Origin of the sequence: Cognataquiflexum aquatile (assembly GCF_003316845.1) — a bacterium.
Classification (GTDB): Bacteria; Bacteroidota; Bacteroidia; order Cytophagales; family Cyclobacteriaceae; genus Cognataquiflexum; species Cognataquiflexum aquatile.
Map to the genome: position 1 here is coordinate 1 of NZ_QMIK01000005.1, position 57671 is coordinate 57671.

Consider the following 57671-nt stretch of genomic DNA (forward strand, 5'->3'; position numbering starts at 1 on the left):
TACTCCTCAACTTGCCGCCCGACTTGCATGTATTAGGCCTGCCGCTAGCGTTCATCCTGAGCCAGGATCAAACTCTCCATTGTATAGTTTTTTTTTCAGCATCACTGCTGATTCGTTTCCTAGCCCTGTCAATCTTCTGCCTTCAGGGTATCCCCTTCAGGCCTTTTTAATGTCGTTTCTCCAGTATTTCAATGAACTTTTACCGCCTCATCCGGCAGTATCGCAGGACTCTCGACCCATCTCTTTCTCCCGTTCCTTACAAACAGGAGTGCAAAGGTATGAATAAAATTTAAAATCGGTGAAGAAAATAAAATTATTTTTTTGACCTTCTAAATTCAACAATTGTTCCCCCGTTTGGGAGTGCAAAGGTGTAAATCATTTCATTAAACACAAAGTTGTATTTTAAAATAATTGATAAATAGGACAAATGTCACTGATGGTCAGCAACAAAAATTTAAAAAAAATCCTGCCCCGATTTTAACCGAGGCAGGATATGAATCAAAACCTGATATTTCCTTAAAGTGCCTTCAAAGTGATATTTCTCCAATACACTTTGATCCCCCCGCCGTCATGGATCTGCAATAAAATCCCACCTTCACCCTTACCAATTTTCTCGTCTGTATAATCGACCATTTGGACACCATTAACATAAGATGTGACTCTATCACCATTTACAACGATCTTCATCTTGTTCCAATCGCCATATTTCAAGGCTTTGTCTTTTTCAGGGTCCGGCTTGATCAACCAACCTCTGCCATAACTTTCATAAATCCCGCCTGTATCGTTTCCCGGAGGGGCAACTTCTACCTGCCAACCTGATACTTTGGTACCGTCAACCGTAGATCGTATAAAAACCCCGCTGTTGCCATCCGCTTCTTGCTTAAACTCAAGGTTGATTTCAAAGTTTTTGTAATGCTTTTCTGTTCCCAAATAGCCATAACCTTTGTCAGGACCACTCTCAGATACAATCAATCCATTTTCCACATACCATTTTTCGGTACCGTAGACTATCCAACCCGTCAAATCCTTGCCGTTGAACAACTTCTCTTTTTTCTGACCAAATGACACTTGAGCCAACAAAAGGAATGAGCATACAATCAATAACTTCTTCATAGTGTTCTTATTTTAATGTTCTTGAACCAAACCTCGCTCCCGTGGTCCTGAAGGGCAATCAATCCGGATTTTGAAATCGCGTAATCGGGAAAAGCATCCCACTTACCACTGTTCCGCTTTGTTTTCCAATCCTCAGAGTAAGGCACGAATTCCACTGTCTTCCTTCCGTTCAAATAGTATTCCGCCTTTTCATTGGTGAAAATAATTTTCGAAACATTCCATTCGCCGGCAGGCTTAACTACTCCCTCGAAATCAGGGACGTACATCGCATAGTCAGCAGCCAATGATTGCCAATCTTCCAAAGGCTGTGGGAATCCAAGCTGATCTATCACCTGGTATTCAGGTCCTGTGTAATAAGGTGCCGCATATTTTGGATCCTCCACTACATGATAAAAAACACCACTGTTTCCACCCGTTGCTATTTTCCATGTGAATTCCATTTCAAATTGCTCAAATGGCATAGGGGCGAATACAATATCCCCGCCTACATCTCCTCCCTCATGTCCAAGACCTTTGAGCGCACCATCTTCCACAGTCCAATTTGCAGGCAAAGAATCACCATTAAAGGCCCTCCATCCATCGGTATTAACTCCATCAAACAACAACATCCATCCTGCTGATTTTTCATCTTCAGATAGAGAATTGTCAGGAAGGATTACTTCGGCCACTTCCTCTGTTACTTCTTCGGCAGGCTTTGGGCTACAGGCCCAAGCCAGGGAAATCAAAGCTATCCAAGCTATTCTTGTGTATTTCATGATTAAATCAATTTCATATTTACGGGATCCCATTTCATAAACTTATCTTGAAAGTAACTGTCGTTGCAGAGCAAGGCAGGTGCCGCAGCCCTGAATCCAAAAATCGGATCCTCTGCTACTGTGCCGTTTGTTCTTATGGCATTGAACCAATTTCCAAAATGGTCATAGTGTGCGCCTTTCCAGCTTCTTTCTGCAGCGTATACTGTCTCACGGGGAGGAAGGATTTTGGCTCTGCTTTCTTCGGTAGCTCCTCTCAATTTCGCCTGTTCTCTCAAAAACGGATCATCACTTTCAGCATTTTGATTGAGTTTGACGACTACTTCTTCCCACTTCACATCCATGGAACCTTTGGTACCCACTATTCTTAAGTAAGTGGTACCACTTGTTCCATCCACAAAATTACACCTTAAAGAAAGGTTGAATCCCGGATGCTCCGGAGTCTGGGGATAATCAAACATACCCAACAACACATCGGGAACTTCCCTTCCATCTTTCCAATACCTCAAGCCACCCATGGATGATACCTTGGTCGGACCTTTAGAATTGGTAATAAAATGCAAACTTGAAAAGAGGTGGACAAATAAATCGCCTGACATGCCTGTGCCATAATCAAGGTAATTTCTCCATCTGAAGAATCTCAAAGGATCCCAATCTCTAGCTGTGGTATTGGAGATGTATTTTTTCCAATCAACAGTCTGTTCATTTCCATCCTTTGGAACATTGTATTGCCATGCGCCCTCAGGAGAATGTCTCGCCCAAAATCCTTCTGCATAAACAATATCGCCAATGGCCCCGGCGGCAAGAAGTTCTTTGGCCTTTTCATTTCCCAATGAAGAAACCCCTTGGCTGCCCACTACCATGACTTTCCCTGATTTTTTCCACGCATTGACAACGTCCATTCCTTCTTTGACAGAATGGACCATCGGCTTCTCGCAATAGACATGCTTTCCTGCATTCATGGCATCGATACTGATCTGCTTGTGCCAATGGTCAGGAGTCGCAATGATAACTGCATCAATATCTTTTCTTTTGAGGACTTCCTGATAATCTTGGGTAACAAACAGATTGGCTCCCCACTTCTGCTTGGCCGACTCAAGTCTGCCTTTGTACAAATCACAAACAGCCACCAACTTGACATTGGTATGTCTCAGGGCAGAATTGGTATCTTCTGTACCCATGATTCCTGCACCGATCAAAGCCAAATTGATAGGAGTGTCATTGGCAGAACCAAGGGCTATGTCTCTTTCGAGGAAATTTTTATCTGGAATTTCTTCCGAAAATGCCAACGGGCTTATTGCTGCTGCAGCGCCTGTTGCTCCAAGTTTCTTTAAGAAATGTCTTCTGTTTTGCTTCATCGTCTTGGGTTAGTTATTTTTGTAATTACGGATCGAAAAGTTACTTAAATTTTTTATATAAGTATTTTTCAATGCTCTATATTTTTATAAACGGAATCTGTCCAAGATAAGCACACTTTCGCTCAAAGACCTTCAAAATATTTTCCGGCAAAGAGTAATCGGCTTCCATACCAAGAAAACATTTCTCCATCCACCATATTGATTATAGTTTTGGGTAATTTTTCTTGAAAAAATAAAATGTGTTTTTCTTTGAATGGAAACGGTTCTGAACTGAGCAAAAGGAATTCCGGATTCAATTTTACAATTTCTTCCAAATCAACCTCAGGGTACCGAGATTGGTTGATAAGATTTTTGAAACCTGCTTTTTCCAACATGGAATCTATAAAAGTATTTGAACCGACTGCAATCAAAGGGTCTTTCCAAATCAGGTAAACGGCAGAACCTTTGAGTTTGAATTCTTTTTCCAAACCATCTTTGATCTGAGATACGATTTGGACGGCTTGGATTGAAGTATCAGTCAACTCCCCTATGCTCAGAATCATCCTGTAAGCATCTTCCAGTGTGTAAATGTCACTCATCCAAACCGGAAACTTCTCAGCAAGTTTTTCAATCCCTTCCTGATAGTTTTCCTCCTTATTTCCAATAACCAGGTCAGGTTGAAGCGATTCGATTTTATCAAAATGGAAATTTTTTGTTCCCCCAATAACCGTTTTTTCTTTTTTCAATCCTTTGGGATGGACACAAAATTTTGTAACACCTACAATCCTATCCCTCAAACCCAAATCCACCAAAAGCTCAGTCTGCGATGGAACCAAAGAGACAATCCTTTTTGGTGGATTAGGAAGGGAAATGGTGCGATTGAGTTGGTCTAAAAATATCATAGTCAACAGACCACGGACCACAGTCCACGGTGGCTACTACCAACCGTGGACTGTGGTCTATGGACTTATTTAATATACCTAAAATCAAACTCCGGATCTAATTCAGCCAAGAATTGATACATTAAAAGAATGACATTTTCGATATCTTCTTTGCTAGCTGTCTCCACGGTGGTGTGCATGTATTTCAAAGGAAGGGAAATCAAGGCAGAGGGAACGCCTTCATTGGAATAAGCAAAAGCATCTGTATCTGTTCCGGTACTTCTCGAAGCCGCTGCCCGTTGGAACGGAATGCTGTTTTTCTTGGCAGATTCGATGACCAAATCCAATAACTTTTTGTGGACTGCTGCACCATAAGTCAAGACAGGTCCTTTTCCTGCTACCTGCTCGCCACTTGTTATCTTGGAATACATTGGTGCAGTGGTATCGTGGCACACATCGGTGATGATCGCTACATTCGGCTTGATGCGGGCAGCAATCATTTCTGCGCCTCGGAGACCGATTTCTTCCTGCACTGCATTTACTATATATAAGCCGAAAGGAAGCTTGAGACCTGCCTCTTGGATTTTCCTCGCTACCTGCGCGATCATATATCCCCCAATCCTGTTGTCCAAGGCCCTTCCTGAATAGAATTTTCCGTTCAATTCCTGTAGTTCATCTTTGAAAGTAATCACGCAACCGACATGGATGCCCAATGCCTCCACTTCTTCTTTGTTTCTTGCCCCGACATCGATAAAAATATTATCCAAAGTCGGCCCTTCTTCTTTACCTTCTTTCCTGACATGGATCGCCGGCCAACCAAAAACTCCGGGAATAACAGCTTTGTCCGTGTGGATATTTACTCTCATGGATGGAGCAATCATGTGGTCCGAACCGCCGTTTCTACGGACATAGATATAGCCGTCCCCATTGATATAATTGACAAACCAACTGATCTCGTCGGCATGGGCTTCGATGACAACCTTGTATTCCGCTTCGGGATTGATCACCCCGACGACTGTTCCATAGCTGTCAGTAAAGTAGCTGTCCACATAAGGTTTGATATAATCCAACCAAATCTGTTGACCCGAAGCCTCAAATCCCGTGGGAGAGGCGTTGTTGAGGTATTTGTAGAGGAAGTTTTTTTCGTTTTCTAACGGCATTTTTTTTCTTAGGGAGTTATTGGTTGATGGTTATTAGTTATTGGGTTATTGGGTTATTGGGTTATTGGGCTATTTAGGAATCTTGACCTGTTTTTGCTTTTTTCAAGTAGGCGATATAACCATTGATCAATTTAAGACACGAACCATATAAGTGACGGAAATTATTTAAATCTTCATCTGAAATATAGCCTTCATCTAAAGCAATTATCATATGGTCAAGTGTTTCGGTAAGGGAACCCCTGGCCACTCTGCAAAATTGAATATTCTCTTGGAAATGAAATCTTCCAAATCCCTCTGCAATATTATTTGAAATTGATCGTGAAGATCTTTTTGATTGCATAAATAGACCGTATTTCTCTTCCTTGGGAAGTTTTTGAATTATTTTCATTACAAAAATTCTAATTTCCCTAGCCTTTTTCCAGACCTCCAGTTGTTCAAAAGATTCCATTTATTTTTTTGGTTAATGGTATTTGGATTAATAATTCAAAAATTCAAACTAATATAACTAAGTTTTAATTTAAGAAAAAATAACCCAATAACTTATTAACCATTATCTATGGACTAAAGCGGTATATTCCCATGCTTCTTCCTTGGCAATTTATCCACTTTGTTTTCGAGCATTTTGAAACCCCGGATCAGTTTTTCTCTTGTTTCGGAAGGGATGATCACCTCATCGATAAAACCTCTGTGGGCAGCACGGTATGGATTGGCGAATTTGGAAGTATAGTCATCAATTTTTTCCTGCAGTTTGGCAGCCGGATCTTCTGCTTCAGCGATTTCTCTTTTGAAAATAATCTCTGCCGCACCTTTGGGACCCATTACGGCGATCTCAGCAGTAGGCCAGGCAAAATTCAGATCAGCACCGATATGTTTGGAATTCATCACATCGTAGGCTCCTCCATAAGCCTTTCGGGTGATGACAGTAATCCTTGGAACTGTCGCCTCCGAGAACGCATAGAGCAACTTGGCCCCATTGGTAATGATTCCGTTCCATTCCTGATCTGTTCCAGGTAAAAATCCCGGCACATCCACCAAGACCAATAGTGGTACATTGAAAGAGTCACAAGTCCTCACAAATCTTGCTGCCTTCATTGATGCATGGTTATCCAAAACCCCGGCAAGTGATTGCGGCTGATTTCCGACAATCCCGATACTTCTTCCGGCTAGTCTTGCAAATCCCACAACAATATTGTCTGCATAGTTTTTATGGACTTCCAAAAACGAACCTTCATCACAGATCCCATCCACTACATCGCGGATATCATACGGATGGTTAGGATTATCGGGAATGATGGTATCCAAAACTTTCCTGGATTCATCTTCTTTCAGGTCATAGGCATAAACAGGAGCGGTATCCTCGCAGTTTTGAGGCATGTAACTGAGCAATTTTTTGATGTTTTGGATACATTCCAATTCATTGGCACAGGCAAAATGAGTCACCCCACTTTTGGTGGAATGCGTACTTGCCCCGCCCAATTCTTCTGCAGTGACATTTTCGGCAGTTACGGTTTTTACGACATTGGGTCCGGTCACAAACATGTAAGAGGTGTTTTCGACCATCAGGATGAAATCTGTGATTGCAGGAGAATACACCGCCCCACCTGCACAGGGTCCCATGATGGCTGATATCTGAGGCACTACGCCCGAGGCCAAAGTATTTCTGTAAAAAATATCTGCATATCCACCCAAAGAGACAACGCCTTCCTGAATCCTTGCTCCTCCTGAGTCATTCAGCCCGATCACAGGCGCACCGTTTTTCATGGCCATGTCCATGATTTTGCAGATTTTCTCTGCATGTGTTTCCGAAAGAGATCCTCCAAAAATGGTAAAGTCCTGTGAATACACGTAGACCAAACGGCCATTGATTTCTCCATATCCTGTCACCACGCCATCGCCTAGGTAATGCTCTTTGTCAAGACCAAAGTCTTTGGCACGGTGCATCACAAATTTGTCAATTTCCTGAAAAGTACCTTCGTCAAGCAAAAAATGTATCCTTTCCCTTGCCGTAAGTTTGCCTTTCTTGTGTTGGGCAGCAATTCTTGCTTCTCCCCCGCCGAGCAAAGCTTCTTCGTTTTTCTTATTCAGTAGTTCAAATTTGTCTTTATTGGAGGGAAGGGTATAAACGCCTTTGATTTTGCTGTCCATGTTTCTAAAGTTATTTGGTTTGGTCAAATATAATGCGGGACAATCTAGTGAGGAAATTTAAATTAAGGAACATCCCGGAAATTCGATTTCGTGGCAATAGAAAAATTCTTAACAATGGAATTAGAATAAACTTTTTATATTCGCGCATTCAAAAATCAAGGTGGTATGATTCCGACCAAAGCTGCAATCATCGACATGGGTACCAATACGTTTCACCTTCTTTTAGTGGAACTTTATGCAGACAGGTTCGAGACAATTTATAAAGAGAAAATTCCTGTCAAGATCGGACAGGGCGGTATAAGCCGCAACACCATCCATCCTGATGCTGAAAAAAGAGCTTTCCATACTTTGCATCATTTCAGAAACCTGATCGATGGAGAAGGAATCACCAGCATTTTTGCCTTTGCCACCAGCGGGGTAAGGAATGCCGACAATGGGAAAGAATTTGTAGCCAAAATCAAAGAGGAATTCCAGATTGATGTTCTTGTCATCGATGGGGAACAGGAAGCCCAAATGATCTATGAAGGCATCAGATTTAGCGGTTCACTCACGGGTGAAACCTGTCTCATGATGGATATCGGTGGGGGTTCTGTTGAATTTATTATTGGTAATTCGCAAGAGGCATTTTGGAGAAAAAGTTTTGAAATCGGGGGGCAAAGGATGCTTGACCTATTTCATTACCATGACCCGATCTTGCCTGAGGAGGTCGAAAACCTTACTTTTTATCTGGAAGAAAAGCTTGTTGAACTCGTTGATGCGATCAAAAGCTTCAATCCGACTTGTTTGGTTGGTTCATCAGGAACTTTCGATACGCTTACAGATATGTACTTTGCTTCCCTTCATGAAACAAAACTGAAGACACAGCAGGTATTTCAATTGCCAAGAGGGGAATTTGAATTGATTGCCCAAAAGCTTTTGACACTCAATAGAGACCAAAGGCTTTTAATCCCCGGCATGATCGAAATGAGGGTGGATATGATCGTCGTGGCTGCTTGCCTGATCGAATATATCTTGAAGTTTGTCCCTGTTTCTACCTTGATTTGTTCCAATTTTGCACTGAAAGAAGGAGCTATAGCGGAATTAATGGGGAAACATTCCCAAGCCAACACCCTTATCAGCAGGTAATCCAATCCTAAATCCGGATCTCAACCATGATATTTTCATACGCTGACTTATTCGACTTTACCAAATCCATACTTTTAAAAATCGGCTGTCCCGAAAAAGATGCATCTCTTGCTGCTGATGTTTTGTTATCAGCAGACCTAAGAGGCGTAGATTCTCATGGCGTGGCAAGGCTTTCCGGTTATGTGAGACTTTGGGAAAAAGGAAGAATCAACGCAACCCCAAATATCAAAATAGTCCATGAAACTATGAGTACAGCTGTTGTTGATGGCGACGGTGGTTTGGGTTTGGTTGTCGCACCTTTTGCGATGCAAGTAGCGATTGACAAAGCCAAAATCGCAGGTACAGGCTGGGTTTCGGTGAAGCATTCCAACCATTACGGCATTGCGGGTTATCATGCTATGATGGCTCTCGACCATGACATGATCGGGATTTCGCTGACGAATGCCAGTCCTTTGGTAAGCCCGACTTTTTCCAAAGAGAGATTGCTGGGAACCAATCCGATTGCCGTGGCTATCCCGGCTAAAACCCAACCTCCTTTTGTCGCAGATATGGCCACCACAACTGCAGCAAATGGAAAATTGGAAATCCTGCAGAGAAAAGAAATGGATGCACCACTCGGTTGGGTACAGGACATAGACGGCAATCAGACGACTGATTCCAATGGCGTCAAAAAGGGAGGCGCTTTGTTGCCTCTCGGAGGAGACCGAGAACATGGTTCGCACAAAGGATATGCATTGGGGGCGATAGTAGATATATTTTCCGCAGTCCTTTCGGGAGCAAATTATGGGCCATGGGTCCCACCTTTCGTGGCATTCCTTGAGCCGGACCCCAATCCTGTCGGTGAGGGTTTGGGCCATTTTTTTGGTGCGATGCGCGTAGATGCTTTCCGACCTGCGGATGACTTCAAATCCCATATGGACAATTGGATCGGTAGATTCCGCCAGGCAAAACCTACCGAAGGAAATGAAAAAGTATTGATCCCGGGAGATCCTGAACGCGAACTTGAAGCCGAAAGAAGGGTCAGTGGAATCCCTTTGCTTAAGCCTGTGGAAGAGGATCTGAGGAGTTTGGGAGAAAGGTTTGGCGTAAAATTATAAACAGAAGTAGTCCCAAAGCTTACTCCATCTTCAATTATTTTTTTAATAAATTCTCAATCCAAGTTCATTTTGGTAAATTGACCTCCATGGAATTTAAATTAGACAGGACAGCATTCAAATCATCGAAGGCAAATGAACAAGTGAACTACGGTGAGGAATACAAGGATAAAAGTCCTTGGGAATTGCTTGAGATTGCATTTTATCTTAATAGCTTGGCATATGGTTTTTCTCTAGATAATCCACCAAAGATGGATAAGACTGCATTTAGTGTAAGGAAAAGATAATATGGAAAACATATTCCCTTCTGATTTCAAAGACTTTATCCGTTGTTTTAATAATCACCAGGTTGACTATATTTTGGTTGGTGGCTTTTCTGTAATCTTACATGGATATCCTAGAAACACGGGTGATATGGATATTTGGGTAAAAAGAAGTTTAGAAAACTTCAAGAAAATCGAACAAGCATTTTCGGATTTTGGGATGCCATTGTTTGATATGACCTCAGAAAACTTTTTACATAATAAAAATTGGGATGTTTTCACTTTTGGAAGATCTCCTGTGGCAATAGATTTGATGGTAGAGGTGAAAGGTCTCAACTTCGAAAAGGCTTTTGAATCCTCCATTGTTTTTTCTGATAAAGACTTTTATGTGCGAACTATCTCAAAAGAGGACCTTATCAAAGCCAAAAAGTCTGTAATGAGACCAAAAGATATGGACGATTTACAGAATTTGTAAAAGCAATTGAAATGGACTGAATTGTTGACCACCCATCAAATCCCATTTGTTTGGTTTTTACCTTTTTGTAAATTGTATTTCTTTCAAACCTTTTATCCATATCCCAAAAAAACCTATGAACACATCCACCTACAACAGAAGACAATTCCTAAAAACCGGCGGTTTTGCCACCTTGGCATTGGCAAGCATGGGCATGATGGGAATGAACCCCATCCAAAATGAAACTCCTCTAAAAGTGGCTTTGATCGGGTCGGGATGGTATGGAAAAAGTGACCTTTTCAGATTGATCCAAGTTGCCAATGTGGAAGTGGTAGCGCTCTGTGATGTGGACAAAAACATGCTGAAGGAAGCAGGCGATCTGGTATCTAAAAGACAGAAATCGGGGAAAATACCAAAGTTGTATACTGACTATAGGGAACTACTTAAAGAAAATAAACTTGACATCACAGTAATTGGCACGCCTGACCATTGGCATGCATTACAGGCCATTGCAGCCATCAAATCAGGTTCGCATGTTTACCTTCAAAAACCGATCTCAGTAGATGTCATCGAAGGGGAAGCAGTGGTCGCTGCTGCAAGGAAATACAATAAAATGGTGCAGGTCGGCACCCAACGAAGAAGTACTCCACATCTTTGGGATGCCAAGAAACAGGTTTTGGATGGTGGCATGTTGGGTAAAATCTCGCATGTGGAGATCTGCTGCTACTACCACATGAGGGCAAATGGAAACCCTCCTGTAGAGCCGGTACCTGCATTTTTGGATTATGAATTGTGGACAGGACCTGCCCCACTCCGACCTTATGATGGTTTGCCACATACAAGATGGTGGCGGACTTTTATGGAATATGGCAATGGAATCCCGGGTGATATGTGTGTTCACATGTTGGATACAGTGCGTTGGCTTTTGGGTCTTGGCTGGCCAAGTAAAATAACTGCAACAGGCGGAATCTACGTCCAAAAAGAGGGGAAATCGAATATTGCAGATACCCAAACAGCTATCTATGAATTTGATGGACTGAATGTCGTATGGCAGCACCGTACCTGGGGCAATCCTGTGGATCCTGAATATCCTTGGGCTTTCAAGATTTTTGGTGAGAACGGGACTTTGGCCGGAAGTACGATGAAGGCTGAATTTATCCCCTTTGGAAAGGGTGAAAAAATTCTTTTCGATGTCCTCTATGAAAAAGAACAATATCCCGAGGACTTAACTGAAAATAGGATTGAGCTCAATGCCGCCCCGGCAACAAGAAGGCAGATGCAAAATCTTTTAAATTCCATGAAAACCGGAGAACTACCGGTAGCCGATGTTCAGGAAGGACACATCTCCACGGCAAGCTGTATTTTGGCAAATATGTCAATGGAACTCGGTAGACCACTTGTCTATGATCCAAAAAAGAGAATCGTCGTGGATGACCCGGAAGCGACCAAAAAACTCAGGAGACCCTATAGAGGACCTTGGGTGCATCCCGAACCTGACAATGTTTAAACATGATCCCCGGAAATTATTCGGGGATTTTTTTTTGAACCATTGTAGCGTTGGCTGTCCCTAATTCGTATTGACAATATGCAAACTAAACCAACTATGAACACTTCAAGTTTAAAAACCAAAATCTATGGAATGTTGAAATTGTTTTCAATTTTCCTTTTCGCAGCATTTCTGACAACAGGCTGTGTTGATAAACTAGATGATACACCCCAACCGCCAGCTGCTTTTGTTGCTATATATCACGGATCTCCTGACAGTCCGGATTTAGACATCTATGCAGAATCAAACAAAATCAACAACCAGCCTCTGATTTTTGGGCAGACATTTCCCTATTCCGGGTTCTTTGTAGGTGAAAGAAGACTTCGATTCAATCCATTCAATGCACAGAATACCCTTTTGGAAAAAAACATAACCTTGGCGCAAGATAAAATTTACACTGTTTTTCTGGTGAACAAAGCGGCAGATTTGGATGCCATCCAGGTTGAGGATATCTGGGAAGAACCGGACGGGTTAAAGACCCAAGTCAGGCTCGTGCATTTGTCTCCTGATGCCGGTGATCTTGAAGTCAGCATTGCAAGCCAGACTCCTTTTGGCGCAGCTACCTCTTACCTTTCAGTTTCTGATTTTCTTGAATTGGAAAAAGGAAAAGTTAAAGTAGTCGTCAAATCAAAAACCACAGGAGAAGTGCTCGTAACAGTCAATGAAATTGAATTGCTTGGAAACAGGGTGTATTCTTTGTTGATTAGGGGATTTGCCAATCCTGCTAACGGAAACAATCCGATCAGCGTCCAGCTACTGACCAACTACATCAAATTCTAGAAATTTGTTTTTTTGTGGAAAACCCGGGGGCTGTGCTTCCGGGATTTTTTTTATCCAAAAAGATCAGAACTCAAGTACCGATCTCCCCTGTCACAGGTAATACAGACGATGACGCCTGAGTCCAATTCGGTTGAAAGTTGGATCGCAGCGTGCAAAGCTCCTCCACTGCTCATTCCGGCCAAAATCCCCTCTTCTTTTGCCATTCTTCTGGTCATCATGGTTGATGCATCCTGACTGACATCAATTACCCGATCTACACGGCTTGCATCAAAAATCTTTGGCAAAAACTCCGGAGTCCATCTCCTGATTCCGGGAATCTGCGAACCGTCGGTAGGTTGCGTACCTACAATCTGAATCGATGGATTTTTCTCTTTGAGGTATTTCGATACCCCCATGATAGTACCTGTGGTACCCATTGCCGAAACAAAATGGGTGACTTTTCCTTCAGTATCTTTCCATATCTCCGGACCGGTACTATAATAATGCGCCATATAATTGTCCGGATTTGAAAACTGGTCCAACATAAAATAACCTTCCTCCGCTGCCATTTTATCAGCCAATTCCCTCGAGTATTCTATGGTTCTTTCTGCAGGTGTCAAAATCACTTTTGCGCCGTAGGCTTCCATGGACAGGATTCTTTCTCTGGTGGAATTATCCGGCATAATCAAGGTCATTTTAAGGCCGAGAATATTGGCAACCATAGCCAAAGCAATGCCTGTATTGCCTGAAGTGGCTTCCACGAGTCTGTCACCTGGTTTGATATCTCCTCTTTCCAGCGCACATTTGATCATGTTGTAGGCAGCGCGGTCCTTGACGCTTCCTCCGGGGTTTTGCCCCTCCAGTTTACAAAAAATCTTTACCTTAGGATTGGTAGGGATTTTGACAGCCTCTACCAAAGGTGTATTTCCAATCAGGTCAATTAATTTCATCCTTCATTTTTTATGATATAGGTATCAGTCTGGTCCAGGTCAGGATTATACATTTTGGCCTGATAGTAAATCTTACTGTTTTGAGGGACACTTTTGGTAATCCAAACATTTCCCCCAATGGTAGAATTCCTTCCGATAACGGTATTTCCTCCCAAAATAGTCGCTCCTGCATAGATGACCACATCATCTTCGATGGTAGGATGTCTCTTTTTATCCGCGTCTTCTTTATCCACGCTCAAAGCGCCTAAAGTGACTCCCTGATAGATTTTGACACAATCACCGATGACGGTTGTTTCTCCAATTACGATGCCTGTACCATGGTCAATACAAAAGCGTTCACCGATTTTGGCTCCGGGATGGATATCCACTCCTGTTTTGCTATGGGAATATTCTGTAATCATCCTTGGGATCAGCGTCACTCCGTAAGAGTGCAACAGATGGGCAATCCTGTAAGCCGCTACAGCATAGAATCCGGGATAGCACCTGATGATCTCAGTAACAGACTTTGCCGCTGGATCTCCGTCATACAGTGCCTTCACATCCTGTATCAAAAGGTCATATACCCGCTCCAAATTATCAAAGAATCCATTGGCAATCTCTATGCCGTCTCCTTTGTACAAATGCTTGTTTCGTAACAAGACCTGGGAAAGCTTGTGTTTCAGTTCTTCGATTTTTTCAGCAACCTGATCCTCTTCTTTTAAAATTTCAGCTGCAAAATCAGGAAACAACAATCCCAATACACTTTCAAAAAAAGTATGGATCAATTTTGGAGAAGGGCATTGCGGACAATCCCGATGGGATTTACTGAGTTTTTTTATTAAGGAATTCATTTTTGGCTATTTGGTTGATTAAAGAAAAAACCCAACCCTAAGGACGTAAGGCTGGTTATAGGGAGACCTTAATGGGTCATAAAGGAAATTGTAGAGAAATGTGAAATTAGCACCGCCTCTGCCCCCAAAAGGGGTAAAATAACCACCGCCTAGAAAAAACCCGGGAACCCAATCTCTTTCAAACCTATCAAATCTGGGATTATAAAGATCAAGATTCAAACTTTCATATTCTGCATGGATAAAGAAACTCTGGAAAATATTATTTCTTAAAAATACCCGTCCTCCATAAATGGTGTTGTCTCCTTCCGGGAATCTTGAGTCATTGAAATATTGAAAAGTACCTCCAAGTCCTCCCGAAAGGGTATTGGTAAGCATCACTCCAGCCAATGGCGAAACATCTACAAAAGTAATGGTCCCAAAAGACAGGCCTAGGTTACCACCAAAATAAACCCTGTCTTTAAACGGTGCTTTTTCACCTTGCTGAATTTCTCTTTGGGCATGAAGGTTTCCTATTCCAAAGAAGAGAAAAAACAAAAACACAACAAAAATTGGTTTATTCTTCGACCACCACATATAAATCCTCACTTTCCCTTTTCATCAGATATCTTTCTCTGGCAAACTTTTCCAAAAGCTCATAATTGCTCATCAATTCCTCTCTGTCAGCAAGGATTTTTGCTTTCCTATCCTGATAGAATTCCTTTTGCTTTTCCAGCTCCCTGATTTTGGAACCAAGCTTAAACTGGGTGAAGATGTCATTTGAATCAATAAACACCATCCAGACTATAAAAAATAGGGTAAATAAGAAGTAGAAATTTTTGGTGTATTTGAGGTACTTTTTCATCGTATTCTCCTTGATAAAAACAAATATATACATTGGAGGCAAATAATTCCACAATTGCTCATTATTTGAGCGCACCTGTTTTTTCAAATATAGCTTCTTCCGACTATCCAGAAAGCCTACCACTTTATACCTTATTGTATCAAAATAAATTCCCGAATATTTATATTGTTGGACAAACAAAACAATCCTATGAAAAGAAATTTTATAAAGGTCTTTAGCGGGCTTTTGCCTGTTCTATTTGGACTCCATTTTTCAGCTGTTCAGGCACAGGAAGTAAAACCCACCACGGCCAAAGAAATGAAAGAAGCCGTTTCTGTGCATCAGGAAATGCTTTCTAATTCACCTTTTAGAAATTATCCTGCCCGAAATATCGGACCTACCAACATGAGTGGGAGGATTGTGGACATTGAGGTAAGCAATGACTTCAAAACCTATTATGTCGCCGCCGCATCCGGGGGAGTCTGGAAAACTACTGACAATGGCCAATCATTCAAACCTTTGTTTGACCATCAAGGTGCTTTGGGAATCGGGGATATGGACATTTCACCTTCCAACAACAATATCATTTGGGTGGGCACAGGAGAAAACAACTCAAGCAGGTCCACCTATGCAGGCTCGGGTGTTTACAAATCTAAAGATGGCGGGGTGACCTGGGAATTTATGGGATTGCCGCATTCCCAGCATATCGGCCAGATTCAAATCCACCCTACCAACCCTGACATCGTGTGGGTTGCTTCCATGGGGTCCCTGTATTCCAAAAATGAAGAACGGGGAATCTACAAAACCAAAGACGGAGGCAAAACCTGGAAAAAAACGCTTTCCATCAATGACAATACCGGAGTCATCGACTTGAAATTCCATCCTACCAATCCAGATGTCATGTTGGCGGCATCTTGGGAAAGATTCAGACAGGCACATGATTTTATTGGAAACGGTGAAGGTTCAGCCATCTGGCGATCAGAAGATGGAGGAGATTCATGGAAAAAATCTGTGACAGGCTTTCCCCAGGATGAATTTGTCGGGAGAATTGGTTTTGACTTTAGTCTGAGCAATCCTTCTGTAGTCTATGCCCTTCATGATTACCAAAAAATGCAGGAAAAGCCTGCAAGGCCAACACCGGCACAAACTTCGGAGGATTTGAAATTTGAAAATTTCAAGACAATGACCGCTTCTGATGTGGAAAATATTGAGAATGAGAAACTCGAAAAATTCCTAAGAAGCAACCGATTTGCTACCAAATACGATGCAAAGACTGTAAAGAGTTTGGTAAAGACAGGAAAGATTACTCCTCTACAAATCGCCAATTATAATGGTTCAGGACAAGACGCCAATGCTTCCCTTTTCAATTCGGCTGTCATCGGCGCTGAAGTTTACCGTTCGAATGACTCAGGAAAAACATGGAAAAAAGTGAGTGAATCCAATCTTGACAGGTTGTACAACTCATACGGATATTATTTTGGAGAAATCAGGGTAAGTACCAAAGATGAAAATGAAATGTTCATTTTGGGCGTACCGCTTTTGGTTTCAAGAGACGGAGGAAAAAATTTCGCAAGAACAGACACAGTCGGTGATGTCCATTCTGACCATCAGTCCATGTGGATCAATCCAAACGATGCCAAGCATATTCTTTTAGGAACTGACGGGGGCATCTACAGTTCCTTTGGAGGAGGAGAAAGATGGAACCACCTCAATGACCAATTGACGATCAGCCAGTTTTATTCGGTCATGGTCGATGAAAAGACACCTTACAATGTCTATGGCGGCATGCAGGACAATGGCGTTTGGTTCGGTGCCTCCACCAACAAACCCGAAGTGCCTTGGACTTCCCTCATGGGCGGTGACGGAATGGTGGTCGCCGTGGACACCAGATCCAATGATGTGGTCTACACAGGATTTCAGTTCGGAAATTACTTCAGGATCAATACCAAAACCGAAGAAAGAAAATTGGTTACACCGGGACATGACATTGGAAGGGATCCAAACCGATGGAACTGGAGAACGCCTGCGATTCTCAGTAGCCACAATCAGGATATTTTCTATATGGGTTCGCAGTATGTTTACAGAAGCTTGGACAGGGGTGATACATGGGAAACCATCTCTCCGGATTTGACCAAAAACCAGAAAAGCGGAAATGTGCCTTTCGCCACACTTTCGGTAATTGAGGAATCTCCCCTCGAATTCGGAACTCTTTATGCCGGTTCGGATGATGGAAATATATGGGTCACAAAAGACCACGGGGACAGTTGGATAGATATCAGTAAAGGCCTTCCACAAAACAGGTGGGTCAGCAGCATCACCCCTTCACAATTTGCCGAAGGAACGGTTTATGTCACTTTGAATGGCTACCGCTATGATGAATTTTCTGCATTTGTGTACAAAAGCTCGGATTATGGAAAGACATGGATTTCTGTCTCCGCCAATTTGCCGAAGGAAGCTGTCAATGTGATCAAGGAGGATCATACCAATCCAAATATCCTTTATTTGGGAACTGACCACGGATTATATGTATCTCTAAATGGAGGAAAAAACTATGAGCTGTTTCAGGGAAATGTCCCTAATGTGGCCATCTATGACTTGGTAATCCAAAAAAGAGAAAATGACCTGGTCATCGGGTCACATGGCAGAAGTGTATTCATTGTAGATTTGGATCCGCTTCAGAAAGTTGCGCTTAATCCAACAGCTGAGGCCAAATTGCTTCGTGCTTCAGAAATCAGGATCAACCAAAGAAGATCACCTTGGGCTGAGGAACCGACCACCAAACCGAGTCAGTCTATCCTATACTTTGTAAATCAGTCAGGCCAAACTGATTTTGAAGTAAAAAATGAAAAGGGAGAAAGTCTGAAATCCTGGAGTGTAACTTCTTCCAAAGGCGTGAACTCCACAGGTTGGGAATACGGAAATATCGGAAAGGGGAAATACACCATCCTCATCAAGAAAAATTCAGGCACCGATGAGTTGGTTTTTGAAATCAAATAATACCAAAGAGGTCCGGAATTTCGGACCTCTTTTTTTTAGAAGAACCTGAAACCAGCCGATAAAATGATTTGATTTTGGCGTTGATCAGTTTGAAATGCAGTAGAACTTTTTGACATTTTGCTTAGGGAACTTTCGTACTTGAGGTCAAAAATCAAATTGCCCAGATCCAAACCCAAACCAGCCTGATAGCCAAAAGTGGAAGTTTTATAATCCACTTCCACAGGTACATTCAGCGCATCTTCGATTTTATAATCGACCAAAATAGAAGCAATCGGTCCGGCCTGCACCCTTAGGAATTTTAAAAATTTCAATCCAAACATAACGGGAATATCCAGTCTGTTGAAACTGGCATTAAAATCGGTCTGTACGCCGTTATCATCCGTTTTTATTACAGAACCTCCCGTACTTGTAAAAAGAAGCTCCGGTTGCATAAAAATTGAGCTTCCTCCCATTCGGACAAAAAGCCCCAGATGATATCCAAAATCATTGTCTCCGGTTTGAAAATCCTCGCCGTTCACGTGAATGTTTGCAGTAGAAATGCCCGCTTTGGGGCCTATGGAAAAATCCTGTCCCTGAACGCTGAAGCTCAGGATGATGGCGGAAATTAGAAATAGGAAGTGTTTCATTTTCTTTAAGGGTTTAAGTTGTCATTTATTTAACGCGGTAAAAAGAGGATATTGCCAAAAAAATAGAGTTTTTGCTGATTTCTGGACGCAAATATGCCTTTCGGAATTTCAAAATCAAAAAATTGAAGCCTTCAAATTGATCTTTTGAGCCATAAAGCAAATTAAGAAGCCCTGTCCAAGACAAACTGATTTGCAATATTATAGAGCTCGGTGTAATCCATTGGTTTGGGTAATAACCTGTCAAAAGGAATCACCGCAATGCTTCTGAAATAATCAATGTCTCCTGCAGTGAATCCAATAATCGGAATTTGGCCGGTTTTGTCCCTTTGCTTGATTTCTGCAAGGAGTTCAATTCCATCCATCTCAGGCATCATGATATCAGTAATGACGATGTTAATACCCTCATCATTGATGAAGATATCAAGGGCTTCAAGACCATTTACAGCAGTAACCACGACGTTGTTTCTACGTTCGAATAATTTTTGGAGAATCAGCCTGTTTATGGCATCATCATCCACTACCAAGACTTTCATACTAATAATGGGAAGAAAATTGGATCTGTTTGGGGATTTTTAAAATTACATTAATTTTTATTTAAAAAGCAAAAAATATTATTCAAAAAAAAAGGGCCGAACCGGCCCTTTTTAAAATTCCAAGAAAACAACTTTCAATGACCTTTTTGGGCCTCGCCAAATACTCCCAACAAATCAAGCAACACAATCGCAATGACTATTGGGCAAACCCATTTGATAAAAAACATCCAAACTGTCCTAAAACCACCCTTGAAAATTGGTGCCCCTATGCTTATTTCATCAGCAAAAACAGAAAGTTTTTTAGCCCAACCAGTATACAAGCTCAACATCAAACAGATAAAAATTACTGCTACTGTTCCAAAAATAAAATCCATTATATCAAAGAAACCAACCTTGGTGTTTCCCAGAAACGAAAGGGTAATACTGTTGAAGGCATTTCCTTCAATTGAAGAAAGCGCCGAGGGGATAGAAAGTAACATTGCAGCAAGACCAATTATCCATGCAGCTTTTTTTCTGCTCCATTTTCTTTCATCTATCAAGTAGGCAACAGGTACTTCCAACATTGAAATGGTAGAGGTGAGTGCCGCAATCATCAACAAAAAGAAAAACAAACCACCAATAATATTTCCACCGGGCATCGCATCAAACACCATTGGTAATACCTCAAAAACCAAAGCAGGCCCTGACGTGGACGGATCTTTTCCAGGAAGCAAGGCAAACATGGCAGGAAATACCATCAAACCTCCTAATAGGGCAACCGTTGTGTCCATTCCTGCAATCCACCCTGAAGAGGCTATAATATTTCCGTTTTTGGGCAAATAAGAACCGAAGGTAATCATCAAACCCCATCCCACGGACATGGAAAAGAAAGCCTGTCCCAATGCCTGCAGAACTACTTTAGAGTTGATTTTAGAGAAATCAGGATTCAGATAATAATCGATACCTGCACCGGCACCTTCCAAGGTCACGCTTCTTCCGGCAATAAAAATTACTATAATCAATAACAATGGCATTAATATCGTGGATGCTTTCTCAATACCGCCTGATACTCCTCCTAATACAATACCTATTGTCATCAAAATAAAGACAAAAGTCAATGGGATCACATACATGGGAGTCTTTTGAAATTCTTTAAATTCAACAGGAACATTAAATATTTCTGTGAAAATATAACCCAAAGTCCACCCTGCAATCACTGAATAATAACTTAAAACAAAAAAACAAACCATAACGCAAAGCACCCCAGCCAATTGCCAGAATCTATTACCACCTGTTTCCCTGATTGCTCCGATCGGGTTTTTTCTTGAAACCCTTCCCAAGGAAATTTCATTGAATAACAACGGTAGACCGATTAACAGCACACATAAAATATATACAAAGACAAAAGCACCTCCTCCATTTTCGCTGGTCAGGTAGGGAAATCTCCAAATGTTGCCCAATCCTACCGCAGAACCGGCAGCAGCCATTATAAAGCCAAAACTTGAGCCGAATTGACCCCTTGCCGGATCATCTGTTTTAATCGCCATAGTTTATCAATTAATTGTGTTTAGATGAATTTTTTAAGGTTAAGAATCGGCTAATTTAAGTTGTTTTGCCAAAATACCAATTCCAGCCAAAAAAGATTTGGGGGAATACCCAAGTTCCTTCTTTGCCTTGTCAATAATGAATCCTGTCCTAGGTGGGCGCTTGGCAGGCTGTGTAAAAAGTGTCGAATCTGACATCGTAATCAGGTTTTTGTCAAGTCTGAAATATTCTGCAGATTGGATAGCCATGTCATAAGGTGTCAAAAAATCAGCCCCGGAAATATTGAAAATCCCCGTTGCTCCTTTTTTCATGATTAAAATACAACCTTCCGCAAGGTCTTCGGCCAAGGTCGGCGTCCTCCATTGGTCATTGACGACCTTAATGGTTTTGCCTTCTTCCAGGGATTTTTTTACCCAAAGAATGATATTTGACCGGCTCATATCCTGTGCGATACCATATACCAAAACCGTCCTAACGATAGCCCATCGGATCTTAGAAGCAAACAAAAGATTTTCCGCCTCCATTTTGGTCACACCATAATAATTGACCGGGTTTGGTAGGGCTTCTTCGGTATAAGGCCCATCTTCCCCATCAAAAATAAAGTCAGTAGAAAGATGGATCAGGTGGGTATCATATTTCTCACAGGCCTCTATCAGGTACCTGACCGCCTCCACATTCAAAATCCTACATCCTTCCCTGTCTTTTTCACAGTCATCGACCTGAGTCATAGCCGCTGTATGGATCACACTGTCAGGTTTTGTGACTGAAAAAACAGCCATTACCTGATCTCTGTCTGTGATATCAAGCTCCATCCACGAGTAACTTCCTTCCCAGCTTTCCGGCAATCTTGATGCGCCTTTTCCTGTTCCGATAAGCTCCACGTTCTCATCATTTCTCAAAAACCCAATCAGCTTCTGACCAAGCAAGCCATTGGCACCGGTTACCAATACTGTTTTTTTCAATCCTGATTCAATAGACATAGCCGAACTCTTTGGTGATTTTAGATTTTGAAATCAACTCAACTGTGACAATCATAAAAATGGGCTCAAGTGGTTTGCTCCTCTCTCCTGTTGGTACCTTTGCAATTTTCTCCATAACATCAAGTCCCTTGATCACTTCTCCAAAGACGGTGTATTCTCCATCCAAATGGGGTGCACCTCCGATAGTGGTGTAGGTTTGAATCTGTTCAGGCGTCATCGGAATTTCTAAATCCAAATTGTAAAAAGCTTCCAGATTGGCCTTTTCGGAAAGCATCCGTTGGGTCAGACTGTCAAACTGTTGAGATTGATAAAGTCTGGCATACTCTTCTTTCAAAGCGACATTGCTTCCCAATTGGATGTATTTGAAATAGGTCTCTGACAAAAGCTCCATGTCTGTCACCAATTCATCAGGGGCGTAGGTTTTGCCTTGAATAATATAAAACTGCGAACCGCTAGATCTCTTTTCAGGATTGACATTATCCCCCATCCTTGCAGCAGCGATCATTCCTTTCTTATGGATCAATCCGGGTACAATCTCCGCTTCCACGGTTGGCCAAGTATCGGGAGGAAGCTTTTCTTTGGTGAAAACATCCCCACCCTGAATCATAAAATCTTTGATAATTCTGTGGAATTCGGTCGAATCGAATCTTCCTGCTTCCGCCAGGTCAATAAAATTCTGCTTATGTTTTGGGGTTTGATCAAACAAAACCGCATACATATCTCCATGCTTTGTCTGGATTTTGATGACATAATCCTTCTCGACCGAACAGGCGAAAAGCAATGCAGTCAATAGTACAAAAGGGATAAAACTCAGTCTTTTCATTTTTTCAGATCTGATTTGATTTCTTTTAAAATGTCATCGCCCCCGCTTCCCAACACAAGTTTGGCCAATTCTTTTCCCAACTCTTCAGCCTGAGATGCTGGTCCTGATACATGGTGAATAATCCTTTTGGCACCATCCAGGGAAACAATTCCACCCTTGAGAAGGAGTTTGTCAGCCTGATTTTCTGCCAAAGCAAAAACAGGAATACTGCAGCCTCCCTCCAATACCCGGAGATATGCCCTTTCTGCAAGCAACCTATATCCGGTCTCTTCATGGTGACAGGCTTCAACAATTTTGGATTTCAGTGTTGGATCAAGATTCACAGAAGATTCTATAGCAACAGAACCCTGACCGACGGCCGGGGTAAATTCCTCCAATGAAAGTTCGTGGCGGATCATCTCGTCGTATCCCATCCTGTGCGCTCCTGCATAGGCAAGTAATAAAGCATCACACAGTCCGGCTTCCATTTTGGCAATTCTGGTCTGTAGATTTCCCCTGACTTCCACGGTTTTTATATGAGGATAAAAATGCTTCAGCGTAGCTACTCTCCTTGTGGAGGATGTTCCCAAAAGTAGGGGTTTTTCAGGGTTGGAATAGTCAATATCTATCTGATGGCTTAGGATGATGTCATTTTCTTTTTCCCTTTCGGTAAAAGCGATGATTTCAAATCCCTCCGGCAGTTTGGACTGCATGTCTTTGGCACTGTGGACGGCAATATCAATGGCACCGGTGGAAAGTTGCTCTTCCAACTCCTCGGTAAAAACTCCTTTGCTGCCGATTTTGGCAATGGACACATCCAGTATTTTGTCACCTTTGGTATCAATAAGGACGATCTCAGTTTCCAGACCTTTTGCATGGAGAAGGTCAGCGATATGATACGCCTGCCAAAGGGCCAATTTGCTTCCCCTAGTGCCTATCCTGATCGGTTTGCTCATTCTTGCTTTTCTTTTTGTTTATTTTCTTCTCCACTGCTTCTTCTATGAATTTGACAATCTCCCCGGCTATATTCACACCTGTCGCCTCCTCTATTCCTTCCAAACCCGGCGAACTGTTGACTTCCAATATCAGCGGACCTCTGTCAGACTGCAACATATCCACTCCTGCGATATCCAAGCCCAACGCTTTGGCTGCACTCAGTGCAGCAGCTTTCTCTTCTTTGGACAATTTGATCACTGTTGCAATTCCTCCTCTGTGGAGATTGGACCGGAATTCTCCTTCTGCACCCTGTCTCTTCATGGCACCGACGACTTTACCGTTGACGACAAATGCCCGGATATCAGCTCCTTTTGCTTCTTTGATAAATTCCTGCACGATGATCCTGGCTTTCAGTCCATGGAAAGCCTCAATGACAGATTGTCCGGCCTTTTTTGTTTCGGCCAAAACCACACCGAGTCCCTGGGTTCCTTCCAATAGCTTGATGATGAGCGGTGCTCCGCCGACCCTTTCGATCAGGGCTTTTTCACCGCCTTTGGAAAAATTGGTAAAAGCCGTCTTGGGCATCCCCAGACCTGCCTTGGACAGAATCTGAAGGCTTCTGAGCTTGTCCCTGCTCCTTACAATCGCCTGGGAGTCTACCGCAGAAAATACGCCCATCAACTCAAACTGACGGACTACGGCTGTTCCATAAAAGGTAACCGAAGCTCCGATTCTTGGGATAATTGCATCGACACCTTCCAATTTTTCACCTTTATAGATGATGTATGGTCCCTCCTGCTCAATGATCAGATCGCAAAGGGAATGGTCCACGACCAAAGCCTCATGCCCCGCAGCCCGGATGGCTTCTATCAACCTTTTGGTAGAAAAAAGGTGTGGATTTCTGGAAAGTATTGCAATCTTCATTTTTGTGATTTCTTTGACAGGTTTACAGAATCTACGTCCACTAAAAATCTCCCTCTTAACAATTTCCTTCCGATAAGTATCGGAATCTTCATTTTTGACCTGTCTGTGAGGGTAAATTCGGCATCAAATTCCTCCCCAAACATAACGACTTTTGTATTCACTTTGTACCTGACTTCCGCCTGACCAAAGGAATTCTTTACCACCTTTTCGGTAAAATCTTCAGTCCGAATCACTTTGCTTTTATATTTTTTGTGCTTTGGAGAAAGTACTTTAAAATATAGCACCGGCACTGAATTTTCAATTTTCTCTTCGGCAAATTCACAATGGATAGCAGAAGTGTAGGCACCAGTGTCAGTTTTGGCGGTGACATTTTTCAACCCCCATTTTGGCAGGTGAATCTTTTCCCTTCTTCCGATTGTCTTTTTCATGGCTAAGCTGTTTGCATCGGCCTCATGATTCGTGCCAGGCGGAAGGACAGATCGGCAAAAAGTATCCGGATATTGGCATTTCTTTCAATATGGTAATGTGCCTCATTCATCGCCTGATAAATGGCCGTAAGTTTTTCTTCATCTAGGACATGGACGCCGAGATTATGGATAAATTCTCGGTCAGATTCTATGCTACGCATCAATTCTGCCAATTGGGACTTGTCCAGCATCACCTCCCGGATCACATTGATCCCGCTCAAAAGCAGGGATTTTTGTGCTTCTTTATCTTTGGAACTGAATTTTTCTACAAATTCCAACATGTCATTGACATGGACGGAATAACATGCCCGGAACCAGTCCCTGACCAGTCTCGTGAATTCATCCTCTACCTGATTGACCATGTTTTCGGCCTCTCTCATGTTGCCGTCAGCCAATGGGGCTATCTGCATGGCAGTATCCCGGGTTATATGAAACTTCTGAATCAAATGCTGCATCACTTCTTCATCCGAAAATGCCCTGATCATGATCTTTTGGGTTCGGGAAAGAATGGTCGTCAACAATTGTTCAGGATGGGAAGTCACGAGAATAAAAAGTGTTTTGGCTGGCGGTTCCTCCAATATTTTCAAAAGGGAATTTGCAGATTGGGCATTCAGATATTCCGGAGACCAGATCAGCATGATCTTGTATCCGCCTTCAAATGACTTGAGCGAAAGTGTTTTGATGATCTGCTTTGCAGCTGCTTTGGAAATGTTGAGCTGCTTTTTCTCAAAGTTATTCTTGTAAATCCAGTCAGAAACATTCCCAAAAGGAGTCTCTATGGCGAAGTTTCTGAATGAGGATGGGAAGTCGGTCTTTTTTCCTTTATTCTCCTCATCCTCGTCTTCTCTACTTTCCCCCACCAATGGAAACACGAAGTTCATATCCGGATGGACAAGCCTTGACATTTTTTGGCAGGAAGGGCAAGTTCCGCAGGCATCTAACTCCCCCGGTTGCTGGCAATGAAGGTAGGTCGCCAATGCCAATCCCATCTGTAGGTTGGCAGAACCCTCCGGCCCATGAAACAAAAGTGCATGGGCGATGTGGTTGTTTTTGACTGCTTGGATAATCTTATCCTTTACTTCCTCCAATCCGGGAATAGATGAAAACAGCATAATTTATCAGACTTCTTTGTCCCAAATACGGTAATGTCTTGTCAATTCGAAAACCTTTTGGATAATTTCTTTTTCGGTTTGGCTGTATTCCATTCCTCTTCTTTTCATTACCGCGATGGCCGTTTCTTCAAATTTTCTCACCTGAAAAGTGCTGAACCCTGAAGCACCGCCCCAAGAAAAAGAGGGAATAAAATTTCTCGGAAAACCGTCACCAAAAACATTGGCCCCAACGCCGACAACCGTCCCGGTGTTAAACATCGTGTTGATGCCTGCCTTGGCATGGTCTCCCATCATCAGTCCACAAAACTGCAAGCCTGTATTGGTAAATCCGCCTTTGGTATAATCCCAGATTTTGACTTCTGCGTAGTTGTTTTTAAGGTTGGAAGTGTTGGTATCGGCACCGAGGTTACACCATTCGCCGATCACGGCATTGCCGAGAAATCCCTCATGCCCTTTGTTGCTGTAGCCAAAAAGAACCGCATTGGAGATTTCTCCCCCAACTTTTGAAAAAGGCCCCACAGTCGTATCTCCTCGCATTTTGGCTCCCATATTCACTGTGGAGGCTTCGCAAAGCGCAAATGGACCTCTGATCAGTGAACCTTCCTGCACTTCGGCGTTTTTCCCGATGTAGATCGGCCCGCCTTCGGCATTGAGTACAGCGGCTTTGATTTTTGCTCCCGGTTCAATAAAAACCTGTGACGCATTATATACTATGGTATGTGGATCTTCCAAAGGTTCCGACCGTCTGCCGGCAGTGATCAGCTCGTAATCTTTTCTGATCTCAGCAGCATTGACCTGAAAAATATGCCATGATTTTTGGATGGTTGTGACGGATCCTTCATAATGGATTTTGGTCAAAGCCTTAGCCTGATCTGGATGAAAAGAACCCGGATTTTCTGAAAATGCCGCAACCAAAAGGTTATTGGACCAAAGTGACTCGGTGCTTTTCAGTTGGTGGATGGCTGACCAAAGCATCTGATCCGGGCAAACTGCGCCGTTGACCATCAAAGCAGCACCTTCTTTTTTGGGAAACTTTACAGAAAGGTAATCCTGTGTCAAAAACCCAGGTTTGTAGCCTGAGTATTTTTCCCATTTCTCCGAAATCTTCAAAATCCCCACCCGGATATCCCCGATAGGCCTGGTAAAAGTAAATGGCAACAAAGAACCCCGGATGGCAGGGTCATCGAATAGAATCAGATTGTCCATGGTACAAAAATAAAAAAGTCTCCCGGAAAACCGATTCCGGGAGACCTTTACCTGCGAGCAGGCTGGTAAAATTATTTCTTGGCGTATCTCTTGTTGAACTTGTCAACACGACCTGCTGTATCCAACATCATCTTTTTACCTGTGTAAAAAGGGTGTGAGTTAGAGCTTACTTCGACTTTATATACCGGATAAGTGTTACCATCTTCCCAAACGATTGTCTCAGAAGTCTGGATGGTGGATTTGGTGATGAACTTATATTCGCTTGAAGTATCGTAAAATACGACATCTCTGTAATTAGGATGAATGTCTTTTTTCATTGTATTGCTATTTATCTTTTTATCGCTTTTCCGAAATGAGGCACAAAGTTATTTCTTTTTTGAAATGTATCCAAATCTTGTTTGGTAATAATTTGACGGGTGAAGGAATTAAGTATCTCGCAAAGGCGCAAGGGGGCAAAGGGTTTACTATTGGTCGGAGTAAACAAAAATGAATCCGGGTTTAGATAAGTTGGAATATTTTTTCAGAGATTCTGAACGAAAATTTAATGTAAAAAGCAAAGCCAAAAGAAAATTTGAATATTTGGTCTTGATTTCATATCCTTTCCCGAAGTTTAAATTTCATAATTATTGGATATTCTAAATCTGGATTATTAATTAGGATTTTGTAAAGATCAGGATCTAATTTTGTTAAATGATTAAATGTATTCTCATTTTTGATTTGATCAGAAAAAGCAGCTATCGCATCAATATTAGTAGCCACATAATAAAAGCCATTGGAAACATTGTATGAAGGCAAGTTATACGGTCCAGCAAAAAATAAGAGATTAAAAATATCATTTTTGGTTTTTGGCCAATGTTTCATTGATAAATGCCCGAAAGACTGACCCCCTGATAAAATTACACCTAAAGTAAACCCAACGTAGGTACCTTCAAAGAAACTGTAATAAAACATCAATTCCTTACCCTCTCTACCAACTTCAAATTTTGTTAGTATTGCTTCGGGATTTTCCATGTTATTGAATTTGAATCCAGTATGATCAAATCTTAAATCTTCGGACCTCTTATCAAGAAAATTGATTTCATAAGCGGGAAAATCTTCAATTCCATTTTCATCTATTTTGTAAATGATTGATGAAAGAGGGTAGGTGTAATAATTTCCTGAAATAAAACCGCTATAATCCGATGGCACATATCCTTTAACTAAAGGATGTTCCATTTTAAATTTGAGGAATTTTCCGTTATAGTCATGTAATTTAATATTGAATAGGCCTTCATTCTCGTCTAGAAAAGAGTAAAGAGCTAAGTTCTCTGATTCTAATAAACCAATCTGATTATACCATCCATCAATTTTACTTTTTCTAACAAAAGATAAGTCACTTTTAAATTCTAAAATTGAATGACTTCCTCTACAAAAAATTAACACTGATTTTCTTAAAGGATTAACAACAAAGTCTAGAGCTTCCACATATTCTTCTGGCCCTTGTCCTTTATTGCCAACCTGACCAATAAAATTCCCATTTAAGTCATATGCAACAAGGATCTGCTTATTTCGATCAAGAATAAATAACTTTCCGTCCAATTCTTGAATTTTGTGAGCAGCAGTAAGTATAAATGATTCTGACGGTTTCAAAACAATATACTCTACTTCCGTCATCAATTGACGAGGCGAAATAAGAGAATCTAAAAGATTTGGTTTCGTTAAATCAATTAAAACTTGAGCTTGCTTTATTTCTTGGTGCTTTTCTTTTTTGTTACAGCCTAGAAATAGTGAGTTAAAGGCAATCACTATCATAAAAATTAATATCTTTTTCATACTTATTTCAATTTCTCGATAAAAAGTCTGTTTTATTTTAATGAAACAGACTTTACTTTAAAGCTAAAGATACTCTACGGTTATTTAAATTCAAACTATATTTATAGCTATTTTTCAGTAGAATGTATTGGACCGAGAATTACACCACTCCCATTTCAAAAAAAAGTAAAACAAAACATTTGATAAACCGAGAATAATTTTTTTAACTTCTTAAGAAGTTTTCTATCTGAAAAAGAAAGACATCCCAGTCTTTGAAAACCTGATGCTCTCCTTCCATTTTCCACTGTTTTTTTTAGCTTTACACCATTATAGCATCACCCCTATGAAAAAAATATTTCTTTTGACTTTTTGTCTTGCTGCTTTTTTTACCCTTGATGGTTTTGCCCAAGGTGCCTATGTCCCTTTCAACAGGGATTATTACCATATGCTGGAGCGGTACGAAATCCTGGACGGCAAAAACAACCCGAGTTTTCATACAGGCTTCAAACCTTACAGGAGAGACCATGTTGCGGCTTTTCTGGATTCACTTTCTGAGGCTGATATTTCCCGCTCCAAAGCTGACAAGTTCAACTTCAACTACCTGAGCAACGACAATTGGGAATTTATCAGCGGAGAAACTGAAGCCTCCAAAAAACCATTTCTGAAGCACCTTTACACCAAACCTGCCGACTTTTACCATTACCGTGATTCGGTGGTAGACATCCATATCAATCCGGTTTTATACCTTGCTGCGGGATTTGAGCCCGGGATAGATGAGATGCGCTTCCGCAATTCCCGGGGAATCGAAATCAGGGGAAGCATAGACAGAAAGGTCGCTTTCTATACTTTTATGACTTCCACACAGACTATTTTTCCTTCTTGGGTCAAGGACTTTGCCGAACACAGCGGTGCAATACCTGGAGAAGGATTTTGGAAAAGGTACAATGAAACCGGCTATGGCTTCTTTTCGGCACGGGCACATTTGAGTTTCAATGTCACGAGGCACATCGAAGCCCAATTTGGTCAGGACAGGAACTTTGTTGGAGAGGGTTACCGGTCCATGATCCTTTCGGATTTTTCCAATCCCTACCTGTTTTTCAAGCTGAATACCAAAATCTGGCGATTTCAGTTGACCAACCTTTGGGCACAGCAGACTGCTGATATCTTTTTTGACAATCAGGGCCGGCCAACAGACAAAATCCGCTATCCCAAAAAATGGTTTGCCATGCACCGACTTGGGGTCAATCTGGGGAAAAAGCTCAACATCGGCATATTTGAATCCATCATGTCTGACCAATTTGACTGGAACTACCTCAATCCCATTATCTTTTACCGTTGGGTAGAGCATCAGGGCGGTTCACCTGACAAGTTGATGCTTGGTACGGATTTAAAATGGAACATGACCCGGGGTATGCAGCTTTACGGACAGTTTGCCTTGAATGAATTTGTCTTTACCGAATTTTTTGAATTAGAAGGAGAAAATTCCTCCCGCAACAAACACGGGATACAGGTGGGTTATAAATACATCGATGTATTGAAAATACCCAACCTCGACCTGCAACTTGAATACAACCAAGCGCGGCCTTACACCTACCAAGAAAAAAGGCCTTTCCAGTCCTTTTCCAATTACAGGACACCACTCACCCACCCACTTGGGGCGAATTTCAAAGAAGCAATCGGTATCCTCCGGTATCAGCCCGAGTTTCTGCCGCGTCTCTTTGCCACATTTACAGGCATGTACCAATTCTATGGAGATGATCCATCGGAGGAAGTAAACTTTGGCAAAGATGTGCTGAAAAACCGAACAGTAACCAATACAGGAAAAGGCCTCTATGGCCACTATATCGGTCAGGGCGTGGAAAACACGGTAATCATGGGCAACCTGAACCTGAGCTATATGATCAAGCAAAATGTATTTTTGGACCTAAGTCATAGCTACAGAAAGCGAACTGCCGAAGACCTTTCCAGCCCGGAGTCAACCAATTTTACCCAGTTTTCGATCCGGGTGAATATGGTGAGGAATGATTTTAATTTTTAGGATTGGTTATTGGGAAATGGTTATTTGGTTAAAGGTTATTTGGTTAATTGCCCGATTAGCTCGGGATGGTTATCGGTTATTGGGATATTGGGGTGAAAAAGGATTTTCAGGAATTCAACAGAAAACCAAAACCTATTTTTATTCCTTAACTTGCGGCCAAATCTGTAAAAGCATTTCATGAATACTTACCTCCGTATTTTGTCTTATGCCCGGCCTTACCGCAGGTATTTTCCGATATACGTCCTATATACACTCTTGGCGATCATTTTTGGTCTGATGAATTTCACGCTGCTGAAGCCGCTTTTTGATGTGATCTTTGAGCAGGCACCGCAGGCTGACATGAGCAAATACCTCAGCAAGCCTGATTTTGCATTCACCCTTGACTATTTCCTCACTCTATTCAATTACTATTTCCATCAGATCTCAGAGACTTATGGCAAGTTTGGGACTTTGGTCTATGTCTGTATCATCATCGTCATTTCGGTTTTTCTGGCCAACCTTTTTACTTACCTCTCTGGAGTGGTTTTGGCAAAAGTAAGGGCTGAGGTCATCAAAAAAATGAGGATGTCGATTTTTGAGCAGGTGTCAAGGATGCACATCGGGTACTTTTCCAATGAGCGAAAAGGCGACCTGATGTCAAAGATGACCAATGACATCCAAGAAGTGGAGAACAGTGTAGTGCAATCACTGCGCGTCGTCTTTAAAGAACCGGTAACCATTATCCTATATTTTGCCGTGCTGTTTTTTATGTCTTTCAAATTGACACTCTTCACCATCATGGTCATCCCGATATCCGGTGCGATCATCGGCGGGATTACAAGGAGATTGAAAAAGACAGCCATCGAAAGTCAGGAATCCCTCGGCAGAGTCGTGAATATCCTGGATGAGACCATCGGAGGCATGCGGGTAATTAAGGCATTTGGTGCCCAAAAATACGTGAGAAATAAGTTTGACAGCGAGACGGACTTTTACTCCGATGTAAATATCTCGATGGCCAAGAAAAACGAGCTGGCCTCTCCCATCTCACAGTTCATGGGGGTTTCGGTCGTGGCAGGGATTTTGGTATATGGAGGAAGTTTGGTACTGAACAATAATTCTGACCTCAGCGCTTCGGATTTCATTACCTACATCATCATCTTCACCCAAGTACTCAATCCGGCAAAGGAAATCTCCCGTGCTGCAAGCAGCATCCAAAGGGGTTTGGCATCTGCCGACAGGATCTTCAAAGTAGTCGATACACCCAGCGAAATCCAAAACGCTGAAAATCCCGTCACTGTCCATACCTTCACAGATGCCGTACAATTCCACCATGTTTCTTTCAGCTATGAAAAGGAAAAGGTGTTGGACAATATTTCTTTCACCCTCCAAAAAGGGAAAACCATCGCTTTGGTAGGACCTTCCGGTGGAGGAAAATCAACGATTGCAGATTTGGTTCCAAGATTCTATGACCCGACAGAGGGGAAAGTCACTTTGGATGGGGTGGATCTGAAAACCATAGAAATCAATTCCCTCATCAAACAGATGGGAATCGTGACGCAGGAATCGATATTGTTCAACGATTCGGTTTTTAACAATATCGCCTTTGGGCTTGAAGGAATATCCGAGGAGAAAGTCATCGAAGCGGCCAAGATTGCCAATGCCCATGAGTTTATAGTCGATTTGGAAAACGGTTACCAGACTTCTATCGGGGAGCGCGGATCAAAACTCTCAGGCGGTCAGAGGCAGCGACTCAGCATTGCGCGGGCGGTATTGAAAAACCCCCCGATTCTGATATTGGATGAGGCGACTTCGGCTTTGGATTCCCAATCAGAAAAATTAGTTCAGGAAGCCTTAACCAATCTGATGGCCAACCGTACAACATTGGTAATTGCCCACAGACTCAGTACCATTCAGCATGCCGACGAAATCCTTGTGATCAAAAAAGGTCAGATCGTCCAACGTGGAACACACCAACAACTTATGTTGGAAGAAGGATTATACCGGAAACTTTCCACAATGCAGTCGGTTTAGTAAATTAGGAAACAATTAAATTAAAGATTCATATGAAGCAAATAGATAAAATCTCGCACTTAGTGACCGCACTGTTTTTCGGAATCGCCTTGGTCTTTTTCCTATTATTCGATAATGTAAAAGGCATCTTGAAGGTGGATGAACTGACGCCGACGTTGGTGGTCAATTTCCTTTTGATCGGCTTGTTGCTTTTTTTGATTTCTTGGGGTACCAGTACCATGGTCAAGAGCAATTTTGTGGCTGAACTTTCCAAAAAGGAGACTGAAAAAAACGAACTGAAAGCCAAGCTTTACGATTTTGAACAAGGTGTCAAGCTCAAAAATATCGAAAAGAAACTGGAAACAATCGAAGAAGAAAGAGAAGCCTCAGTAATTCGCAAAAGACAAAATTTCAAATAACTAAAGGATATTTGGAGTAAATAACTAATTTAGGAAACCCAAAAGGTTTCCTTTTTTTATTGCCTAAAATCTAAAATATGGTTGCAAAAACTTTCGGCTGTGCTGTATCCGGTGTTGATGCCAAGGTCATCACGATAGAGGTGAATGTGGGTCAGGGTACAAGTTTTTTTATGGTAGGCCTTCCCGACTCCGCTGTCAAAGAAAGTCAGCAAAGAGTAGAGTCTGCGCTCAAATATTTCGGTTACCGGATGCCCCGGCAAAAGGTCGTCGTCAACCTTGCTCCTGCTGATATCCGCAAGGAAGGCTCTTCTTATGACCTTCCCATTGCCCTGGGGATTATGAAAGCTTCCGAACAGGTAGCATTTCCCGAATTGGAAAATTATATCATCATGGGGGAATTGTCTCTTGATGGCAATCTTCGCCCGATCAAAGGCGCTTTGCCAATCGCAATAGAAGCCAGAAAGCAGGGATTTAAGGGATTTATCCTTCCTGTAGAAAATGCCTCCGAAGCCTCCATTGTGAATAAAATCGACATTATCGGAGTGAATACTTTGGAGGAGGCGATCAAATTTTTGGAAGGTGAACTTCAGATCGAACCTTTGGTGACCGATACAAGGGATATCTTTTACCATTCTTTGGAGCAATATGAGTTTGATTTTGCCGATGTGCAGGGTCAGGAAAATATCAAAAGGGCAATGGAAATCGCTGCAGCCGGAGGACACAATGTCATCATGATCGGCCCTCCCGGTGCAGGCAAAACCATGCTAGCCAAAAGACTTCCTTCCATTCTTCCTCCACTTTCTCTTCAGGAAGCTTTAGAAACAACCAAGATTCATTCTGTTGCAGGCAAACTTGGCAAAAACGCAGCGCTGATCGCAAATAGGCCTTTTCGGTCTCCACACCATACCATCAGTGATGTGGCTTTGGTAGGAGGAGGCGGCAATCCCCAACCGGGAGAAATATCCCTTTCGCACAATGGTGTTTTGTTTTTGGACGAATTGCCGGAGTTCAAGCGTACTGTCTTGGAAGTGATGCGGCAGCCATTAGAAGAAAGGAAAGTGACAATCTCACGGGCAAAGGTTTCTGTAGAGTTCCCTGCCAATTTCATGCTGATTGCCAGCATGAACCCCTGCCCTTGCGGCTATTACAACCATCCTGAAAAAGAATGCGTCTGCGGTCCCGGCATCGTACAGCGCTATCTGAATAAAATCAGCGGTCCACTTTTGGATAGGATTGACCTGCATGTGGAAGTGACTCCCGTAAGATTTGAAGAGATGACCTCCACCAGAAAAACCGAAAACAGCAAATCCATCCGGGAACGGGTCATCATCGGAAGGGAAGTGCAAATCGAGCGGTTCAAAAACAATCCCGAAGTCTACTGCAATGCCATGATGCCATCCCATATAGTCAAAGAAGTTTGTCAGATCAATGAGGCGGGCAAAGTTTTACTCAAAACCGCCATGGAAAGACTGGGACTATCGGCAAGGGCGTATGACAGGATCCTGAAAGTATCTCGAACCATCGCTGACCTGAGTCAAAGCGAAACCATCAAAGTAGAGCATCTTGCCGAGGCTATACAATACAGAAGTCTGGACAGAGAAGGTTGGGCAGGTTAATATTTGGAAAAAATTAGTTTCGATAAAATTTCGATTAACAAGAAAATAATCAACCAAAAATTTTACGAATAGAAAAAAAATTATTTTATTTACTAAGCATACGAAATAGTTGTGTTGGTCGCCCTTTTTTAGCTCACCGTTTCAAAAACTAAAGGCTGTTCTAGACAGCCTTTATTTATGTAAGGCCTGACTCAAATCTTCCAATAAATCATCGAGGTGTTCCAAGCCTACAGACATCCTAATCAGGTTTACAGGTGTTTTGCTATCCGGACCTTCTACAGCGGCCCTTCTTTCTACCAAACTTTCCACGCCACCGAGACTTGTGGCATTGGTAAAATATTTCAGTTTTGATATTACCTCATCTGCTTCCGCGGCACCGCCTTTGACCAGGAAGGAAAGCATGCCCCCAAAACCCGACATTTGGGAAGCGGCGACCTGATGGTTTTTGTGGGATTTCAATCCGGGATAGCATACTTCCTCGATTTGAGGATGTTGGAACAGATATTCCGCAATGATACCGGCATGTTCGGCATGGCCTTTCATTCTGTAAGCCAAAGTTTTGATGCTTCGCGTCAAGAGATAGGTATCAAAAGGAGAAGGAACCGCTCCCCCTACATGTTGGATCATTTTGATTCTTTGCCAAAAATCATCTGCTTTTTTGCAAATCAAAGCTCCCCCCAAGATATCACTGTGGCCACCAAGATATTTGGTAGTACTGTGCATGACGATATCTGCCCCGAGTAGGATCGGATTTTGAAAAACAGGAGTTGCAAACGTATTGTCGCAAGCCACTTTCGCTCTGATTTCTTTTCCTATTGCCACAAGAGCACGGATGTCTGTGATTTTGAGCAAAGGATTGGAAGGCGTTTCGATCCAGATAAGTTTGGTGTTGGGTTTGACAGAGGCCCTTACAAGATCCAGGTCAGCCAAGTCCACAAAACTCACTTCCACGATCCCTTTCAAAATCTCCACCAACTGTCTATGGATGCCGTGGTACATGTCGTCCGGAGCGATGATATGGCTTCCGGGTTCCAAAGCCTGAAAGACCGCCAATGCAGCAGCATTTCCCGAAGAAAAAGCAGCCGCACCTTCTCCATGTTCCAGTTTGGCCAATACATTTTCCAAAGCCATCCTATTGGGATTATTGGCCCTCGAGTAGATCAAAGAACCCTCATGGTGCACAAAAGTGGTGGACGTGGTAATGGGTTGCACAGCAGGTTGGTGGGAATCGGTGATGGTGTTTCCTGCGTGTATGGCGAGTGTTTCGAGTCTCATGGCTGTTTTTTTTCAAACTTACTATTTATAAAAACAAAAGCCAGCGAAATCAACCGCCGGCTTTTGTATGATTATGTATATGGTATTTCTACCTGATTCTATCCACTGACCTGACGAGCATTTCGTCCTTTCGGATAAACCTATTTGCAAGCAGGTTACAGATCATCCCGGCAAAGATCGCCCAAAACCCGGTCACAAAAGCCCCGTTGACAGCAGGATTGATCAAGGCATTTGCCGTATGTGTGGTCCAGACTATCAGACCGACGTTGACTACCATCACAAAGGAATTGACCATATTTAAAAACATTTGCTTGGTTCTGTTTTTGTATTGCATCAAGCTGAAAATCGCAATTCCTGCAGCCACAATGGCTAGAATGGCAATGAATATTTTGGAGGAAGTATCGACAGATTCGTTGGAAGCCACGTCAAGAGTAGTCAGGTTCCAGGCAGTGAGGGTCATCAATTGGGTCTGACTTGGGTTGACCTGCTGCCAGATGGGAAAGGAAATCACCAAGATCATGGCCACTGCCACAAGAAACAGAAAAACGGTTTGGATGCGTTGTATCATTTTGCTTTTTAAATTTTGACAAAGAAACAGGGTAATTTTTTGATTCGCAAGGTTTGTATAAAAGGTGGTTTTTATTTGCCTTCGAATAATATCTTTGCACTGTAAAATGGAAATCCAAAGGTATTTTATAGAATTCGCTTACCGCGGGACGCGTTATCATGGCTGGCAATTCCAGAAAAATGCCCATTCTGTGCAGGCAGAGATGGAGAAGGCCCTTTCTGTGATACTGAAGCAACCTTCTTATCTGACAGGTAGCGGAAGAACGGATACAGGCGTTCATGCTACCCAACAGTTTGCTCATTTTGACACCGCTTTAAACCTTGAGGAGGCGGATTTTGTCCAACGGATCAATGGCGTGCTACCAAAGGACATTGCCGTCTATGCATTGCGGAAGGTTAAGAATAATGCCCATGCGAGATTTGACGCAAAATGGAGAAGCTATTTATACAAAATCACGTTACGGAAGGAACCTTTTGAAGAAGAAAGGGCATGGCTATTGTATTACATTCCTTCAGTGGACAAAATGAATGAGGCTTCCAAACTGTTATTGGAACATGAAGATTTTCAATGCTTCTCCAAGGTCCATACTGATGTCAACCACTTCAATTGTAAAATAAAAGAGGCCTATTGGGAACAAAATGGTAATCAATTGCTCTTTCATATAACTGCCAACAGGTTTTTGCGTGGAATGGTAAGGACGATAGTAGGTACTTTGGTCCAAGTGGGTTTGGGAAGACTTGATAGCGATCAGTTTCAGGAAATTTTAGACAGCAAAAACCGCAGTCAGGCAAAAGCTGCTTCCCCGGCCCAAGGCCTTTATCTTTGTAAGGTGGTTTATCCCCAAGAAATATTTATTTAAATACTGAATCATTTTGAGCCTGGAAAAAGAAAATATCAAAAGTGGTGACATCATAGATGCCCAGGTTTTAAAAAAACTGTACCAGTTTGTCAAGCCCTACAAAGCCCGCTTTTACTTTTTGGTATTCCTTACCATTGCGATGGCAGTGTTGGCCCCAACCCGCCCATACTTCATTCAGATTGCTATCGATGACTATGTCGCCGTGGGAGACAGTGATGGTTTGCTGAATATTATCTATTTACTTATTGTATTGCTGTTGCTTCAATCTTTGGTGCAGTTTGCGCATACCTACCTCTCAGGATGGATCGGGCAGGTCATCATCAAGGACATCAGGGTCAAACTCTACCGCCATCTCCTCAAGATGAGGTTGAAGTTTTTTGACAATACTCCCATTGGAAGATTGGTGACAAGAAATGTTTCTGATGTGGAAACGCTCGCCGATGTATTCAGTGAAGGATTGGCGGCCATCGTTGGGGACTTGCTCCAATTAGTAACCATTTTGGGAGTGATGTTTTATGTGGATTGGAAGCTGACTTTGGTCAGTCTGAGTACCCTGCCGCTCCTCATCATCTCCACTTATATATTCAAAGAGAAAATCAAAGTAGCCTTCAATGACGTCCGGAATGCGGTTTCCAACCTCAATTCATTTTTGCAGGAGCATATCACCGGAATGAACATTGTCCAGATTTTTAACCGGGAAAAAAGGGAATACGAAAAATTCAAAGACATCAACCGTGAGCACAGGGTAGCCCATGTCAAGTCAGTATTGTACTATTCGATTTACTATCCGGTGGCAGAAATCATCCAGGCAATCGGTACAGGCGTGGTGGTTTGGTATGGCGCAACAGGTGTTTTTGACATGGAAATCCAGATCGGAATCCTGATTTCCTTCATCATGTACCTTCAGCTTTTCTTCCGGCCCATCCGGATGATTGCAGATAGATTCAATACCCTACAGATGGGCGTAGTCAGTTCTTCGCGGATCCTAAAACTCCTGGAAAATGACGATCAAATTCCAAATGAGGGAAAGCACAAACCCGAAAAAATTGAGGGGAACATCAAACTCGAGAATGTTTGGTTTGCGTATAACGACGAAGAATGGGTTTTGAAAAATATCAATTTCGAAGTCAAACATGGAGAAACTGTCGCCATGGTCGGTGCCACAGGGGCTGGAAAATCCTCTATCATCAACCTGATCAACAGATTCTATGACATCAACAAAGGCCAAATAACCCTTGACGGCACCGACATCAAGGAGTATGAGTTAGGCACTTTGCGCAAACATATAGGCGTGGTATTGCAGGATGTTTTCTTGTTCTCGGACACCATACTGAATAACATTACACTTGGCAATCCCGAGATTACGAGGGAAGAAGTCATGAAAGCGGCGAAATTGGTAGGAGCTAAAAAGTTTATCGAAAGACTTCCCGGAGGTTTGGATTACAACGTCATGGAACGGGGCGCCACACTTTCCGTAGGACAAAGGCAGCTGATATCCTTCGTCAGGGCTATAGTCTACAATCCTGAGATCATCATTTTGGATGAGGCGACCTCTTCTGTCGATACCGAAACTGAGGAGATGATCCAAAAGGCCATTTCTAAAATGATGAAAGGAAGAACTTCCATCGTCATCGCTCACAGGCTTTCTACCATACAAAAAGCCGATAAAATCATGGTTCTCCACCAAGGTGAAATCAAGGAAACAGGAACCCATGAGTCGCTCTTGGAATTGGGAGGCTACTACTCCAAACTGCATCAGATGCAGCTGAAGTCGATGGCGATTGGGTGAGTTTTAGAAGTACGAAGTACGAAATACGGGGCAACGTAGAAGGTAAGAGGTGAAAGGTGAAAGGTGAAAGGTAGGGAAGTCGGAAGTAGGGAAGATTGGAAGTGGGAGGTAAGAAGTGAAAGGTGAGAGGTGGAAGGTGGGGGTGAAAAAAGGTCCGATGACCGATGACAGATGCCTGGGGAAAGAGGTAAGAATTAGTAAGGTCTTGAATCTTGTGTCTTGCGTCTTGTGTCTCAAATCTCACGTCTCACATCTCATATCTAGAAAGAAAAAACTAAACCAAAAATAAAACCACAGTGAAAAAGTTACTTGTTTTGGCTTTGGCCATATTGCCATTATTTGCTTTTGCCCAAGAACCGGGCATTGGATTGAGGTTCGGAGAACCTTTCTCTATAACCTACAAAACGTTTCTTGACGATAAAATATCCCTCGAAGGGATGATAGGAAGAGGCGGACCTAACAGCGGTCAATATTACCAAAGGGATTTTGATAACAACAGACCAAGTCCCAATGCTTTTTATGTCGGACACAGCACCTCCAATTCCTGGTCTTTGAATTTTAGGGGGGCTTACCATGAGGACTTCAGTGAAGATTTCAATATTGGATCGGGTTACTTATTGGGCTACGCCGGTGCCGGGGTTCAGCTTCGTTCTGTATTGGTTGATTATGCCTTTACAGATTCTTCCATTTCGCAGTCGACGCTTAGAGAAACCCGAAGAAACATGGATTTTGGCCCTGAAGCATTTGGTGGCGCAGAATATTACTTTGACGAAGCGCCGATCAGTGTTTTTGGGGAAATAGGCTTTTTCATGGAATTATTGGACCGGTTCGGCCACTTCCGATTGCAGGGAGCTATTGGCGTGAGGTATTTATTTTGACCTGATGCTATGACCGGGAAAAGACTTATTGAAACCGACAACAAACCACAGTCGACGGTCCACACCTGTCTGCCGTGGCGGAGCCAATTCAAAAGACCTTCACTCCAAGTTTCATTTGGTTATTGTCAAGAAATCGTGGATACTCCATCCTTATCATGATAAAAAAGATTGTTCTCGTCTCATTCATTTTATTGGTGGCGACGGGATTATTTGTTTTCAACAGCATGGGGGGCTTCAATGAAGTCCAACTAGAGGTCTTGGACAGGAATGACATCAACTTGTCAGGAAGGTATTTTAGAGGAATCCCACAGGATGAAAAGTTGGGAATTGCATTTTTGGAAATCGAAAAAATCAAAAATGTCCATCCTGAAGCAGCTTTGCATACCATCTATTATACCGAACCCGCAGGAAAATTAGACACTATGGAAGTTTTTGTTGGTTTGGAATCAAAATGGATGGACAAGAATGTTGGATATGATCAGGTGTCTTTTTCAGGGGAAAATGTTATCATTGCTACCATAAAAGCCCATCGATTTGTGATGCCTGGTCCATTAAAAATCAAAAACAAAATCATTAGCTTCGCAAAAGAAAAAAATCTGCCCCAACCAGATATCTTCATTGACCAGATTATAGGACCTGATGAGGTCAAGGTCATTGGCATAAAACTCTCTAAGTAAAACTTGTTTCAGTCCTTATGGTTTCCTATTTACAATTCATTTAAGTCAATTTCCGTCCAAATTTTTAATTCCTAAACAAAACAGAAATCCTATGAGAAAATTACTTTCATTCTTTCTTTTGGCAGCTTTTGTTGTCATATCTGCCTGTGAAGGGCCTATGGGACCTCCGGGATTAACAGGTCCGCAGGGGCCACAAGGTCAAGCCGGCGTCAATATTGTAGCCGAAGCTTTTGAAGTCGATGTCAATTTTACAGCAGCAAATGATTACATGGCAGTATTCGATTTTCAGCCACCAATTTTTGAGGACGATGTAGTCATGATTTATATAAGTTGGGAATTTGCTAACGGTAATACCATATGGAGAGCTTTACCACAAACACTGTTTCTTGAAGAAGGCGTCTTAGTTTACAATTATGATTTTAGTAGGGTTGATTTTAGTGTTTTTCTAGAATCCTCTTTTGATCCAGGTATTCTCCCTCTAGATTTTACTAGAAATCAAGTATTTAGAGTTGTAATTATACCTGCAGATCTAGGCTCAAGAATCGATTACAATGATTATGAAGGAGTTGTCAAAATGCTTGGTCTCAGCGATAAGGATTTTGTGAAACTTGAAGGAAGAAAATAAAATTCAGAAGCCTCCTACACGGAGGCTTTTTTTTTGCCTTTCACAAATCCGGATTTTACTTTAAAACTTAAATCGGAAAAGCCACTATTACTAGATTTCTTGAAAACTCGGACGGATGCTTTCAGAAAAGAGATTCCATTTCTCTTACAAAGTCCACCGGAAGTTTTTAACTCCTTTCCTCCTAATTCAAATTCGGATTCTATATTTGCACCATGCAATTGAAGAATGATTTATTGATACGTGCCGCAAAAGGCGAAAAAGTAGAAAGAACACCTGTGTGGCTGATGCGTCAGGCCGGAAGAATCCTTCCTGAATACCGTGCAGTCCGTGAAAGTGTCAGTGGTTTTATTGAATTGGCCCAAACACCGGAATTGGCAGCTGAGGTGACCATACAGCCTGTGGATATTTTGGATGTCGATGCGGCGATTATTTTTTCAGACATTTTGGTTATCCCTGAAGCGATGGGATTGCCTTATGAAATGCAGGAAAAGCGTGGACCTTGGTTTCCTGAGACTGTAAAGGATGTTTCTGACTTAAAGAAACTGAGAATTGCTGACGGAGTGGATGACCTCAGCTACGTAATCGAAGCGATCAAAATCACCAAAAAAGCGCTGAACGGCAGGGTTCCGTTGATTGGATTTGCCGGTGCGCCATGGACGATTTTCGCTTACATGGTCGAAGGGTCAGGAAGCAAGACTTTTTCCAAATCCAGGGCAATGCTTTATACACAACCGGAGTTTTCCCATAAACTGCTGCAGATGATTACCGACAGCACGATCAACTACCTGAAAGCACAGGTGGCGGCAGGGGCTAACCTGGTCCAGATATTTGACAGTTGGGCAGGTATCTTACCTCCAAACCATTACCTCGAATTCTCCCTTCCTTATATCTCCCAAATCTGCGATGCAATCGAAAATGTACCGACAACGGTTTTTGCGAAAGGTGCTTTTTTTGCGAGAAAAGAAATGGCATTGTTGAATTGCAGTACCATCGGTTTGGATTGGAATATGGGAATAGCCGAGTCAAGGGAATTGATCGGGCCGAATAAAACCTTGCAGGGAAATTTGGATCCCGCTGCTTTATATGGCAGCGCAAAGGAAGTCGAGGCGGCTACGAGAGAGATGATGGACCAATTCAAAGGGACGAGGCACATCGCAAACCTTGGTCATGGCGTCTATCCCGACATCGATCCTGAGATGGTGAAGGTGTTTATTCAGACGGTAAAAAGTTATTCCTAATTCTATTTACCGCAATGGACGCAAAGGTTTCGCAAGGGTCGCAAAGGGAGAAGTTATCGGTCAACATATATCTTATCACCACAGGACACTGGGCACTCAGAGAAAAATCTCTTTGCCGTTGTCAGTGTCCTCACTGACACCTATTATTTGACTTCAATTACTATTTCAAAAAAGGAACCACCTCATCCCCTATTCTAATCCTATTTCCATTAAGCAAAAGCATATTCTGACCGAACATCACTTTGTGGTCGAAAGTCCTGTATGTTGCCAATGTCTTTAATGGTTCTTTGCCTTTTTCGGCAGTAACCTGATTGACGGTGGTCATCACACAGCGGGCACAGGGTTTGGTGATTTTGAATACAGCCCCACCCACTTTCACTTTGTCCCAAGTATCATCTTCATAAGGTATCCCTCCCGCAAAAACTAAATTAGGCCTGAATCTGTCCATGGGAACAGGAACTTCCAGCCTTGTATTGAGCTCATCCAATGAAGCCTGACCGATCAACAAATAGGGCATGGCATCCGCAAAACCAACCGATTCACTGTTGACAGCATACTTTGGGGATAATTTTCTTTCGGTAGATTCCGGCATGATGACTAGGTCACATTCCCTACCTAGCGTTTCTGAAAACCATTTGCTGACCTCCTGATCCACTATCTGCCCAATCACAACATCATCCCAAATGGTAACTGATAAAAAATGATTTGTTTGGGGTTGAAAAGGAATCAGAATCCTATGTCCGAGGTCATTTTTGTGGTAAACCAAGAGACCGGAATCTCCCACCTCCACTTGCAAAAGGGCCATTTCAGGAAAGGTCCTTTGGGTCAGAAACATCCCCTCTTTATCTACCAACATCCACCTCCTGTCAAATTTCAACCCTCTTTCCTCCAAAACGGATTCTTGCAATCTGATACCACCAAGTGATTTGATAGGATAAATATATATGTCCTTTAGATACATTTTGGGCTAAATTTTAAGGATAAATCAGTTTTGGGATAGTACATCTGAGAATGCTATGGAAAGGATTTGAACTCAGAAAAGTGGCATTATCATCTGATTACCATGCTTTGGAATCCCTCAACGCCATTCCTTGAGTCTGTCAGGGATCTGCTGCGGGATAAATTTGGTAACAATATTGCGTATCGGGTTTTCTCCGCCATTACTCCAAGCATAGAACGGGTTGAAAAATTGGTAAGCAATGGTGTTTTTGGAGGATTGTTGGGAATAAAAAAATGCTGTCCCGATACATATCAGGAAGACGAATGCCCATTTTTTGCGCTCTTTGTCTCTTTTTCTTTTGTCAAAAACCTTCATACGGCTAAGATACAGATAAGAATAAAAAAGTTGCATCAATTAAAGAAAAAATAACAATTTCAGAATAAAAATCATAATCAGATATGGACGCCCAAAAAGAATTACCGCTTAGAATGAATAACAATACCTCGAATGTTTCAACTTAATTCAGTAAAATAAAAGATAACAGCGCATGCAGTTATGTCCGAATATCCATTAATTGATTGTATGGTTTGACTTATTTTTTATTTAAAAATCAACCGGTTTTTTATAGGAAAAAAGCCCCGGTTTTTCTTAAAAAATGTGTCTGTTTAGGTGCGATTTTTTAACAAAGCAACTCCATTTTTTTGCTATTTTAAAAACAATGTCCGGGGAAAATATTGGCCTGTATAGACCTGATAACTGATGGATTATCGCAAGTTTATCCAATATGCAAAAATAAGCTTACTACATGGTAATTGGATATGATTTCCGATTAAACCAACCAAACAGTTAATTTTCAAGGTCAATTTTCACATTTTTAATAAAACCGAAAAATTTTAAGTATTCGAAAAATTCAAACGTTTTCGGTTGCTGAATTTGTTGGTAAAAGTTGATTTTGTTAACGATTAACAAAAAATAACATTATTCTGTTAACACCCACTTGACCAAAAGCCCTAGAGGGCAAATGTTAAAAATTGCAAAATATAATTTAAACATTCAATTTAGAATTGAAATCAACTACACAAACAATTTCGTTTTTTTCAAAACAACAAACCCTATGAGAAATTATTTACAAAAACTAAAGGCCTTTGCCCTGATGTCAGTACTGATGGTGATCAGTATTACTTCGGCATTTGCTCAAAGCCGGGAAGTATCAGGAACTGTCCTGGACGCCACCCTTAAAGATCCCCTTCCGGGAGTAACAATCCTAGTCAAAGGAACTACCCGTGGGACCACCACTGACTTGGATGGAAAATTTAAGCTTTCTATTAACCAGGGAGATGAAACTTTGGTCTTCTCCTTCGTAGGTTTCACTGCACAGGAAGTAGCAATTGGAAACCAGAGTGTTTTCAACGTTGAATTGGCTGAGGATATCCAAAGCCTTCAAGAAGCTGTCGTAACAGGTTACGGTACTCAGGACAAGAAGGAAATCACCTCTGCTGTGACCAATGTAGGTTCAGAGCAATTTAACCGTGGTAACTTCCCTAATCCTACCCAATTGCTTCAAGGTAAGGTAGCAGGTCTCTCTGTAACAAGGGCAGGTGGTAACCCAAATAACGCCCCTGTATTGAGATTAAGAGGTATTTCTTCTTTCGGTGCCAACCAATCTCCATTGATCGTATTGGATGGTGTTATTGGTGCAACTCTTGATGCAATAGACCCCAATGATATCGAGTCATTTGATGTACTGAAAGATGCCTCAGCTTCGGCAATATATGGAACTAGAGGTGCAGCCGGTGTAATCTTGATTACAACCAAAAAGGGTTCATCCAAAAAAGGAATTTCTACTGTAACCATCAATACTTTTGGGGCTGTTGAAGTTCCTACAAACCTTATCCCTATTCTTTCTCCGGAAGAATTTGTGGCAAGAGGTGGAACTGATTATGGGTCAAGAACAGACTGGAGAGACGAAATTACCCAAACAGCCTTGAATGGAACCGTAAACGCATCTATCACAGGTGGTTTTGAAAATACCAACTACCTTGCTTCTGTCAATTACCGAAATAACGATGGTGTAGTAAAAGGAACCAACAGGGAAACGTTGAACACACGTTTCAACCTTAACCATGGAGCTTTACAAAATAGGCTCAGAATGAATATGGGATTGGCCTACACCCAAACAACAGCAATAGATGTTAATGCTGAGGCAGTAAGATACGGAACTATTTACAATCCTACGGCTCCAATCTTCGAAAGAGATTACAATCCTGCCGAAGAAACTGCAGCTCAAAGGGAAACAAGATTGGCAACTGCAGAAAGGAATTTTGGAGGTTATTTCCAGAGACCAGTGTTTGATTTTTTCAACCCTGTGGCTCTGATCAACCAACAAGAGTTTACTACTGATGTTAAGAATGCTATTTATTCTTATAGATTAGAATACGATTTGAGCGATAAATTTACGATCTCATCCCAGTTTTCTGAAGATAGGTTAACAGTAAATGGCACTCAATTCTTTTCCTATCAGGATAATCAGGTTGGTTTTGGTACCAGCGGCCAAGCAGGTCAGAATTTTTTCAACAAAACCACCAGTATCATAAACGGTCTTCTCCGATATGAGGACGAGATTTTCGATAAAATGGAATTGACTTTAGTTGGAGGTGTTGAATCACAAATCTTTAACGAAAACGGCTTCAATGCTGCATCTGCCAGATATCTTTTTGATCAAGGTCCTAATAACCTTGGTGCAGGTGGTCTGAGATTTGGTAATGGTACAGGGATGGGTTCTTTTGCCACGAGGGCAGTCTTGAATTCTGTGTTTGGAAGAGCAAACTTTAATTATAACAATACTTACTTCTTCTCTGCCTCTTTAAGATCTGAAACATATTCAGGATTTGGTAAAGATAATCAGACAGGTACTTTCCCTGCTTTTTCTTTGGGTGCTGATTTGACACAAGTATTGGATATGGGGCCATTTAGCCAATTCAAGCCAAGAGCTTCCTTTGGTATTGTAGGTCAATTGCCTCCATCACCTACTTTGGCATTGGGTATTTTCGGAAATGGAAACAGGATTCCTTTGAATCTTGCTGATCCAATCCAATCTGTATTTGTAGGTGTTAACCAACTAACAAATCCCAACCCTCAATTGAAGTGGGAAACCGTTCAAGAATTTAACTTCGGTATAGATTACGGATTGTTGAATGGAAAAATCACGGGTACCATGGATTATTGGCAAAGAAATATCTCTGACCTTTTGTTCAATACCCAAGTTCCTGTAGGAGCTCCTAACGAATTCGATCCAGGGAACTTCTACACTGCTACCTCTATTTGGGCAAATATTGCAGATCTTTCAAGTGCAGGCTTTGAATTCTTGGTTAATGTAAACAATATAAAACTTGGGGCTGTCACTTGGAATCCTTCTGCAAACTTCACAATATACAAAAGAACTACTATAGAAAGGATTGGCGTAGGATCCATCAGCTTACCTGAAATCCGTCAGGCAACACCTGGAGCTCCGGGACAAAACAACAACGAGATCGTATGGAACAGAGTAGGTGATCAAATTGGTAACTTCTATGGACCTAAATTCATTGGCTTGACTGAAAACGGAGAATACATCCTAAGCACAGAAAGACCTGAAGAATTTGAAAACTTAGGAAACGGTCTTCCAACCGGAGATTTCGGTTTTTCAAACTCCTTCTCTTATAAGAACTGGGATTTGAATTTCTTGTTAAGAGGCAGCTGGGGCCACATGATATATAACTCTTTCAGAGGTTTCTATGAAAATGCCGATGCTTCATCCAATACCTGGAACTCAGTCATAACAAAAAATACCCCAACCAACCCACTTGTGATTTCTACACCTACTTTCTCTGACCTTTATTTGGAAAGAGGAGATTTCGTCAGGTTGGACAACTTACAGTTGGGCTATAACCTTCCTGTGAAATCAGCTTCAATCAGTAGTTTCAGATTGTACGGTGGTGTTCAAAACCTTTTCACGATCACACAGTTTTCAGGTGTAGATCCTGAAGTAAGATGGACAGATGGAGGAAATCCGTTGGCACCTGGTATAGAAAGAAGAAATACCTACTTCGTACCTAGAGTTTGGACCGCAGGTTTAACATTTACATTAAAATAACATAAACTCAAAATATAATATGTTACGATCAATTAAATCATTATTAGTTGGAGGTCTTGTGGCAGTAGCCATGGGGTCATGCTGGGAGTTAGAACAAGAAGTTCTGACAGGGGTAACTCAAGAGGATTTGGCAAATAGCAATCGTCCTGAGTTGATTGAAGTACTGAAGCAGTCTGCCTATGCCGCAGTTGTCGGCAACTGGGGAGGTCACGGCGGTATGTGGAGTATCAATGAAGTATCTTCTGACCAAATGGCAATCCCGCACAAAGGGGCTGACTGGGAAGATGGTGGTATCTGGCTTAGGAATCATAGACATACTTGGGCCACGGGTGATGGGGCATACAATGGTGCTTGGCAATATTGCTTTAGGATCGTTGGTGAAACCAACCTATTGCTGCAGCAATACCCGGACGTTGAAGCCTTGGGTGCTGAATTAAGAATCCTAAGAGCCTTGGCTTATCTTTGGTTGATTGACAACTTCGGAAATGTTCCTATCATTATAGAAACAGACAGAGGTGGAAATCCTGCCCAAAATACAAGGGCTGAAGTTTTTGCATTCATCGAAAAGAGTATCAAGGATAATGTAGAATTACTTCCAAAAACCAATGTAAAGACCAACTTGAATTATTGGACTGCACATATGATTTTGGCCAAACTTTATCTGAATGCAGAAGTGTATTTGAGTGCCACTCCAGGTGTATTGGATCCATCCAAAGGAAAATGGGCAGAAGCAGAAGCTGCTTTGAACGTGATCATCAATTCAGGTCAGTACAGTTTGACACCAAACTTCTTCCAAAATTTCTCAGCTACGAATGCTAACTCAACTGAGAACATGTTCACGCTTCCTTATGATGCCAATAATGCCGGTGGCTTCAACATCCACCAATCAAGTCTTCATTATGTCAACCAAGCTACTTTTAACTTACAAGAACAACCTTGGAACGGTTACACTGCATTAGAGGATTTTTACAATAGCTTTGAGCCAGGTGACCTAAGAAAAGGTTCATTAAGAGAAGGAATTCAGAGATCATCTACCGGAGTGGAACTCATAGATGCTTCAGCCGAACCAACTGATCCTGATGGCCCGGTTGTAAACTTCACTCCTAAGATCAACATGTTGGCGCCAAATGCATTTAGGCAAGCTGGAACTAGAACCAATAAATTTGAAATCCCCCTAGGTGCTGCAAACAGCTTGAACAATGATTTCCCAATCTTCAGATATGGAGATGTGATCTTGATGAAAGCCGAATGTGCCTGGAAACTTGGAAGAACTGCTGAGGCACTTGCTCTAGCCAATCAATTAAGAACAAGATCTTCTGCTCCTCCTTTGACGACTATTAATGCTGCTATTTTATTGTCAGAAAGAGGCAAAGAGTTTTACGCCGAAGGTCAAAGAAGGTCAGATTTGATCAGATTTGGGAGATTTAATGATGCGTGGTGGGAAAAGCCAGCTTCTCAGCCTTTCAGAACATTGTTCCCGATTCCTCAAAACCAGCTTCAGGCCAATCCTAACCTGAAACAAAACCCTGGGTATTAATCCCGATATTTTGATATCAGAATGATAAAAGAAGTGCACAGACGTGCACTTCTTTTTGATTTAATGGATACCTTCGAATTTGTAAAAAACCAATATCCCAAATTAATCCTTTCCCAATGTCATTGGTGATTAGCCGATTCTTCATTCTCATTCCCTCCTTCCTATTGTTGTTTTCCTGTTCCAAAAAAGAGGAAGAGACATTGAAGCTATTTGAGCTTATGCCAAAAGAAAAGACAGGAATCGACTTTAATAATAATCTCAACTACAACGAAAAATTCAACCCATATCTTTTTAGAAATTTTTATAACGGAGCCGGGGTAGCCCTTGGCGATATCAACAATGACGGTTTGGTTGATGTTTTTTTGGCCGGCAACCAGCAGGCAAACAAGCTTTACCTCAACAAGGGAAATTTCCAATTCGAAGATATTACCGGAAAAGCAGGATTGGCTGTACCCGGAATCTGGGCTACAGGAGTCAGCATGGCCGACATCAACGGTGACGGTTGGCTGGACATCTATGTCTGTAAATCGGGACCTTTGGGCGGACCTCAGCGATACAATGAACTTTTTATCAACAACGGTGACCTGACTTTCACTGAGAAAGCCAAGGAATACGGAATCGCCGATGAAGGACTTTCCCAACATGCGGTATTTTTTGACTATGACAAAGACGGCGATTTAGACATGTATTTGTTGAATAATTCCGCAAGGTCTATCGGCGTAAATGACCTCCGGATCGGACAAAGAGATACCCGAGATCCTTTTGGTGGAAATAAGCTTTACCGAAATGACAGCGGGAAATATACAGATGTCAGCGAATCGGCGGGAATTTATGGTTCTGCCATCGGCTATGGATTGGGCGTGACAGTAGCTGACCTCAATAAGGATGGTTGGCCGGACTTGTATGTCTCCAATGATTTTTTTGAAAAAGACTACCTCTATATCAATAATGGCGACGGTACCTTTAGCGAATCTCTCGAAGACATGATGACTGAAATCAGCATGGGTTCTATGGGTGCCGACATCGCCGACTTGGACAATGACGGTTGGCAGGATGTCTTTGTCACTGAAATGCTTCCGGCTACCATGGCGAGGGTAAAAACCAAAACACCTTTTGAGGAGTGGGATAAGTACGAAGCCAATGTCTCAGGGGGATATTTCCATCAGTTTACCAGAAACACACTTCAAAGAAACCTGGGTTTCCAACCAAATAGCAATCAGGTTCATTTTTCAGAAATCAGCAGACAATCCGGCGTGCATGCTACAGATTGGAGTTGGGGAGCATTGATTTTTGATACAGACAATGACGGACTCAAAGATATTTTTGTAGCGAATGGCATTGTCAAAGACCTGACAGATTTTGATTATGTCGACTATTATGTCAACAACCAAGACCTGATCGCCCAGTTTAGACGGGACAGTATCCTATTGACCAAGATGATCGATGAGTTTCCTTCCAATCCTCAGATGAATTTTCTTTTTAAGAACCAAGGTAATTTCACTTTCAATAACCAAGCCGCAGAATCAGGAATGGAGCAATTGACATTTTCTACCGGGGCGGCTTATGCGGACCTTGATAATGACGGTGATTTGGACCTTGTGGTGAATAACCTGAACGGCGAAGTGTCGGTATTTAAAAACAACAGCCGTGAGATCAACAAGAACCATTTCCTTCAGTTGGACCTAAAAGGCCAATTTGGAACCCAAGTGACACTTTTTGCCGGAAATGATCTGTTCTTTGCGGAGCACAATCCGGTCAAAGGCTATATGTCTTCCGTAGATCATAAGCTTCATTTTGGTCTTGGACAGGTAGAGAAAATTGATTCCGTGATCGTCCTTTGGCCAAATGGAAAAGCAACAAAGTTAACCGATGTATTACCGGATCAATTGTTGGTATTGGACCCTTCCAAAGCGACTGAAGATTGGAAATCTGTCAAGGCGGCTACGAATCCCCTCCTCCTGCCCTCTTCCATCAAACTCCCATGGAAGCATCGCGAAAGTGATTTTATAGATTTTGACAGGGACAGGCTGCGGTTCCATATGATCTCCAATGAAGGACCAAAAATGGCTGTCGGTGACATCAATGCAGATGGACTCGATGATCTATTTCTTCCCGGTGCCAAGGGTCAGGTATCTTCTGTCTACACCCAAAAGCCTTCGGGAGACTTTCAAATCCACCAAACATTCGACGCTGATTCAATAGCCGAAGATGTAGACGGGTTGTTTTTTGATGCGGATGGAGATAGGGACTTAGACTTATACGCAGTAAGCGGGAGTTTGGAATTCAGTGCTTTCAACATGAATTACCTTGACAGGCTTTACCTCAACAATGGCCAGGGAAATTTCACCAAAACGAAAGAAAGCCTCCCGATGGTTTTTCAGAGTTCCTCTTTTGCCAAAGCATTTGACCATAACGGAGATGGAAAAATGGACCTTTTGATCGGAACGAGAACAGTGCCATTTGCTTACGGAGTTCCGGGTGATGTGACTCTATTGGAAAATCAGGGCAATGCTGTTTTTGTGGATAAAACCATGGAGTTTGCTCCGGAATTGAAGAATATCGGAATGACAAGGGATGCCTGGATCGGGGATTTGGATGGGGATGGGATAGCTGAAATCCTGATAACCGGCGAATGGATGCCCCTCAAGGTCTTTAAAAAAACCAATGGAAAATATAATGACGCCTCTTCTGCATTTGGATTTGAAAATACCGGGGGTCTTTGGAATACCCTCCACGTAGCCGATGTCAATGGAGACGGGCTTCCGGATATTCTGGCAGGAAACTCGGGAACGAATACTCGTCTCCATGCTTCTCCTGAAAAACCATTGCAATTACAAATCAACGACTTCGACCAAAACGGAAGCATAGAGCAAATCCTAACCCAGTATGAAGGCGATAGTACCTATCCTTTCTTATTGAAGCCAACCCTTATCAAGCAATTACCGGTCTTGCGCAAGCAGTTGTTGACTTATGATGCCTATAAAAACAAAAGATTGGAGGATTTATTTCCTCAGGAGATTTTGTCCCGAAACATGGTCCTAAACGTACATACTTTAGAAACGAGTCTGTTTATAAATCAGGGAAATGGTACATTTGCAAAAGCAATTCTTCCCTATCCCATCCAAAGTAGCCCTGTCTATGCTATACATTCCTTCAAAGATGATTTGGGGAAAATCCATTTGTTGTTTGGGGGAAACCAAAGTCGGATCAAGCCTGAGTTGGGAATCAATATGGGCAGCTTTGGCTGGCACCTAACCGGATCAAATGAAAAAGACCTCCACTTGATTCCTGCCAACCAATCGGGATTCTTTGTCCGGGGAGAAATCAGGGACATCAAAAGCATCAAAACGACCAAAGGAATTCGGATTACAGTAAGTAGGAATAATGATGTGCCGGGGGTGTGGGAATTGGTGGGAAGTGGGAAGTAGGAAGTACGATGTACGAAGTACGAAGTACGAGGGTGAGAGGTAAGAGGTGAGAGGTAAGAGGTGAGAGGTGGAAGGTAAGTATTAGGAAGTAGGGAAGTTGGAGGCTAGGAAGTGGGAAGTGGGAGGTAACTTCAAAAGTTATAAAAAACTTCTCCTTGTCATTTCCCTGCTTGCGGCAGGCAGGGACGGGGGAGAAATCTTTACTAATAGTAATTAAGAATAAAAAATACAGAGTTTAAATTATAGAATCGAAATTAAATGATGAGAGTATTGATAGTGTTCTTGGCTTTAGGGTTGGTCATGGCATGTAAAACCAAGTCTGAATATGATTTGGTAAAAGAAAAGGAACTTGCTTCCGGAAAAGTGGTGGAAGATTTATTCCTTGACATCAAGTTTGGAATGGGAAGGGAAGACTTTTTTGCTCTCTGTGGGAAGCACAACCAAAACAAAGTTTTGATTAATGGAGACCACTATCTTCAGGTTCAATACATACCGAGAATGCCGTCAGGAAAAAGTGTGGAAATGAACTTTTTTCCTGATTTTGAGGAAGATAAGCTCTTTTTCATGCCAATCGAGTTTTCTTATAATGATTGGTTTCCAGGTAATGAGGATTTTTCCAATGATATCCTGATGGCGGATGTGGTCGATTTGTTGGAATCTTGGTACGGCGAAGGCTTTTTTGAAGTAGCCAACAAAGACAAATCGATCAGCGCAATGGTCAAAATCGACGGCAACAGACTGATCAGAGTCTTTAAAAAAAATATCAACACAGTCCGGGTTGAAATCCTTGACCTGCGCGTAAAGGACATCACCGAAATGACAAAAAAAGTAGAAGATGCATCTTAATAAATCCCTCTTAATTTCCTTTTTTATTGCCTCGGCCATTGCTTCCTGCAAATCACCCGAAATTGAAAAAAAGGACACCCTGTTTGAAAAAGTAGATTCTTCTGTTTCAGGGGTAACATTCAGAAATGACCTTCCTTTTGATGAGAAGTTCAACATATTCACCTACCGTAACTTCTACAACGGCGGTGGTGTGGCAATGGGTGATGTCAACAATGACGGGCTTATTGACCTTTACCTGACTTCCAATCTGGGAGAAAACAAACTCTACCTGAACGAGGGTGACTTTAAGTTCAAAGATGTGACCGCCACTGCCGGAGTAGCAGGCACGAGGGCTTGGAGCACAGGTGTGGCGATGGCGGATGTCAATGGGGATGGATTTTTGGATATTTATGTCTGCAATTCCGGAGATATCGCCGGTGACAACAAACAGAATGAGCTTTTTATCAACAATGGAGATGGCACTTTCGCCGAAAAAGCTGAGGCATATGGCTTAGCCGATCAGGGATTTTCCACCCATGCGGTGTTTTTTGACTATGACAATGATGGAGACCTCGATGTCTATCTGCTGAACAACAGTTATCAATCTATCGGCAGCTTCAATAAGATGCAAAATGAAAGACCCAAAAGAGATCCTGTGGGGGGTGATAAACTATTCAGAAATGACGGTGAAAAATTCACGGATGTATCTGAACCTGCGGGTATTTATGGGAGTGTGATCGGCTTTGGATTGGGAATCACCATCGGCGACGTCAATCAGGACGGTTGGATGGACATTTTCATTTCCAATGATTTCTTCGAAAGAGACTACCTCTATATCAACAATCAGGACGGTACTTTTACCGAAAGTCTGACCTCCTACATGCGTGCCATCTCTGCAGCCTCCATGGGTGCTGATATCGCAGATATCAACAATGACGGTCACTTGGATATTTTTGTCACCGAGATGCTTCCTGAGAATACTGAAAGACTCAAGCAGATTACGACTTTTGAAAGCTACGATAAGTTCCAGTTCAATGTCCAGCATGATTACCATTATCAATACACGAGAAACATGTTTCACATCAACAATGGGGACGGTACTTTCTCTGATATGGGAAGACTGGCAAATGTAGAAGCAACGGATTGGAGTTGGGCAGCATTGATGTTTGACATGGACAATGACGGCTTTAAGGACATCTTCGTGGCCAATGGTATCTATAAGGACCTGACAGATCTGGATTATCTCAATTTCATCGACAATGATGAGACCAAACAGAAAATTATCAGCAAAACAGGCGTGGACTACAAAGCTCTGGTAGATCCGATGCCGATCAATCCTGTTTCCAATTATGCTTTCAGAAATAAAGGAGACTTGGTTTTTGAGAATGTCATCCATGAGTGGGGAATGGGCGATCCCATCCATTCCAATGGCTCGGCGTATGGAGACCTTGACAATGACGGCGCCATGGATCTTGTCATCAACAATGTGAACAATGAAGTCCTGATTTATAAAAACAGATCCAAGGAACTTGCACCTGAAAATCATTTTCTTAAAATCCAGCTCACCGGAAAAGAGAAAAATACAGCTGCAATCGGTACCCAAGTGAGGTTGGTATCGGGAGACCAGATTTTTTACCAAGAGCAGATGCCCAACAGGGGTTTTCAATCTTCGGTTGACCCAAGGCTGAATTTTGGTTTGGGATCGAAAACAAAACTGGACCAGGTTCAGGTCAGGTGGCCGGATGGCAAAATAACCTTGCTTCGAGATATTGCTGCTGATACGGTATTGGTTTTGAAATGGGAAGAAGCACAAGATGCAGAGGAAGGATTTGCATTTTTTGAAAAGCCTGTAAGTCAGATTTTCTCTAAAGTTGATCCAAATGCCATTTTGGATTATTCCCATCAGGAAAACCTGATGGTTGATTTTGACAGGGACAGATTGACTTATCATATGATATCTACTGAAGGTCCAAAAGCAATTTGGGGAGATGTGAATGGAGATGGCTTAGAAGATGTATTTATCGGCGGAGCCAAAGGATTGGCAGGTCAGCTATTTATCCAAAATGCCAATGGGAATTTCAGGCCAACGGACCAAAAGGAGTTTGAAAGAGACAAATTTTCTGAAGACAGAAACGGGGTTTTCTTTGATGCCAACGGAGATGGAAACCTCGATTTGGTGGTGGCCTCAGGTGGCAATGAATCAGGTTTCGGTTCGCCGGACCTAGCAGATAGATTATACTTCAATGACGGTAAAGGAAACTTTACCAAATCCGAAAACAGCGGACTGCAGTTTCTGACCAACAGCACATCCGTACTCAGAACTATTGACATCAACGGCGATGGCGCATTGGACCTTTTTGCAGGGTCGAGATTGGTGCCCTTTGTCTACGGAGTCAATCCCAACTCTTCTATTTTGATCAATGACGGCAAGGGAAACTTCAGCGATGGTACCGCTCAATTTGCACCACAGCTGAAAGAGCTTGGAATGGTGACCGATGCGACTGTGACCGATTATGGTGGCGATGGAAAAATGGATTTGGTTATTGTAGGAGAATGGATGGCCCCGACATTTTTTAGAAATACAGGCAATAAGCTTGAAAAAATAGAAATGCCGGAAATGGCTGGGTACAAAGGATGGTATCAGGCGATTGTGGTTGGGGATTTCAACAATGACGGCAAACCAGATTTTGCATTGGCTAATCATGGATTAAATACAAGGTTTAAAGCTTCGGTAGAAAGTCCTATCCGCATGTATGTCAACGACTTTGACCAAAACGGATCGGTAGAACATGTCTATGTCAAAAAACAGGGAGATAAACATGTTCCTTTCACCCTAAAACACCAACTCGAGGGACAATTGCCGGCACTTAAAAAGAGGTACCTCAAATACAGCGCATACAATAACCAGACTTTGGAGGATATTTTCACTCCGGAAGAAATCAGTAAATCAGTCATGAAGGAGGTTAATTTCCTCTCTTCTGCGGTATTGATGAATAAGGGTAATGGGAAATTTGAAATGAAAGCCTTGCCAAGATTTGCGCAGCGCTCATGGATGCATGCCGTATTGGTGGCAGACCTCAATGGCGATGGCAATCAGGATCTGATCATAGGGGGAAATCTTCGGGGCGCCAAGCCGGAGGTCGGGCAATATGACGGAAGCTATGGAGAAGTGCTGATCGGAAAAGGCGACGGTTCATTCGACTATTGGCAAAACCGCGACCATGGTTTGAAATTGGATGGAGAAATCAGGGATTTGAAAATCTTGGAATTGAAAGACAAAAAGGTCTTGATGGTTGTCAAAAACAATGAACCGGTGGAGTTTTGGGAGATAAAGAAATGAAGGTTTATCGCGCAAAGACGCAAAGGCGCAAAGTTTTGAAGTTCAGAATAAGGAAAAGTGGTGTAAAGAATTTCCATTCATTTTACAAAAAAATAATTGAATCCTTAGATTATAAATTTGGTTAATTCATTAATTATCAAATTCTTATTTAACTTGGATAGTAAAAATAAATACCAACCCAAATGAAAACGATATCAGGAACATATCATAATGGGAAATTAGATCTGGACAAACCCATGAAAACCAAAAAACCTGTTCGGGTAAAGGTGGTTTTCGAAGAGAATGATGAACCTGAAGAAGGATTAGAAGTAAGCGATTTTTCGTTCCTTGAGATGCAGCAATTGCTTAAAAACTGCCAAACATCTTTGGCA

General features: G+C 42.1%; 50 protein-coding genes and 1 rRNA gene (1 of these 51 running past the window's edge). 23 read left to right on the forward strand and 28 right to left on the reverse strand.

The annotated features are described in order from the left end of the window. The 8 genes from DQW11_RS15145 to DQW11_RS15180 form a co-directional block, all read right to left on the reverse strand. Window positions 1–83, reverse strand: a 16S ribosomal RNA gene (locus DQW11_RS15145); the annotation flags it as partial. A 433-nt stretch (window positions 84–516) separates the two neighbouring features. Beyond that, complete coding sequence (locus DQW11_RS15150) at window positions 517–1113, reverse strand: 3-keto-disaccharide hydrolase (protein ID WP_113924953.1); 597 nt, start codon at window positions 1111–1113, stop codon at window positions 517–519. After that, window positions 1110–1868: a 3-keto-disaccharide hydrolase gene (locus DQW11_RS15155; RefSeq protein WP_113925278.1), complete on the reverse strand. Its 759-nt coding sequence runs from the start codon at window positions 1866–1868 to the stop codon at window positions 1110–1112. Before DQW11_RS15155 ends, DQW11_RS15150 begins: the two co-directional genes overlap by 4 nt. Window positions 1869–1870: 2 nt before the next feature. Further along, a complete protein-coding gene (locus DQW11_RS15160; protein WP_113924954.1) occupies window positions 1871–3223 on the reverse strand; it encodes a Gfo/Idh/MocA family oxidoreductase in 1353 nt (450 codons plus the stop codon). A gap of 122 nt (window positions 3224–3345) precedes the next feature. Beyond that, window positions 3346–4104 (reverse strand): ABC transporter substrate-binding protein, encoded by a 759-nt coding sequence (locus tag DQW11_RS15165; RefSeq protein ID WP_113924955.1) that lies wholly within the window; start codon window positions 4102–4104, stop codon window positions 3346–3348. A 65-nt stretch (window positions 4105–4169) separates the two neighbouring features. Further along, complete coding sequence (locus DQW11_RS15170) at window positions 4170–5243, reverse strand: M42 family metallopeptidase (protein WP_113924956.1); 1074 nt, start codon at window positions 5241–5243, stop codon at window positions 4170–4172. 73 nt (window positions 5244–5316) lie between these two features. After that, window positions 5317–5691 carry a four helix bundle protein gene (locus tag DQW11_RS15175; RefSeq protein ID WP_113924957.1) on the reverse strand — a complete coding sequence of 125 codons (375 nt, stop codon included), beginning with the start codon at window positions 5689–5691 and terminating at the stop codon, window positions 5317–5319. A gap of 113 nt (window positions 5692–5804) precedes the next feature. After that, window positions 5805–7388, reverse strand: coding sequence for an acyl-CoA carboxylase subunit beta (locus DQW11_RS15180; protein ID WP_113924958.1), 1584 nt, complete (start codon window positions 7386–7388; stop codon window positions 5805–5807). A 165-nt stretch (window positions 7389–7553) separates the two neighbouring features. Between DQW11_RS15180 and DQW11_RS15185 the strand changes: the two genes are divergently transcribed. The 6 genes from DQW11_RS15185 (at window position 7554) to DQW11_RS15210 (ending at window position 12650) form a co-directional block, all read left to right on the forward strand. Next, window positions 7554–8513, forward strand: a complete 960-nt coding sequence (locus DQW11_RS15185; protein WP_113924959.1) for a Ppx/GppA phosphatase family protein — start codon at window positions 7554–7556, stop codon at window positions 8511–8513. A gap of 26 nt (window positions 8514–8539) precedes the next feature. Then, window positions 8540–9610, forward strand: coding sequence for an Ldh family oxidoreductase (locus DQW11_RS15190; protein WP_113924960.1), 1071 nt, complete (start codon window positions 8540–8542; stop codon window positions 9608–9610). A gap of 86 nt (window positions 9611–9696) precedes the next feature. Then, complete coding sequence (locus DQW11_RS15195) at window positions 9697–9894, forward strand: hypothetical protein (protein WP_113924961.1); 198 nt, start codon at window positions 9697–9699, stop codon at window positions 9892–9894. 1 nt (window position 9895) lies between these two features. Further along, window positions 9896–10345, forward strand: coding sequence for a DUF6036 family nucleotidyltransferase (locus DQW11_RS15200; protein WP_113924962.1), 450 nt, complete (start codon window positions 9896–9898; stop codon window positions 10343–10345). Between the two features lie 115 nt (window positions 10346–10460). Beyond that, on the forward strand, window positions 10461–11831 hold the full coding sequence (locus tag DQW11_RS15205; RefSeq protein WP_113925279.1) for a Gfo/Idh/MocA family protein: 1371 nt from the start codon (window positions 10461–10463) through the stop codon (window positions 11829–11831). Between the two features lie 96 nt (window positions 11832–11927). Further along, entirely contained in the window at window positions 11928–12650 is a 723-nt protein-coding gene (locus DQW11_RS15210; RefSeq protein WP_157966126.1) for a DUF4397 domain-containing protein, read from the forward strand. Window positions 12651–12700: 50 nt separating this feature from the next. On the opposite strand, the gene cysM is transcribed toward DQW11_RS15210, so the two are convergent. The 4 genes from cysM to DQW11_RS15230 are packed head-to-tail and all read right to left on the reverse strand — an operon-like array spanning window position 12701 to window position 15250. Then, a complete protein-coding gene (gene cysM, locus DQW11_RS15215; RefSeq protein WP_113924964.1) occupies window positions 12701–13579 on the reverse strand; it encodes a cysteine synthase CysM in 879 nt (292 codons plus the stop codon). Next, entirely contained in the window at window positions 13576–14409 is an 834-nt protein-coding gene (epsC, locus tag DQW11_RS15220) for a serine O-acetyltransferase EpsC (protein ID WP_113924965.1), read from the reverse strand. Before epsC ends, cysM begins: the two co-directional genes overlap by 4 nt. A gap of 18 nt (window positions 14410–14427) precedes the next feature. Beyond that, on the reverse strand, window positions 14428–14982 hold the full coding sequence (locus DQW11_RS15225) for a hypothetical protein (RefSeq protein WP_113924966.1): 555 nt from the start codon (window positions 14980–14982) through the stop codon (window positions 14428–14430). Next, window positions 14963–15250 (reverse strand): FtsB family cell division protein, encoded by a 288-nt coding sequence (locus DQW11_RS15230; protein ID WP_113925280.1) that lies wholly within the window; start codon window positions 15248–15250, stop codon window positions 14963–14965. The genes DQW11_RS15225 and DQW11_RS15230 overlap by 20 nt, the downstream gene beginning before the upstream one ends. Window positions 15251–15439: 189 nt before the next feature. Here DQW11_RS15230 and DQW11_RS15240 point away from each other — a divergent pair, with 189 nt between their 5' ends. Further along, window positions 15440–18226, forward strand: a complete 2787-nt coding sequence (locus DQW11_RS15240) for a WD40/YVTN/BNR-like repeat-containing protein (RefSeq protein ID WP_113924968.1) — start codon at window positions 15440–15442, stop codon at window positions 18224–18226. Between the two features lie 35 nt (window positions 18227–18261). On the opposite strand, the gene DQW11_RS15245 is transcribed toward DQW11_RS15240, so the two are convergent. The 12 genes from DQW11_RS15245 to DQW11_RS15300 form a co-directional block, all read right to left on the reverse strand. Next, window positions 18262–18852 (reverse strand): outer membrane beta-barrel protein, encoded by a 591-nt coding sequence (locus tag DQW11_RS15245; protein WP_113924969.1) that lies wholly within the window; start codon window positions 18850–18852, stop codon window positions 18262–18264. 161 nt (window positions 18853–19013) lie between these two features. Then, window positions 19014–19385, reverse strand: a complete 372-nt coding sequence (locus DQW11_RS15250) for a response regulator (RefSeq protein WP_113924970.1) — start codon at window positions 19383–19385, stop codon at window positions 19014–19016. A gap of 134 nt (window positions 19386–19519) precedes the next feature. Further along, window positions 19520–20911, reverse strand: coding sequence for a sodium-dependent transporter (locus DQW11_RS15255; RefSeq protein WP_113924971.1), 1392 nt, complete (start codon window positions 20909–20911; stop codon window positions 19520–19522). A gap of 39 nt (window positions 20912–20950) precedes the next feature. Next, entirely contained in the window at window positions 20951–21889 is a 939-nt protein-coding gene (locus DQW11_RS15260) for an SDR family oxidoreductase (protein ID WP_113924972.1), read from the reverse strand. Beyond that, window positions 21879–22712, reverse strand: coding sequence for a peptidylprolyl isomerase (locus DQW11_RS15265; protein ID WP_113924973.1), 834 nt, complete (start codon window positions 22710–22712; stop codon window positions 21879–21881). The genes DQW11_RS15260 and DQW11_RS15265 overlap by 11 nt, the downstream gene beginning before the upstream one ends. Further along, window positions 22709–23647 carry a hydroxymethylbilane synthase gene (gene hemC, locus DQW11_RS15270; protein ID WP_113924974.1) on the reverse strand — a complete coding sequence of 313 codons (939 nt, stop codon included), beginning with the start codon at window positions 23645–23647 and terminating at the stop codon, window positions 22709–22711. The genes DQW11_RS15265 and hemC overlap by 4 nt, the downstream gene beginning before the upstream one ends. Next, window positions 23619–24551 (reverse strand): 30S ribosomal protein S6--L-glutamate ligase, encoded by a 933-nt coding sequence (rimK, locus tag DQW11_RS15275; RefSeq protein ID WP_113924975.1) that lies wholly within the window; start codon window positions 24549–24551, stop codon window positions 23619–23621. The genes hemC and rimK overlap by 29 nt, the downstream gene beginning before the upstream one ends. Continuing rightward, entirely contained in the window at window positions 24548–24979 is a 432-nt protein-coding gene (locus tag DQW11_RS15280; RefSeq protein ID WP_113924976.1) for an ATP-dependent zinc protease family protein, read from the reverse strand. The genes rimK and DQW11_RS15280 overlap by 4 nt, the downstream gene beginning before the upstream one ends. A 2-nt stretch (window positions 24980–24981) precedes the next feature. Then, window positions 24982–26130: a DNA polymerase III subunit gene (locus DQW11_RS15285; RefSeq protein ID WP_113924977.1), complete on the reverse strand. Its 1149-nt coding sequence runs from the start codon at window positions 26128–26130 to the stop codon at window positions 24982–24984. 6 nt (window positions 26131–26136) lie between these two features. After that, window positions 26137–27336 (reverse strand): GlmU family protein, encoded by a 1200-nt coding sequence (locus DQW11_RS15290; protein ID WP_113924978.1) that lies wholly within the window; start codon window positions 27334–27336, stop codon window positions 26137–26139. 71 nt (window positions 27337–27407) lie between these two features. Next, window positions 27408–27653, reverse strand: a complete 246-nt coding sequence (locus tag DQW11_RS15295; RefSeq protein WP_113924979.1) for a type B 50S ribosomal protein L31 — start codon at window positions 27651–27653, stop codon at window positions 27408–27410. A 274-nt stretch (window positions 27654–27927) separates the two neighbouring features. Then, window positions 27928–29148: a 6-bladed beta-propeller gene (locus DQW11_RS15300; RefSeq protein WP_113924980.1), complete on the reverse strand. Its 1221-nt coding sequence runs from the start codon at window positions 29146–29148 to the stop codon at window positions 27928–27930. 322 nt (window positions 29149–29470) lie between these two features. Here DQW11_RS15300 and DQW11_RS15305 point away from each other — a divergent pair, with 322 nt between their 5' ends. The 4 genes from DQW11_RS15305 to DQW11_RS15325 all read left to right on the forward strand — a co-directional run bounded on the left by DQW11_RS15305 (window position 29471) and on the right by DQW11_RS15325 (window position 35189). Beyond that, complete coding sequence (locus tag DQW11_RS15305; RefSeq protein WP_113924981.1) at window positions 29471–31165, forward strand: hypothetical protein; 1695 nt, start codon at window positions 29471–29473, stop codon at window positions 31163–31165. Between the two features lie 177 nt (window positions 31166–31342). After that, entirely contained in the window at window positions 31343–33175 is a 1833-nt protein-coding gene (locus DQW11_RS15315) for an ABC transporter ATP-binding protein (RefSeq protein WP_113924983.1), read from the forward strand. 32 nt (window positions 33176–33207) lie between these two features. Then, window positions 33208–33573: a hypothetical protein gene (locus DQW11_RS15320; RefSeq protein ID WP_113924984.1), complete on the forward strand. Its 366-nt coding sequence runs from the start codon at window positions 33208–33210 to the stop codon at window positions 33571–33573. A 77-nt stretch (window positions 33574–33650) separates the two neighbouring features. Then, window positions 33651–35189, forward strand: a complete 1539-nt coding sequence (locus DQW11_RS15325; RefSeq protein ID WP_113924985.1) for a YifB family Mg chelatase-like AAA ATPase — start codon at window positions 33651–33653, stop codon at window positions 35187–35189. Window positions 35190–35360: 171 nt separating this feature from the next. Here the strand turns inward: DQW11_RS15325 and DQW11_RS15330 are convergent, their stop codons facing one another. Further along, entirely contained in the window at window positions 35361–36464 is a 1104-nt protein-coding gene (locus DQW11_RS15330; protein ID WP_113924986.1) for a trans-sulfuration enzyme family protein, read from the reverse strand. Between the two features lie 88 nt (window positions 36465–36552). After that, window positions 36553–37032, reverse strand: coding sequence for a DUF4293 domain-containing protein (locus tag DQW11_RS15335; RefSeq protein ID WP_113924987.1), 480 nt, complete (start codon window positions 37030–37032; stop codon window positions 36553–36555). Between the two features lie 106 nt (window positions 37033–37138). On the opposite strand from DQW11_RS15335, the gene truA reads away from it, so the two are divergent. The 6 genes from truA to hemE all read left to right on the forward strand — a co-directional run bounded on the left by truA (window position 37139) and on the right by hemE (window position 43098). After that, window positions 37139–37891 (forward strand): tRNA pseudouridine(38-40) synthase TruA, encoded by a 753-nt coding sequence (truA, locus tag DQW11_RS15340; RefSeq protein ID WP_113924988.1) that lies wholly within the window; start codon window positions 37139–37141, stop codon window positions 37889–37891. A gap of 13 nt (window positions 37892–37904) precedes the next feature. Beyond that, a complete protein-coding gene (locus tag DQW11_RS15345; protein ID WP_113924989.1) occupies window positions 37905–39680 on the forward strand; it encodes an ABC transporter ATP-binding protein in 1776 nt (591 codons plus the stop codon). 296 nt (window positions 39681–39976) lie between these two features. After that, window positions 39977–40558, forward strand: coding sequence for a hypothetical protein (locus DQW11_RS15350; protein ID WP_113924990.1), 582 nt, complete (start codon window positions 39977–39979; stop codon window positions 40556–40558). 155 nt (window positions 40559–40713) lie between these two features. Next, window positions 40714–41235 carry a hypothetical protein gene (locus tag DQW11_RS15355; protein WP_113924991.1) on the forward strand — a complete coding sequence of 174 codons (522 nt, stop codon included), beginning with the start codon at window positions 40714–40716 and terminating at the stop codon, window positions 41233–41235. A 91-nt stretch (window positions 41236–41326) separates the two neighbouring features. Next, window positions 41327–41860, forward strand: a complete 534-nt coding sequence (locus tag DQW11_RS15360) for a collagen-like triple helix repeat-containing protein (protein ID WP_113924992.1) — start codon at window positions 41327–41329, stop codon at window positions 41858–41860. 212 nt (window positions 41861–42072) lie between these two features. After that, on the forward strand, window positions 42073–43098 hold the full coding sequence (hemE, locus tag DQW11_RS15370; RefSeq protein WP_113924994.1) for a uroporphyrinogen decarboxylase: 1026 nt from the start codon (window positions 42073–42075) through the stop codon (window positions 43096–43098). A gap of 160 nt (window positions 43099–43258) precedes the next feature. Here hemE and DQW11_RS15375 read toward each other — a convergent pair whose 3' ends face one another. After that, on the reverse strand, window positions 43259–44059 hold the full coding sequence (locus DQW11_RS15375) for an MOSC domain-containing protein (RefSeq protein ID WP_113924995.1): 801 nt from the start codon (window positions 44057–44059) through the stop codon (window positions 43259–43261). Between the two features lie 117 nt (window positions 44060–44176). Beyond that, the gene (locus DQW11_RS15380; RefSeq protein ID WP_113924996.1) at window positions 44177–44413 is read right to left on the reverse strand and encodes a hypothetical protein; all 237 of its coding nucleotides are present in this window, start codon (window positions 44411–44413) and stop codon (window positions 44177–44179) included. A gap of 739 nt (window positions 44414–45152) precedes the next feature. Between DQW11_RS15380 and DQW11_RS15385 the strand changes: the two genes are divergently transcribed. From DQW11_RS15385 to DQW11_RS15410, 6 genes are all read left to right on the forward strand, one after another. Next, window positions 45153–48170, forward strand: a complete 3018-nt coding sequence (locus DQW11_RS15385) for a SusC/RagA family TonB-linked outer membrane protein (RefSeq protein ID WP_113925281.1) — start codon at window positions 45153–45155, stop codon at window positions 48168–48170. 19 nt (window positions 48171–48189) lie between these two features. After that, a complete protein-coding gene (locus DQW11_RS15390) occupies window positions 48190–49707 on the forward strand; it encodes a RagB/SusD family nutrient uptake outer membrane protein (RefSeq protein ID WP_113924997.1) in 1518 nt (505 codons plus the stop codon). Window positions 49708–49823: 116 nt separating this feature from the next. Continuing rightward, on the forward strand, window positions 49824–53135 hold the full coding sequence (locus tag DQW11_RS15395; RefSeq protein ID WP_113924998.1) for a VCBS repeat-containing protein: 3312 nt from the start codon (window positions 49824–49826) through the stop codon (window positions 53133–53135). 258 nt (window positions 53136–53393) lie between these two features. Continuing rightward, a complete protein-coding gene (locus tag DQW11_RS15400) occupies window positions 53394–53981 on the forward strand; it encodes a hypothetical protein (RefSeq protein ID WP_113924999.1) in 588 nt (195 codons plus the stop codon). Continuing rightward, on the forward strand, window positions 53971–57300 hold the full coding sequence (locus tag DQW11_RS15405; protein ID WP_113925000.1) for a VCBS repeat-containing protein: 3330 nt from the start codon (window positions 53971–53973) through the stop codon (window positions 57298–57300). Before DQW11_RS15400 ends, DQW11_RS15405 begins: the two co-directional genes overlap by 11 nt. A 182-nt stretch (window positions 57301–57482) precedes the next feature. Next, on the forward strand, window positions 57483–57671 hold the 5' portion of the coding sequence (locus DQW11_RS15410) for a hypothetical protein (protein ID WP_113925001.1). It continues 36 nt past the right edge of the window; 189 of the gene's 225 nt are visible here — the first part of the coding sequence; its start codon is at window positions 57483–57485; its stop codon lies off the right edge, out of view.

What these genes read in the sequence shown, in the direction of transcription:
- DQW11_RS15150 (WP_113924953.1), bottom strand. Translation starts at nt 1,113, where the DNA reads ATGAAGAAGTTATTGATTGTATGCTCATTCCTTTTGTTGGCTCAAGTG.
- DQW11_RS15155 (WP_113925278.1), bottom strand. Translation starts at nt 1,868, where the DNA reads ATGAAATACACAAGAATAGCTTGGATAGCTTTGATTTCCCTGGCTTGG.
- DQW11_RS15160 (WP_113924954.1), bottom strand. Translation starts at nt 3,223, where the DNA reads ATGAAGCAAAACAGAAGACATTTCTTAAAGAAACTTGGAGCAACAGGC.
- DQW11_RS15165 (WP_113924955.1), bottom strand. Translation starts at nt 4,104, where the DNA reads ATGATATTTTTAGACCAACTCAATCGCACCATTTCCCTTCCTAATCCA.
- DQW11_RS15170 (WP_113924956.1), bottom strand. Translation starts at nt 5,243, where the DNA reads ATGCCGTTAGAAAACGAAAAAAACTTCCTCTACAAATACCTCAACAAC.
- DQW11_RS15175 (WP_113924957.1), bottom strand. Translation starts at nt 5,691, where the DNA reads ATGGAATCTTTTGAACAACTGGAGGTCTGGAAAAAGGCTAGGGAAATT.
- DQW11_RS15180 (WP_113924958.1), bottom strand. Translation starts at nt 7,388, where the DNA reads ATGGACAGCAAAATCAAAGGCGTTTATACCCTTCCCTCCAATAAAGAC.
- DQW11_RS15185 (WP_113924959.1), top strand. Translation starts at nt 7,554, where the DNA reads ATGATTCCGACCAAAGCTGCAATCATCGACATGGGTACCAATACGTTT.
- DQW11_RS15190 (WP_113924960.1), top strand. Translation starts at nt 8,540, where the DNA reads ATGATATTTTCATACGCTGACTTATTCGACTTTACCAAATCCATACTT.
- DQW11_RS15195 (WP_113924961.1), top strand. Translation starts at nt 9,697, where the DNA reads ATGGAATTTAAATTAGACAGGACAGCATTCAAATCATCGAAGGCAAAT.
- DQW11_RS15200 (WP_113924962.1), top strand. Translation starts at nt 9,896, where the DNA reads ATGGAAAACATATTCCCTTCTGATTTCAAAGACTTTATCCGTTGTTTT.
- DQW11_RS15205 (WP_113925279.1), top strand. Translation starts at nt 10,461, where the DNA reads ATGAACACATCCACCTACAACAGAAGACAATTCCTAAAAACCGGCGGT.
- DQW11_RS15210 (WP_157966126.1), top strand. Translation starts at nt 11,928, where the DNA reads ATGAACACTTCAAGTTTAAAAACCAAAATCTATGGAATGTTGAAATTG.
- cysM (WP_113924964.1), bottom strand. Translation starts at nt 13,579, where the DNA reads ATGAAATTAATTGACCTGATTGGAAATACACCTTTGGTAGAGGCTGTC.
- epsC (WP_113924965.1), bottom strand. Translation starts at nt 14,409, where the DNA reads ATGAATTCCTTAATAAAAAAACTCAGTAAATCCCATCGGGATTGTCCG.
- DQW11_RS15225 (WP_113924966.1), bottom strand. Translation starts at nt 14,982, where the DNA reads ATGTGGTGGTCGAAGAATAAACCAATTTTTGTTGTGTTTTTGTTTTTT.
- DQW11_RS15230 (WP_113925280.1), bottom strand. Translation starts at nt 15,250, where the DNA reads ATGAAAAAGTACCTCAAATACACCAAAAATTTCTACTTCTTATTTACC.
- DQW11_RS15240 (WP_113924968.1), top strand. Translation starts at nt 15,440, where the DNA reads ATGAAAAGAAATTTTATAAAGGTCTTTAGCGGGCTTTTGCCTGTTCTA.
- DQW11_RS15245 (WP_113924969.1), bottom strand. Translation starts at nt 18,852, where the DNA reads ATGAAACACTTCCTATTTCTAATTTCCGCCATCATCCTGAGCTTCAGC.
- DQW11_RS15250 (WP_113924970.1), bottom strand. Translation starts at nt 19,385, where the DNA reads ATGAAAGTCTTGGTAGTGGATGATGATGCCATAAACAGGCTGATTCTC.
- DQW11_RS15255 (WP_113924971.1), bottom strand. Translation starts at nt 20,911, where the DNA reads ATGGCGATTAAAACAGATGATCCGGCAAGGGGTCAATTCGGCTCAAGT.
- DQW11_RS15260 (WP_113924972.1), bottom strand. Translation starts at nt 21,889, where the DNA reads ATGTCTATTGAATCAGGATTGAAAAAAACAGTATTGGTAACCGGTGCC.
- DQW11_RS15265 (WP_113924973.1), bottom strand. Translation starts at nt 22,712, where the DNA reads ATGAAAAGACTGAGTTTTATCCCTTTTGTACTATTGACTGCATTGCTT.
- hemC (WP_113924974.1), bottom strand. Translation starts at nt 23,647, where the DNA reads ATGAGCAAACCGATCAGGATAGGCACTAGGGGAAGCAAATTGGCCCTT.
- rimK (WP_113924975.1), bottom strand. Translation starts at nt 24,551, where the DNA reads ATGAAGATTGCAATACTTTCCAGAAATCCACACCTTTTTTCTACCAAA.
- DQW11_RS15280 (WP_113924976.1), bottom strand. Translation starts at nt 24,979, where the DNA reads ATGAAAAAGACAATCGGAAGAAGGGAAAAGATTCACCTGCCAAAATGG.
- DQW11_RS15285 (WP_113924977.1), bottom strand. Translation starts at nt 26,130, where the DNA reads ATGCTGTTTTCATCTATTCCCGGATTGGAGGAAGTAAAGGATAAGATT.
- DQW11_RS15290 (WP_113924978.1), bottom strand. Translation starts at nt 27,336, where the DNA reads ATGGACAATCTGATTCTATTCGATGACCCTGCCATCCGGGGTTCTTTG.
- DQW11_RS15295 (WP_113924979.1), bottom strand. Translation starts at nt 27,653, where the DNA reads ATGAAAAAAGACATTCATCCTAATTACAGAGATGTCGTATTTTACGAT.
- DQW11_RS15300 (WP_113924980.1), bottom strand. Translation starts at nt 29,148, where the DNA reads ATGAAAAAGATATTAATTTTTATGATAGTGATTGCCTTTAACTCACTA.
- DQW11_RS15305 (WP_113924981.1), top strand. Translation starts at nt 29,471, where the DNA reads ATGAAAAAAATATTTCTTTTGACTTTTTGTCTTGCTGCTTTTTTTACC.
- DQW11_RS15315 (WP_113924983.1), top strand. Translation starts at nt 31,343, where the DNA reads ATGAATACTTACCTCCGTATTTTGTCTTATGCCCGGCCTTACCGCAGG.
- DQW11_RS15320 (WP_113924984.1), top strand. Translation starts at nt 33,208, where the DNA reads ATGAAGCAAATAGATAAAATCTCGCACTTAGTGACCGCACTGTTTTTC.
- DQW11_RS15325 (WP_113924985.1), top strand. Translation starts at nt 33,651, where the DNA reads ATGGTTGCAAAAACTTTCGGCTGTGCTGTATCCGGTGTTGATGCCAAG.
- DQW11_RS15330 (WP_113924986.1), bottom strand. Translation starts at nt 36,464, where the DNA reads ATGAGACTCGAAACACTCGCCATACACGCAGGAAACACCATCACCGAT.
- DQW11_RS15335 (WP_113924987.1), bottom strand. Translation starts at nt 37,032, where the DNA reads ATGATACAACGCATCCAAACCGTTTTTCTGTTTCTTGTGGCAGTGGCC.
- truA (WP_113924988.1), top strand. Translation starts at nt 37,139, where the DNA reads ATGGAAATCCAAAGGTATTTTATAGAATTCGCTTACCGCGGGACGCGT.
- DQW11_RS15355 (WP_113924991.1), top strand. Translation starts at nt 40,714, where the DNA reads ATGATAAAAAAGATTGTTCTCGTCTCATTCATTTTATTGGTGGCGACG.
- DQW11_RS15360 (WP_113924992.1), top strand. Translation starts at nt 41,327, where the DNA reads ATGAGAAAATTACTTTCATTCTTTCTTTTGGCAGCTTTTGTTGTCATA.
- hemE (WP_113924994.1), top strand. Translation starts at nt 42,073, where the DNA reads ATGCAATTGAAGAATGATTTATTGATACGTGCCGCAAAAGGCGAAAAA.
- DQW11_RS15375 (WP_113924995.1), bottom strand. Translation starts at nt 44,059, where the DNA reads ATGTATCTAAAGGACATATATATTTATCCTATCAAATCACTTGGTGGT.
- DQW11_RS15380 (WP_113924996.1), bottom strand. Translation starts at nt 44,413, where the DNA reads ATGAAGGTTTTTGACAAAAGAAAAAGAGACAAAGAGCGCAAAAAATGG.
- DQW11_RS15385 (WP_113925281.1), top strand. Translation starts at nt 45,153, where the DNA reads ATGAGAAATTATTTACAAAAACTAAAGGCCTTTGCCCTGATGTCAGTA.
- DQW11_RS15390 (WP_113924997.1), top strand. Translation starts at nt 48,190, where the DNA reads ATGTTACGATCAATTAAATCATTATTAGTTGGAGGTCTTGTGGCAGTA.
- DQW11_RS15395 (WP_113924998.1), top strand. Translation starts at nt 49,824, where the DNA reads ATGTCATTGGTGATTAGCCGATTCTTCATTCTCATTCCCTCCTTCCTA.
- DQW11_RS15400 (WP_113924999.1), top strand. Translation starts at nt 53,394, where the DNA reads ATGATGAGAGTATTGATAGTGTTCTTGGCTTTAGGGTTGGTCATGGCA.
- DQW11_RS15405 (WP_113925000.1), top strand. Translation starts at nt 53,971, where the DNA reads ATGCATCTTAATAAATCCCTCTTAATTTCCTTTTTTATTGCCTCGGCC.